Annotated in this window: 45 protein-coding genes and 3 pseudogenes; 21 read left to right on the top strand and 27 right to left on the bottom strand. The window is 63.6% G+C overall.

Features of this window, described 5'->3' with window-relative positions; genetic code table 11:
• Positions 1-252: 252 nt before the first annotated feature.
• Positions 253-1,575, top strand: coding sequence for a ParB/RepB/Spo0J family partition protein (locus ACX80P_RS15440; RefSeq protein ID WP_459279000.1), 1,323 nt, complete (start codon positions 253-255; stop codon positions 1,573-1,575).
• Between the two features lie 1,013 nt (positions 1,576-2,588).
• Here ACX80P_RS15440 and ACX80P_RS15445 read toward each other — a convergent pair.
• From ACX80P_RS15445 to ACX80P_RS15465, 5 genes and pseudogenes are all read right to left on the bottom strand, one after another.
• The gene (locus tag ACX80P_RS15445; protein WP_459279001.1) at positions 2,589-3,338 is read right to left on the bottom strand and encodes a FadR/GntR family transcriptional regulator; all 750 of its coding nucleotides are present in this window, start codon (positions 3,336-3,338) and stop codon (positions 2,589-2,591) included.
• Positions 3,331-4,515 (bottom strand): MFS transporter, encoded by a 1,185-nt coding sequence (locus ACX80P_RS15450; protein ID WP_459279002.1) that lies wholly within the window; start codon positions 4,513-4,515, stop codon positions 3,331-3,333. Before ACX80P_RS15450 ends, ACX80P_RS15445 begins: the two co-directional genes overlap by 8 nt.
• A gap of 732 nt (positions 4,516-5,247) precedes the next feature.
• Complete coding sequence (gene phtC, locus ACX80P_RS15455) at positions 5,248-5,979, bottom strand: 3,4-dihydroxyphthalate decarboxylase (protein ID WP_459279003.1); 732 nt, start codon at positions 5,977-5,979, stop codon at positions 5,248-5,250.
• The gene (locus tag ACX80P_RS15460) at positions 5,976-6,428 is read right to left on the bottom strand and encodes an NAD-binding protein (protein ID WP_459279041.1); all 453 of its coding nucleotides are present in this window, start codon (positions 6,426-6,428) and stop codon (positions 5,976-5,978) included. Before ACX80P_RS15460 ends, phtC begins: the two co-directional genes overlap by 4 nt.
• Positions 6,402-6,887, bottom strand: a pseudogene (locus ACX80P_RS15465) (NAD(P)-dependent oxidoreductase); the annotation flags it as partial. The pseudogene ACX80P_RS15465 and the gene ACX80P_RS15460, both read right to left, overlap by 27 nt.
• Positions 6,888-7,117: 230 nt before the next feature.
• Between ACX80P_RS15465 and ACX80P_RS15470 the strand changes: the two are divergent.
• The 8 genes from ACX80P_RS15470 to ACX80P_RS15505 all read left to right on the top strand — a co-directional run bounded on the left by ACX80P_RS15470 (position 7,118) and on the right by ACX80P_RS15505 (position 14,828).
• A complete protein-coding gene (locus ACX80P_RS15470) occupies positions 7,118-8,629 on the top strand; it encodes a tripartite tricarboxylate transporter permease (protein ID WP_459279004.1) in 1,512 nt (503 codons plus the stop codon).
• On the top strand, positions 8,626-9,174 hold the full coding sequence (locus ACX80P_RS15475) for a tripartite tricarboxylate transporter TctB family protein (RefSeq protein ID WP_459279005.1): 549 nt from the start codon (positions 8,626-8,628) through the stop codon (positions 9,172-9,174). The genes ACX80P_RS15470 and ACX80P_RS15475 overlap by 4 nt, the downstream gene beginning before the upstream one ends.
• A 63-nt stretch (positions 9,175-9,237) precedes the next feature.
• Positions 9,238-10,254, top strand: coding sequence for a Bug family tripartite tricarboxylate transporter substrate binding protein (locus ACX80P_RS15480; RefSeq protein WP_459279006.1), 1,017 nt, complete (start codon positions 9,238-9,240; stop codon positions 10,252-10,254).
• 180 nt (positions 10,255-10,434) lie between these two features.
• Positions 10,435-10,638, top strand: a complete 204-nt coding sequence (locus ACX80P_RS15485; RefSeq protein WP_459279007.1) for a ferredoxin — start codon at positions 10,435-10,437, stop codon at positions 10,636-10,638.
• Positions 10,631-11,893, top strand: coding sequence for an NAD(P)/FAD-dependent oxidoreductase (locus tag ACX80P_RS15490; protein WP_459279008.1), 1,263 nt, complete (start codon positions 10,631-10,633; stop codon positions 11,891-11,893). Before ACX80P_RS15485 ends, ACX80P_RS15490 begins: the two co-directional genes overlap by 8 nt.
• 35 nt (positions 11,894-11,928) lie before the next feature.
• Complete coding sequence (locus tag ACX80P_RS15495; protein WP_459279009.1) at positions 11,929-13,419, top strand: aromatic ring-hydroxylating oxygenase subunit alpha; 1,491 nt, start codon at positions 11,929-11,931, stop codon at positions 13,417-13,419.
• A complete protein-coding gene (locus tag ACX80P_RS15500) occupies positions 13,419-13,961 on the top strand; it encodes a 3-phenylpropionate/cinnamic acid dioxygenase subunit beta (RefSeq protein WP_459279010.1) in 543 nt (180 codons plus the stop codon). The genes ACX80P_RS15495 and ACX80P_RS15500 overlap by 1 nt, the downstream gene beginning before the upstream one ends.
• Positions 13,962-14,045: 84 nt before the next feature.
• Positions 14,046-14,828, top strand: a complete 783-nt coding sequence (locus ACX80P_RS15505; RefSeq protein WP_459279011.1) for an IclR family transcriptional regulator — start codon at positions 14,046-14,048, stop codon at positions 14,826-14,828.
• Between the two features lie 263 nt (positions 14,829-15,091).
• On the opposite strand, the gene ACX80P_RS15510 is transcribed toward ACX80P_RS15505, so the two are convergent.
• Genes ACX80P_RS15510 through pcaH form a run of 9 tightly spaced genes read right to left on the bottom strand, consistent with a single transcriptional unit; the run spans position 15,092 to position 22,835 of the window.
• Entirely contained in the window at positions 15,092-15,895 is an 804-nt protein-coding gene (locus ACX80P_RS15510; protein ID WP_459279012.1) for an IclR family transcriptional regulator domain-containing protein, read from the bottom strand.
• An 11-nt stretch (positions 15,896-15,906) separates the two neighbouring features.
• Positions 15,907-16,587, bottom strand: a complete 681-nt coding sequence (locus ACX80P_RS15515) for a 3-oxoacid CoA-transferase subunit B (protein ID WP_459279042.1) — start codon at positions 16,585-16,587, stop codon at positions 15,907-15,909.
• A gap of 43 nt (positions 16,588-16,630) precedes the next feature.
• On the bottom strand, positions 16,631-17,341 hold the full coding sequence (locus ACX80P_RS15520; protein WP_459279013.1) for a 3-oxoacid CoA-transferase subunit A: 711 nt from the start codon (positions 17,339-17,341) through the stop codon (positions 16,631-16,633).
• Positions 17,342-17,344: 3 nt separating this feature from the next.
• Positions 17,345-18,574 (bottom strand): thiolase family protein, encoded by a 1,230-nt coding sequence (locus ACX80P_RS15525; protein WP_459279014.1) that lies wholly within the window; start codon positions 18,572-18,574, stop codon positions 17,345-17,347.
• Complete coding sequence (gene pcaC / locus ACX80P_RS15530) at positions 18,571-19,038, bottom strand: 4-carboxymuconolactone decarboxylase (RefSeq protein ID WP_459279015.1); 468 nt, start codon at positions 19,036-19,038, stop codon at positions 18,571-18,573. The genes ACX80P_RS15525 and pcaC overlap by 4 nt, the downstream gene beginning before the upstream one ends.
• Positions 19,035-19,901 (bottom strand): alpha/beta fold hydrolase, encoded by an 867-nt coding sequence (locus ACX80P_RS15535; protein ID WP_459279016.1) that lies wholly within the window; start codon positions 19,899-19,901, stop codon positions 19,035-19,037. Before ACX80P_RS15535 ends, pcaC begins: the two co-directional genes overlap by 4 nt.
• Entirely contained in the window at positions 19,894-21,381 is a 1,488-nt protein-coding gene (locus ACX80P_RS15540; RefSeq protein ID WP_459279017.1) for a lyase family protein, read from the bottom strand. Before ACX80P_RS15540 ends, ACX80P_RS15535 begins: the two co-directional genes overlap by 8 nt.
• A gap of 11 nt (positions 21,382-21,392) precedes the next feature.
• A complete protein-coding gene (gene pcaG, locus ACX80P_RS15545; RefSeq protein WP_459279018.1) occupies positions 21,393-21,959 on the bottom strand; it encodes a protocatechuate 3,4-dioxygenase subunit alpha in 567 nt (188 codons plus the stop codon).
• Positions 21,960-21,965: 6 nt separating this feature from the next.
• On the bottom strand, positions 21,966-22,835 hold the full coding sequence (gene pcaH / locus ACX80P_RS15550; RefSeq protein ID WP_459279019.1) for a protocatechuate 3,4-dioxygenase subunit beta: 870 nt from the start codon (positions 22,833-22,835) through the stop codon (positions 21,966-21,968).
• 301 nt (positions 22,836-23,136) lie between these two features.
• On the opposite strand from pcaH, the gene ACX80P_RS15555 reads away from it, so the two are divergent.
• Genes ACX80P_RS15555 through ACX80P_RS15565 form a run of 3 tightly spaced genes read left to right on the top strand, consistent with a single transcriptional unit; the run spans position 23,137 to position 23,897 of the window.
• Positions 23,137-23,385: an aldehyde dehydrogenase family protein gene (locus ACX80P_RS15555; RefSeq protein WP_459279020.1), complete on the top strand. Its 249-nt coding sequence runs from the start codon at positions 23,137-23,139 to the stop codon at positions 23,383-23,385.
• The gene (locus tag ACX80P_RS15560) at positions 23,336-23,590 is read left to right on the top strand and encodes an aldehyde dehydrogenase family protein (protein WP_459279021.1); all 255 of its coding nucleotides are present in this window, start codon (positions 23,336-23,338) and stop codon (positions 23,588-23,590) included. Before ACX80P_RS15555 ends, ACX80P_RS15560 begins: the two co-directional genes overlap by 50 nt.
• Before the next feature lie 52 nt (positions 23,591-23,642).
• Entirely contained in the window at positions 23,643-23,897 is a 255-nt protein-coding gene (locus tag ACX80P_RS15565; protein WP_459279022.1) for an aldehyde dehydrogenase family protein, read from the top strand.
• A 108-nt stretch (positions 23,898-24,005) separates the two neighbouring features.
• Here the strand turns inward: ACX80P_RS15565 and ACX80P_RS15570 are convergent, their stop codons facing one another.
• From ACX80P_RS15570 to ACX80P_RS15585, 4 genes and pseudogenes are all read right to left on the bottom strand, one after another.
• On the bottom strand, positions 24,006-24,479 hold the full coding sequence (locus ACX80P_RS15570) for a universal stress protein (RefSeq protein ID WP_459279023.1): 474 nt from the start codon (positions 24,477-24,479) through the stop codon (positions 24,006-24,008).
• 31 nt (positions 24,480-24,510) lie between these two features.
• Entirely contained in the window at positions 24,511-24,795 is a 285-nt protein-coding gene (locus tag ACX80P_RS15575; RefSeq protein WP_459279024.1) for a hypothetical protein, read from the bottom strand.
• A gap of 360 nt (positions 24,796-25,155) precedes the next feature.
• Positions 25,156-25,521 (bottom strand): acyl-CoA synthetase family protein, encoded by a 366-nt coding sequence (locus ACX80P_RS15580; RefSeq protein WP_459279044.1) that lies wholly within the window; start codon positions 25,519-25,521, stop codon positions 25,156-25,158.
• Positions 25,522-25,532: 11 nt separating this feature from the next.
• Positions 25,533-25,733 (bottom strand): annotated as a pseudogene (locus ACX80P_RS15585) (recombinase family protein); the annotation flags it as partial.
• Between the two features lie 688 nt (positions 25,734-26,421).
• Between ACX80P_RS15585 and ACX80P_RS15590 the strand changes: the two are divergent.
• From ACX80P_RS15590 to ACX80P_RS15605, 4 genes and pseudogenes are all read left to right on the top strand, one after another.
• Positions 26,422-26,844, top strand: a complete 423-nt coding sequence (locus ACX80P_RS15590; RefSeq protein WP_459279025.1) for a hypothetical protein — start codon at positions 26,422-26,424, stop codon at positions 26,842-26,844.
• Positions 26,765-27,700 (top strand): annotated as a pseudogene (locus tag ACX80P_RS15595) (IS30 family transposase); the annotation flags it as partial. The gene ACX80P_RS15590 and the pseudogene ACX80P_RS15595, both read left to right, overlap by 80 nt.
• 410 nt (positions 27,701-28,110) lie before the next feature.
• Positions 28,111-28,323, top strand: a complete 213-nt coding sequence (locus ACX80P_RS15600) for a hypothetical protein (RefSeq protein ID WP_459279026.1) — start codon at positions 28,111-28,113, stop codon at positions 28,321-28,323.
• A gap of 584 nt (positions 28,324-28,907) precedes the next feature.
• Positions 28,908-29,159: an oxygenase MpaB family protein gene (locus ACX80P_RS15605; RefSeq protein WP_459279027.1), complete on the top strand. Its 252-nt coding sequence runs from the start codon at positions 28,908-28,910 to the stop codon at positions 29,157-29,159.
• 140 nt (positions 29,160-29,299) lie between these two features.
• On the opposite strand, the gene ACX80P_RS15610 is transcribed toward ACX80P_RS15605, so the two are convergent.
• Positions 29,300-29,869, bottom strand: coding sequence for a TetR/AcrR family transcriptional regulator (locus ACX80P_RS15610; protein WP_459279043.1), 570 nt, complete (start codon positions 29,867-29,869; stop codon positions 29,300-29,302).
• 293 nt (positions 29,870-30,162) lie between these two features.
• On the opposite strand from ACX80P_RS15610, the gene ACX80P_RS15615 reads away from it, so the two are divergent.
• On the top strand, positions 30,163-30,588 hold the full coding sequence (locus ACX80P_RS15615) for a DUF7793 family protein (protein ID WP_459279028.1): 426 nt from the start codon (positions 30,163-30,165) through the stop codon (positions 30,586-30,588).
• An 866-nt stretch (positions 30,589-31,454) separates the two neighbouring features.
• Complete coding sequence (locus ACX80P_RS15620) at positions 31,455-31,823, top strand: DUF7793 family protein (protein WP_459279029.1); 369 nt, start codon at positions 31,455-31,457, stop codon at positions 31,821-31,823.
• On the opposite strand, the gene ACX80P_RS15625 is transcribed toward ACX80P_RS15620, so the two are convergent.
• The 6 genes from ACX80P_RS15625 to ACX80P_RS15650 form a co-directional block, all read right to left on the bottom strand.
• Complete coding sequence (locus tag ACX80P_RS15625; protein ID WP_459279030.1) at positions 31,824-32,180, bottom strand: hypothetical protein; 357 nt, start codon at positions 32,178-32,180, stop codon at positions 31,824-31,826.
• Positions 32,181-32,208: 28 nt separating this feature from the next.
• Complete coding sequence (locus tag ACX80P_RS15630; protein WP_459279031.1) at positions 32,209-32,433, bottom strand: HIT family protein; 225 nt, start codon at positions 32,431-32,433, stop codon at positions 32,209-32,211.
• 918 nt (positions 32,434-33,351) lie between these two features.
• Positions 33,352-34,419 (bottom strand): polyprenyl synthetase family protein, encoded by a 1,068-nt coding sequence (locus ACX80P_RS15635; RefSeq protein WP_459279032.1) that lies wholly within the window; start codon positions 34,417-34,419, stop codon positions 33,352-33,354.
• Between the two features lie 339 nt (positions 34,420-34,758).
• Positions 34,759-35,493, bottom strand: coding sequence for a DUF305 domain-containing protein (locus tag ACX80P_RS15640; protein ID WP_459279033.1), 735 nt, complete (start codon positions 35,491-35,493; stop codon positions 34,759-34,761).
• Positions 35,494-35,669: 176 nt separating this feature from the next.
• Positions 35,670-36,278 (bottom strand): hypothetical protein, encoded by a 609-nt coding sequence (locus ACX80P_RS15645; protein ID WP_459279034.1) that lies wholly within the window; start codon positions 36,276-36,278, stop codon positions 35,670-35,672.
• 1,358 nt (positions 36,279-37,636) lie between these two features.
• Positions 37,637-40,753, bottom strand: a complete 3,117-nt coding sequence (locus ACX80P_RS15650; RefSeq protein WP_459279035.1) for an efflux RND transporter permease subunit — start codon at positions 40,751-40,753, stop codon at positions 37,637-37,639.
• A 92-nt stretch (positions 40,754-40,845) separates the two neighbouring features.
• Between ACX80P_RS15650 and ACX80P_RS15655 the strand changes: the two genes are divergently transcribed.
• Positions 40,846-41,316 carry a MarR family transcriptional regulator gene (locus ACX80P_RS15655; RefSeq protein WP_459279036.1) on the top strand — a complete coding sequence of 157 codons (471 nt, stop codon included), beginning with the start codon at positions 40,846-40,848 and terminating at the stop codon, positions 41,314-41,316.
• A 359-nt stretch (positions 41,317-41,675) separates the two neighbouring features.
• Positions 41,676-42,581 carry an oxidoreductase gene (locus ACX80P_RS15660; protein WP_459279037.1) on the top strand — a complete coding sequence of 302 codons (906 nt, stop codon included), beginning with the start codon at positions 41,676-41,678 and terminating at the stop codon, positions 42,579-42,581.
• Here ACX80P_RS15660 and ACX80P_RS15665 read toward each other — a convergent pair.
• The gene (locus tag ACX80P_RS15665; RefSeq protein ID WP_459279038.1) at positions 42,563-43,096 is read right to left on the bottom strand and encodes an NAD(P)H-binding protein; all 534 of its coding nucleotides are present in this window, start codon (positions 43,094-43,096) and stop codon (positions 42,563-42,565) included. The genes ACX80P_RS15660 and ACX80P_RS15665 overlap by 19 nt on opposite strands.
• Positions 43,093-43,590, bottom strand: a complete 498-nt coding sequence (locus tag ACX80P_RS15670) for a pyridoxamine 5'-phosphate oxidase family protein (RefSeq protein WP_459279039.1) — start codon at positions 43,588-43,590, stop codon at positions 43,093-43,095. The genes ACX80P_RS15665 and ACX80P_RS15670 overlap by 4 nt, the downstream gene beginning before the upstream one ends.
• Before the next feature lie 98 nt (positions 43,591-43,688).
• Between ACX80P_RS15670 and ACX80P_RS15675 the strand changes: the two genes are divergently transcribed.
• Positions 43,689-44,162, top strand: coding sequence for a MarR family winged helix-turn-helix transcriptional regulator (locus tag ACX80P_RS15675; RefSeq protein ID WP_459279040.1), 474 nt, complete (start codon positions 43,689-43,691; stop codon positions 44,160-44,162).
• Positions 44,163-44,488 lie beyond the last annotated feature (326 nt).

Genomic DNA, 44,488 nt, shown 5'->3' on the forward strand with positions numbered 1-44,488 from the left:
AGCCACAGCCTTCACTCCACCGGTCGCAAACCTCGCCGCTTGACTTCATAAACACGTGAGATGTCTGCGTCGCTTATCTCCTTCGAGGTTTCCTAGCAGGCCCCGCCCTACGGGTTGAACGCTGCTCCGTCGGGGACGAGCGAGCGAGCTCGCCAGCAGGCAAAAAACAACTGTGAGTCGGGGGAAGTGCCGAGCACCACGTGCCACCACCACGGGTTCCCACCCCACCTCGTGACCGAAGGAGCACCACCCATGACCACCACCCAGAGCACCCCGACCAGCACCCAAACGAGAACCACGGCTGTCCTCGAGCACCTGAGCCCGACCGAGCTGACCATCGACGCCAACGTCCGCGCCGATGTCCGGCTCGATCCTGAGTTCCTGGTCTCCATCAGGCAGCACGGCGTCCTGCAGCCCGTGGTCGCGCACCGTACCGAGGCCGGTGTGCATGTCCTGTACGGGCAGCGGCGCACCCTGGCGGCCGTGGAGACCGCACAGCCGACCATGCCCGTGTACGTCGTCGCCTCGCTCAGTGAGGCTGACCGGTTGGTGCAGCAGATGGTCGAGAACGACCAGCGCCTGGCCTTGAACGACCGGGACCGCACCGAAGCGTTCCACCAGCTGTCCCTCATGGGCATCACAGCCGGGCAGATCGCCAAGAAGACCGGCACGAAGAAGACCACCATGGAGACAGCGCTGAAGGTCCGCGCCAACACCACCGCCACCGAAGCCCTCACAGCGGGTTGGACGTTGGAGCAGTCAGCGGCGCTCGAGGAGTTCAGCGAGGAGGAGCTGACCGTGGCCCGCCTGCAGAAGATCCTCGAGGTGCAGCCCGAGCAGTTTGACCATCAGGTCGCCTACCTCCGAGCCGAGCGCGCCACCGCCCGCCTCATCGCGGCCGCGAAGGTCGAGCAGGAAGCCCTCGGCAACACCGTCGTCGACGGGTACGGGTACGGGACGCCCGAGCACCAGCACCCGAACATGCTCCTGCGGGCAGACGGTGAGAAAGCGACGAAGGACGACGCGAACGCGGTGGTGATCAGCTCGACCTACCGGGGCGAGGTTCAGGTGACGCCGGTGATCGCGAACTTCCGGGACCACGGGTTCACGATCCGCGAAGGCCTCGGCATGAGCCCCACGGCCGGCCAGTCAGGGCCGATGACCGACGCGCAGAAGGAAGAACGCCGGACGGTGATCCAGAACAATAAGAAGTGGGACGCTGCGACCGAGGTGAGGCAGGGATGGCTGACGACCCTGCTAGGGCGGAAGACCCCGCCAAAGGGGTGGGCGCAGTTCACGGCCACGACCCTGGCGAACTACGGCAATTCGGTGGCCCGTGCGACGGCGCAGAAGCACGAACTCGCCGCCAGCCTCGCAGGCGTCACCGACCCCGACTACCGGGCGTACCGGGCACTGGTCGAGAAGCCGACCACGAACCCCGACAAGGCAGTCCTGGCGATGATGCTCGCCGCGCACGAGGTGGACCTCAGCCGCGAATCATGGCGGCGCCCCGGCCCCCAGGCCGCCTATTACCTGTTCCAGCTCGAGGAATGGGGGTATGTTGACCGGACTTAGGCTCAGTGCCTCGGATGATCACCGGCCACGCGATGAAGGACAGCAAGGGCGCGGAGCGGACCGAGTAGGGGAGTGAGGGGCGGCAGGTAGAACCTGCCGCCCCTCACCGCCGGCGTGTAATCATGTGGGCATGGTCGATCTTCAATTGCAGAAACTGGAGGCCGAAGCTGAGCGTGTGTGCGACCCAGGCGGGCCCCTGAGCAACTACTCCGATGCGCTGTATGCTTGGGCTGCCACCCATCCAGAGGTCCCGCTTCGCAGGGTGCAACCCATCATCGACCGCTTGGCGCGGGAGTACCGCTAGATCGCGCAGGCGTCGAAGACGCCGTTAGTTTGAGAGAAGGCCCAGCCCTTTTGGGGCATCAACAGATTTCCTTGTCACGAGGGAAAACCGGAGACGGAACCGTGTGGTGCGGTTCCGTCTCCACCCGCTTAAGGCGTGTAACGACGTCGATCAGCAGTGCAGCGGGTGGTGGCTGGAATGCTGGGTACCTCAACATGGGAGTGAGCGAAGCACCTTGACTTGACCAGAAAGAGGGGTGTTGCGTGTTCAGCTGACCCCGTTAGTCACGCGCAAGAGACCGCCACATTCACGGGAGTTCGCCGGCTTCGGTTTCGTCGAGTGTCAGGATTGGCGTCACGTCGGCCCGGGTGATTCCAGGCATGACAGTGACCGGGCGCGGCATTGATTTAAGCGCCCAGCCCTGAGTGGGGGAAGGGGAAGGGGACAGGCGCCGGACAGCCAGCTCTGTAAGCGTCAGGGCGTAAATCAGCTGTAAAGGAGATTGGGGGGTGCAGGATCAATGCTTGTTGGTGCCACAGCTCGAACGATGCCCATCCTTCCGGCATGCCATGGAGGTGATGCCTATGTGACCTGTCGAAGGGAAGGCGCTAATAAATCGGGCTGCGCGGGCTGACTTGCCCTGCGGATCGATCGAGCGGAGGAGGAGGACCGCCATGACAGCAAGGGCGGGGACCGCCGACCGGCGGAAGGTGTCAAGGGCCACGGGGCCTTAGTCCTGATCGGGCTCGCCGCCGGAGCCGGGGAAGCACTCGGCTGTGCGGCGCAGGTGTTCCCGCATGATTTTCTGCGCGGCGGCCACGTCCTGCGCTTCAAGGGCGTCCACGAAGCGCTGGTGCTCCCAGACTCCGGAGGTGTCCCGGTGCGCGGCGGAGTCCAGGGATTCCAAGATGGGCTGTTCAATCGAACTCAGCAGGAGGGTAATGGCCGGGTTTCGGGCAATGGCTGCCACTCGCAGGTGAAAGTCCAGCGAGGCGCGGGGGTCATAGCGGCCGCGCTGGCGGTCCTGAAGTCCAGCATCACATATGCGTCGCAGCTCAGCAACGTCGTCGCCCGTGATGCGCTCACAGACCAAGGGGACAATCCCCACCTCAATGATGGCGCGGGCCTCCGTGATGGCGGAACCGGTCAGCTCGGAGAGCGCGACCAGGTCGCTCAGGCTCTTGCGTACGACGTCGACCGAGGGCACCGTGACGAACGCACCTCCGCTGATGCCCACCTTGACAGTGATCAGGCCGGAGGCCTCGAGGATGCGCAGGGCCTCCCGTAGCGTGACGCGGCTTACGCCGAGGTGCTCGCAGAGCTCGCGCTCCGGCGGGAGCCGGTCGCCGATCTCCAGCGCGCCGCTTTGAATGAGGTGGTGAATGCGGTCCGCCACGGCCTGCGAGGAGCGCCGTGAGTCGATGGGGGAGAAGAGATCGGCGCCTGTCTGCTGACGCTTGCGGGTGACTATGCTACTCATTTGAATCTTTCTCTGACAGGGGGTCCTGGGTCGGCCCGCCGCGGAGGCCGGCAAGCGCGGGGATGGCTATGATGATACCGGCCACGCCTGCCGCCATAGCGGTTCCGGGGAGGATGAGTACCAGCCCGGCGGCCGCCAGCGGTGAGGCGAGCAGGGAGACTGAGCGGAAGATCCCGATGGTGGCGATGGCGCGTCCCTGATCGTGCTCGCTGACGGAATCCGCGGCCAGGGCCGGGCCCACCGTCTGCAGGACGCCGGCACCCAGGCCGGACACCGCGAGGGCCAGCACGGCGATCGCGAGCGGGGTGGGTAGGAACGCCACGAGCGCCAGTCCCAACCCGGTGCTGGCGATGCCGCCCACGGTGGCGAACCTGATACTGCGCGCCTGAACCCTGCTCGCGATCGCGCTACCGGCAAGGGAGGTCAGGTTGGTGACGGTTATGAGCAGGCCCGCCGCCGGAACGGAGTACCCGGCCCCGGTGAGAATGACGGGAAGATAGGAATTGAGGATGCCGCGCCAGGCGCCCGCGACAGCTGTCATGCTGGCCGCCGTCCGGATCCCCGGCTGGCTCAGCATGCCCTGTCCGCCGTCTTGCTTTCGCTTGCGGGCGAAGGGCGGGAACCGGGTGAGGAAGAGGACGGGGAACACTGTGAGCGCAGAGACCGCGCCGGCGACGAGCAGCGCGCCTTGGAGTGACCAAGCGCCGAGCAAGCCGGCGATCGCCGGCCCGCCCAGCTGGCCGATGCCCTGGACCACGTTTAGTCGGGCGAGCGCGTCCACCGCGGAGTTGGAGCCGCGCACCACATGCGTTTGCGAGCCCGTCCAGAAGTAGGCGCGCGCGGCGCCCTGGAGTAACTGGGAGAGCACGAAGGCCCAGAGATCCGTTGTGCTCGCCAGCACCAGGCAGGAAGCCGCGAGGAGCATGACCGCCGTGATGATGAAGAACTTAGTTGTGAAGCGGCTCATCATGGCGCCCATGGCTAGTCGGGCCAGAGTCTGGGACACCGCCGCCACGGAGACGATCAGGCCCACGCTGGCCACGGGGTGGCCCACGTCAACCGCCAGTAGCGGGACGATCACGGCGGCCATCGCCTGCGCCACGCCGAAGCCTAGGTTGCCGATGTCGCTCAGAAGCGAATCCGGGGAGCGTGGGGCGCGCGCTGGTCGCTCTGCCATGGCCCTCCGTTCTGTTACGGCGAGTGTATAAAGGTCAGTCCATTTGTGCAATCGGACGGGTGAACAAGTACCAAACGAGTGCTCTCCCGGTGCCCCGCCCGTCCAGGTGGCAGATTTTGGTGCTAAATCTCGGACGGATACGTACCTTCATTAGATCGCTCTGTCGAACGGATGCGTGATGGGTTGCGAAGCGAGCTTCATTTAGGGTGAACCGCTCTGGGTTTGGTTCCAACCTGCTATTGGGAGGATTGCTTGACACGCCCTTAAGTGCCCATAGTCCTTCCGGGACCGTGCCGTGCGCATGGTGACGGAGCGTTTGGAAGCCCGAGGACGCTCCCGCGCGGTTTACGGTGATCAGAGAGACTGCGACGAAGCTCGGCGTCTCGATCGAGGTGCTGCGCAGGTGGTGCGGGACCGTTGACAAGGACGCCGACCGCCGCGGGGGAGATCCGCCGGCTCCAGCGTGAGAGTGCCGAGCTGAAGCGGGCGAACGAGACCCTGGAAACCGCGTCGGCTTAATCCAGGCGCGGAGTGCGAGCGTTCCACGACGAGGTGATCCGGTACATCGACTTCTACCGGATCAGTTCGCCGGTCGAGGCGGTCTACGACAGTACTGAACCGAGCGGAGCGTGCGTTCATCACCATCCGCGGCTACCGGGCGCGAAGGCCCGCCCGAAGGCGCAGCGGCGGCAGTAAATGCGCGGGAGCGGGCGGGAATGATGACGCGGCCGGCTATGCCACCGACAGTCCCGCGTACGCCAACTTGGCGATCTGGTGCTGCCACACGTAGACGTCGTTGAACTCGGAGCCGAGATCTGGCATCAACGCCATATCCTCTTCGCACACCACATAGTCCACGGGGCCGCGGGCGCTGGCGCTCAGGAGCGTCTTGGCAAGGATTTCCACGTTGAGCGCGCGCACTACGGCCTCTTCCAGGGTGGCGCCCACCGTGACGATTCCGTGTCCCTTGAGGACCAGGGCCGGTGCGTCACCCAGGGTTGCTGCCACCTCACGTCCGAGATCGTCCGTGTTGATGAGCAGGCTCCGCTCGTAAACCGGAATCCGGTTCGCGGCCATGCGCATGGCCGGAATGTTGTAGGCGCCGATCGAGGGCGCCAGGTCAATCCCCGCCAGGTTGGCGGCCACCACGGAAGGCGCATGTGCGTGCACAACCGACTGGACGTCGCTACGCTCCGCCAGAATCTCCGCGTGGATGGGCAACTCATTGGGGGTCCGGTAGCCGGAGCGGATCTCCTGGCCAGCTACCACCTCGCAGATATCCTCCGGGAGGGTGAAGAGCAGACCCTTCTCCTTGGGGCCACGGCAGCGCACCGCGATGCCGCTTCCGGTGCGCAAGCTGACGTGGCCGAGGATGTCCTCCGCCAGGCCCTCATGGGCGATGATGCGGCATGCTTCTGCTAGGCGCACCTGCACCGACTGGCTGCAGGTCTCCTCGCTGCTCATGCCTTGATGTCGCGTTCGCCAGTGCGGAGTTGAACCAAGAGTGCCGTGCTCTCCGGGTACGGCTGGGTAGCGTTCTCGCCGTCGGCAGCGGCAGCGAAGAATTCGTGTGCTGCGGCCAAGGTGGTGCTCGTGACGTTGAGGCTCTCGGCCAGAGCGGCAGCCTGGCGCATGTCCTTGGCAATGGTCTTGTTCGGGGCGTGCGAACGCATGGCCCGCTTATTGCCCGTAAAGTATTCCACCGCGCTCTTCTGGCCGCCAGCAACACCGGTGGATGACTCGAGCGCGTCGATGGTGGTGGCGGCGTCCAGGCCTGCCTTCTCCGCGATGATCAGGGCCTCAGCCACGGCGAGGTGGGTGGCGTACTTGACGTGCTGGTGGATCAGCTTGGTGGCGAAACCGTTGCCGAGCGCGCCTGTGTAGATGATCTTGCCGGCGATGTCCGCCACCATAGCCTGATCCGCGCCGAGGACACCCGCGGGGCCGCCTACCATCACGGTGAGCTTTGGGGCCTTGCCCGAGACGGGCGCGTCCACGTAGACGGAACCGTTCCCGATCGCCTTCACGCGCTCGGAAGCTTCCTCTGCCAGCGCACGGTCGCCCGTGGTCATGTCGAGGATCAGGGTGTTGTCGCCCAGGCGGGAGAGGAGTCCATCGGTTTCGCCGTAGAGGACCTCGCGCACGGCTTCTGCGTGGGGGAGCGCGAGGAAGATGACATTGGCCTGCTCCGCCAGATCACTTGGCCTGGAGGTGGGGGCGGCGCCGATCATGGCGGTGGCGGCGACGCGATCCGTGTGGCGATCCCACACGGCCAGGGGGTGGTCCGCGTTCAGCAGGCTCTCGGCGAGGGCCTTGCCCATGGCACCCAATCCGACGACTCCAGCGCTCCTAATGCTCATAGCTTCCTCTCTTTCATGATGCCTCGATGAGAAGTCTCAATGACTCAATCACTCGGTACGATACCATCGATGTTTTCACTGTACAGATATATTCTCTGCAGTGAGAAAGAGTTAACGGTGTATCGCCCTGTTGGCAGCAACTGTGACCTGTGTTACTTTCATATGAAAGAAAATTTTTCCGCAGGTCAAAACCCGAGGAGCGCATGTGCGGACTGAGCAACTGAGCCGAGGGAGTGAGGGCCGTGGGTGAAGCACTGCTGAGTGGGTGGCAACAGGCCACCACTCTGGAGTCCCTGTTCATGCTGATCATTGGCGTGATGATCGGTTTCGTGGTCGGCGTCCTGCCTGGCCTAGGCGGGGCGGTGACCATCGCGTTGTTGATCCCGGTGACGTTCGGTATGGACCCGGTGCCCGCCTTCTCCCTGCTACTAGGCATGTACGTGGTGTCATCGATCGCCGGTGACTTCACGTCGATCCTGTTTGGAATCCCGGGCGAGCCTACGGCGGCGGCCATGGTTCTGGACGGCTATCCGATGAACAAAAAGGGGCAGGCCGGCCGGGCACTGGGGGCTTCGCTCTCCAGTTCGGCCATTGGCGCCATCTTCGGTGCGTTGGTTCTGATGGCGCTCATCCCGGTCATAAGGCCGCTCATGTTGGGCATTAGTGCACCCGAACTCTTTGCGGCGGGCCTACTTGGTCTGACCTTCATCGCCACGCTGTCCTCCGGCAGCATCCACAAGGGCCTGATCATGGTGATCCTGGGCGTGATGATCGCGCTGGTGGGCATTGATCCCAATCTGGGCGTCCCGCGCTACACCTTTGGCAGCCTCTACTTGTGGGAGGGGGTCGGCATCGTCCCGGTGGTGGTGGGCCTGCTCGGTGGTGCCGAGGTGTTCCAAACCATGTTGGAAAAGAAGGATCCCCTCAAGGACCAGGTTCCACCGCACGTGGGTGGACTCTTTGCCGGCATCAGCGATGGATTCCGTCACTGGTGGCTGACCCTGCGTGCCAGCGCCATCGGCGCCGCCTTCGGCGTTCTGCCGGGTCTGGGCGGTGCCGTGGCGCAGTTCGTGGCCTACGGTCACGCCAAGCAGACGTCCAAGCATCCTGAGGAATTCGGCAAGGGCTCGATCGAGGGCGTTATCGCCGCCGGCGCCACCACGGCCGCCAAGGATGGTGGCGCTCTGGTGCCGACCGTCGCGTTCGGTGTTCCCGGCGGCGCGGGCATGGCCGTGCTCCTGGGCGCCTTCCTTATTCAGGGCCTGAATCCTGGCCCTGAGATGCTGACGGAAAACCTGGACATCACGTTGTCCCTGGTCTGGATCATCGTGCTCAGCACGCTGGTCGCGGTGCTCCTGGGCTACGCGCTGGTGCGTCCGTTGGCCAAACTGACCACGGTGAGTGGCCGCGTGCTGGTGCCCTTCCTAGTGGTCATGTTGACCATCGGCGCGTATACCAACACCAACTCGCTGGCCGATGTGTGGGTCATGGTGGCCTTTCTGGTGATCGGCATCGTTGCGGCGAAGTACAAATGGCCCCGCATCCCCTTGTTGCTGGGCGTGGTCCTGGGAGGCATCTTGGAGCGCTACTTCACACTGAGCTACTCACTGTTTGAATGGGGCTGGCTGAGCCGCCCCGGCGTGATCGCCGTCGAAGCAGTGATCGCGGCAATGATCGTGCTGACGGTGGTTCGCCTGGTGCTCAAGCGCCACGCCACTAAGCGTGAGCGTGTCCTGACGGGAGACATAGCATGAGCAGCAGAGCGCTAGACATCATTGGGCCCGAGCCGCCATCCCTGTGGACGCGGATCAGCAAGTCGGATCTGGTCATCACGCTGGTTTTTCTGGTGATCTTTGGGGGGGCCTTCTTGTTGGCCACCGAGTGGAAGATCCTGGCCTCGGCTTTCCCCCTAGGCGTCAGTGCTACGGGGGCTGTGGCCGCCCTGACCTTCCTGGTCCGCGTGGTGTTCTTCCCGAATCGTCCCGACGCGCCGAGACTTAACGTCCCCAAGGAAGCCCCGGGTTCCACGTCGGACCAGGAGCACGCCTTCTTCGATTCCCTGACGGCCCGCGACTGGAAGACGGCCATCTTCTGGCTGGCTGGCTTCTACGTGGCACTGGCGCTTTTGGGGATTTACGTGGCGGTTGCGGCGTTCACGGTGGGCTACCTCCGGTACGGGGCCGCCAAGTCGTGGAAGTTCGCCGTCATCTACGCGATGGCACTTGCGGCTCTCATCTACGTCACGTTCTCCATCATCCTGCACCTGCCCCTCCCGGGCGGGCTGTTCAACCTCGCGTAATCCCTCATCACCCACCTCATAAGCCGGTCGAAGGCGACTGGCTGCGCTGAAAGGAAAAAAAGCATGCGAAAGATCACTGCTGGTGTCATCGCTCTCGGGCTGGCCGCCGTCCTAACTGGTTGTTCGCAGGGAGCCGCACCCGGAAACCCGGAGGATGCTAAGGCCGCCTTCGAGGGCAAGACCGTGAAGCTGGTGGTTCCCTTCGAGCCGGGCGGCGGTTACGACGCCTACGCACGTCTGCTGGCGCCGGAACTCGGCAATGAACTGGGTGCCACTGTAGTGGTGGAGAACAAGCCGGGTGCTGGTGGCATCCTCGCCACGAACGAGCTGGTGACGGCCAAACCGGATGGTCTGACCATCGCCCTCTTCAATGGACCGGGACACCTCGGCTCGGCGCTGGCCAAGACGGACGGTGTCAACTATGACGCCGAGGCGATCAGCTACATCGGTCAGATCAGCATGGAGCCAGACGTGGTGGTGGGTAGCGGTGACACCTCCATCAAGAGCGTTGAAGATATGAATGGCGTCCGCTTCGCGGCCACCGGCCCGGGCTCCAACGAATACATCGACCCGGTGATTTTCAACGAGTTGATGGGTTACAAGAACGAGATCGTCACCGGCTTCGCCTCCAGCAATGAGGCTAATCTCAGCGTCGTCCAGGGCAATGCGGACCTGCACTCCCGCTCGCTGGGCAGCCAGCTGCCCGGCATCAAGGCCGGCGATCTGACGCCGCTGCTGGTGATTGGTGAGAGCACCGGCGAGGAAGAGATCGCTGAGGTTCCGTCCTTGGTGGACGCGGTTCCGGAGGGCAAGCGTGAGCTGGCGGAGCTGCACTCCTCGTTGGTTTCCAGTGGCCGCATCGTCGGCGCCCCGCCGGAGGTTCCCGAGGCCACGCTCGAGGTGCTGCGGGATGCCTTCGAGGCCGTGGTAGCGGACGAAGAGTTTCAGGCCAGCGCAGAAGAGGCAGGCCGCCCTGTGCACTTCATGAGCGGTGCCGACGTGCAGGACCTGGTCACCGAGATCATGAACTCCCCACAGGAGTACGTGGACCTGGTGACCACCGCCTACGAAGGCGCTTAAGCGCGTAGGTTCCGCGCTCAGTGGGCGGGGCGAGTTTCGCCCCGCCCACTGATTCCCGGACCCGTCCCGACGTCTTGACAGGGTGAGTTACCCCTGTCACAGTTAATCAGAATATAAAGGTCTTACCAATACGCAACGCGCCCGGGCGCTAGGGACACCGATGGGCGAGGAGAGGCAGCCATGCGACTTGAAGCAATTCCGCACCTTTGTCAGAGCTACGGCAACTGCGTCGCTATCGACCCGGAGCACGTGGACCTGGACGATGATGGCATCGTGTACGTCACCAACGAGACGGTGACGGAGGGCGAGCTCAAGACGGTCCAGGCTAGCGTCCGCAGCTGCCCGGTGAACGCCCTGAAGCTGGTTGGTGCGGACGATGACTAACTCCGCCGCCCTGGGGCGCATCATCGTCGTCGGCGGTTCCGTGGCCGGCGCCCGCGTGGCGCAGGCTCTCCGGGCCGAGGGTTTCCAGGGCGAGCTGATAGTGGTGGAGCGGGAAGCCGGTGAAGCCTACGACCGGCCTCCGCTATCCAAGCAGTACCTTGAAGGCGCGTGGACCCGCGAACAGATCGCGCTGATCCCGGGCGGCTGGGCCTCCGTTAACGCCACGGCAATTCATGCAAGCGCGGTTTCCCTGGACACGGATGCGCGGGAGTTGACGCTCTCCACGGGGCAGAAGCTCTCCTATGACGCGCTAGTCATTGCCACCGGTTTGAGCCCCCGCCGCCTCACCGCGGACGACGGCGAGCCGATCGGTCACGTGATCGCCACCGCCGATGACGCTGACGCGGTCCGCGCCCGGCTGGCACCCCAGGCCCACGTGGTGGCGGTCGGCGGCGGATACATCTCCGTCGAGGCCGCTTCCGTTGCGAGGGAGCTGGACCTTAAGGCGACCATCATTGACCGCCGCCCCAACCTACTCGAATCCCACCTTGGCACCACGGTGGCCGAATTCATCACCGAGTCGCACCGCGAGCACGGTGTCAATGTCCTCTCCAATACGGTCGTCACGTCCATCGAGCGCACGAGCGGCGGCGCCCGGCTCATGGTCCAGAACACCAACACCGGCGAGGTCCAGGCCGTGGAGGCGGACGTTCTCATCGCGGGCATCGGATCCACCCCCAACACGCAGTGGCTAGAGGGCTCCAAGATCAAGTGCAGCGACGGCGTGGTCACAGACGCGCGGTGCCGCGCTTTCGGTGCGAAGGGCGTCTACGCCCTGGGCGATGTGGCCCGCTTCTACGACGTCCATTCCGCGGCCCCGCGCCGCGTGGGCCACTGGACCAACGCAGCCGATCAGGCGACGGTTGTGGCGCACAATATCCTGCACCCCGACGCCCCGAACGGATACCGCGAATACCCCTACTTCTGGTCCGATCAGTTCGGGCAGAAAATTCAGGTCACCGGCCACCCGGATGCCGACGCGCACGTGGATCTGCTGACCCTGGAGGGCCCGGTTCCGCGGACCGTCGCCATCTATTCGCACGGCGACGAGAACGAATGCGGCGCCGTCGTGACCTTCGGATGGCCACGCGGCATGGTCGCGGCCCGCCGCCTCATGCCACTGGACCCCACCACCGCAGAGATGCTCGAAGAGCTGGAAAAACTTACCGGCGTGGCGCGTGTCGCGGCGCGCTAAAACCCATCACACACTGACGAAAGGACAGGACGATCATGACCGCATCTAACGAAGTTACGTCCGAATCGGCGCTGCCTGGCGAGGATGACAGCCGCCGTGCCCGCGACCTGATCAATCGCTCCGAGGGCGAGATCAGCCGCGAAGTCTTCATGAGCAAGGAAATCTTTGACCTTGAGATGAAGAACCTCTTCCCCCGCGCGTGGCTGTTCGTCGGCCACGCCAGTCAAGTCCCCGAGCCGGGTGACTACTTCTCTTCCTGGATGGGTAGCGATCCGGTGCTGATGACGCGGGACACGGATGGCGAGGTCTACGTCCTGCTGAACTCCTGCCGCCACCGCGGCATGAAGGTGTGCCGTTACGACGAGGGCAACACTATGCAGTTCACCTGCCCCTACCACGCCTGGTCCTACTCCATGGACGGCAGCCTGGTGGACGTCCCCGGTGATCTCTTCGGGGTCCCGCACATGAAGGCCGCCTACGACGGAAAGCTGGACAAGGCCAAGTGGGGTCTGGTGCGCGCGCCGAAGGTCTACAACTACAAGGGTCTGGTATTCGCCAACTGGGACGAGAACGCCGAGGACTTCCTGGATTACGCGGGGGATTTCCACTACTGGCTGGACAACCTAGCTGATGCGTTCGACGGCACCGAGGGGGACACTGAGGTGTTCCACGGAGTGCTGAAGTGGCGCATCAAGTCCAACTGGAAGTTCGTCTCGGAGAACTTCCTGGGCGACACTTACCACGGTGCCTCCACTCACGCCTCCGTCGAGTCCGTGGGTATTGGTCCGGGCGGCCGCGGGAAGCGTCGTCACGGCGAGCGTCAGAACGAGGGCGGCCATTCCAAGGGCCGTATGAAGACCTCCTTCCGCCACGGCCACGGCGCCAGCGACAACCTGGGCTACGAGATCTCCTACCCGGAGTTCGCGGAGCCGGAGATGAACGAGTACTTCGATAACGCCTGGGCGGTCCGCAAGGAAAAGCTCGAGGCGGAGGGGCGCCTACTGGGCGGTCGAGGCCCCGCCACGCTGTTCCCGAACATGTCCTTCGCCGCCGGCTTCCCGCGCAGTGTTCTGGTGGCCCACCCGATCGCCCCGGATGAGACCGAGGTGTGGCGTTGGTTCTTGATCGACAAGAAGGCCCCGGAGCACGTGCGTGAGTGGCTGCGCCAGTACTACATGCGCTATGGCGGCCCCGGGGGCATGACCGAGCAGGACGACATGGAGAACTGGGACTACGCAACCCAGGCATCCAAGGGCGTGGTGGCCCAACGCTACCCGTACAACTACCAGCAAGGCCTGGGCACGGAGGGGTTGTCCGAGCTGAAGAAGGCCATCCACTCCAATCACGCGATCTCCGGCGAAGTCAACGCACGCGCTTTTTACCGCCGGTGGTCTGAGTTCGTGGACGGCCTCAGCTGGGAGGAACTGGTCGATGTCGCCAAGGTCGACGATCGCATCGAGGCCATTAAGAAGGGCTGGGTCGAGGAAGCTCAAGCTGAGCAGGCTGCGGAGAAGGAGACCTACTGATGAGCGCTCTGCCTGATTACTCGCAAGGTCCCGACCGCTGGAACCTGCTGCAGGAAGTCTCCGAGTTCCTGTTCTACGAAGCGGACTTGCTGGACGAACGCCGCTATGACGAGTGGTTGGACCTTCTGGCGGAGGACTACAACTACAGCGTCCCGCTGCGCATGAACGTGGAGTACGCGGATGCCAACACCCGCGGCGAGACTAAGGTGGGCTCCGAGGTCTGTTGGTTCGACGAGCCGAAGTCCACCGTGGAGCTCCGCGTGGCACAGTTGGCCACCGGCCTGCACTGGGCCGAAGAACCGGTCTCACGCGTCTCCCACTTAGTTACCAACATCCGGATCGAGGAGGTGGAGGGCAATGAAGTCAAGCTCTCCAGCCGCTTCCTGGTCTACCGCAACCGCGTGGCGGATGAGACGGACTTCTTCGTGGGCCGCCGTAAGGATACGCTGCGCAAGACCGAGGACGGCTGGAAAGTGGTCCGCCGTCACCTGCTACTGGACCAGACGGTTCTGCTGGCCAAGAACCTCTCCGTCTTCCTGTAGGAAAACACATTGGGACTCCCGTCTTGCAGATAAAATCTTATGTGTTTTTCCGCAGGACGGGAGTCTCTGGTTATGATGGGACGCATGGCCCCACTAGAAGACAAGCGCGCTCGGGATGAGAAGAAGCCGAATTATCCCATCTCTTCCGTCGGGAACGCCCTGCGTTTGTTGATCGCGCTCAAGGAAGGTCGGGCGATCCGCTTGTCTGACGCCGCCACGCACCTGGAGGTCTCCACTTCCACCGCGCACCGGCTTCTCGCCATGCTCCAGTCCTATGGCTTCGTGAAGCAGGACACCGCCACCCGCATGTACTCGCTCGGGCCGGTGTTCTTTGACCTGAGTCTCTCCGCGCCCAGCAAGATGGGCCTGCGGGAAATCACGCGCCCCATCCTCGCCGATCTGGCCGAGAAGCTGGACGAAACCGTGCACCTGGCTGTCCTGGACCAGGTTTGGGTGCGTTACGTTTACAGCATCGAGGGCACCCACCAGCTCCGGGTCGCAGATCGTACGGGGCAGTCCTTCCTGGCGCATCAGAGCGCCATGGGCCGCGCCTTCCTGGCGGACATGAGAAAGGACGAGCTGAAGAACATGATCGCGGCTCTCAGGGAACATGACCCCGAGCTCAACGAGTCCGTCCTCGACGAGCAGCTGGCGCAGATTCGCGAGGTCGGCTACGGGCTGAACTTCAGGGTTGACGACGTCGCTTCCCTGGCCATGACGGTGCAGGGCGCGAACGGGGAGACAGTGGCGGCCATCAACGCCGCAGGCCCCGCCACTCGGATGTCCAAGCAGGGGCAGAACAAGATCGCCCGGCACATGCACGTCGCAGCAGCCCAAATCGAGGAAGCGCTGCGGCAGGTGGACTGACGGTTGCTAGGGTGTGTTGCTAAAGCATTATGCTGGTTCCGTCAGGTTAGCGCCAGCCTCTTGGCTATTTCTGTCTTCTTTTCAATGGTTTTCGTACTCGGCGTAGCCCCAAGTGTCGTGGCCATACCGCGCTCCACCCCGCCAGGCTACCGCCAGGAGTGTCGAGCCGGGTACGCCCTTAGTTCCACAGTCCCAATCGACGCTGGTTAGGCCCCCTTGTCCACCGGACCCGATCGTGCATCCGGCGAAGCTCACCAGGTTCCTTATTCCCCTGAGGTGAGGTCGGCCGATACAAGCTTGGCTGTGGCGACTACCTCGTTCACCACGGAGGCGAGGTAGCTGTCGGGGTCCGTCTTTGCAGCCACGGACTGTACTTGTAGGGAAACGTTCACGGCTGCTACCACTTTTGGTCCGTCATAAACAGGTGCGGCCACCGACATCAAGCCCAACTCCAGTTCCTGGTCGAGCAAGCACCACCCTTGGGTTTTAACGGTCTGAAGTGCGGTCAGCAGTTCTGGAACGGCTCCTATTGCCTTGGGAGTGAGTGGTTTGATCTCGGCTGTCGCGAGGTACACCTCCAAGTCCGAGGGCGAAAGGTGTGCAAGAAGGACCCTGCCCATGGATGTGGCATGGGCCGGAAAGCGGGTACCTACTGTGATATCGATGGTCATTATTCGCCGGGCAGTTACCCGAGCGATATACGAGATATCGGTTCCGTCCAGTACCGCCGCGGACGTGGATTCTCCCAGCTTCAGGGACAGATTTTCCAGGTGTGGTTGAGCTAACTGGGGAAGTGAAAGCCCAGATAGATAGGCGTAGCCCAGCTGGAGTACTTTTGCCGTGAGCGCGAACACCTTGCCGTCGGTTCGCGCGTAGCCCAACTGAACAAGGGTGTGCAAGAACCGTCGGGCCGTGGCGCGGGTCAGATCGGTACGAGCGGCGACCTCGGCCAAAGTCATAAGCGGATGTTCGGTATCAAATGACCGGATGACGGCCAGTCCTCGTGCCAGCGACTGCACGTACTGGTCGCCGGCCTGCAGGGAACCGGCTGATGCTGCTTCGGTCATGGTTCCCAATCCTAGGGGCGCCCTTCCAGGAGTGCGGCCGCGAGGGGGACGGGCACGAGGGCCTGGAGTTCTTCGAGGGTGCAGCCGAAGGTCTCGCGGACCGTGACGCCCTGGGGTCCGGTGAGGAACACGGCCTTGTCGGTGTAGACCCGGGTCACGCAGCCCACCCCGGTGAGCGGGTAGGTGCAGGACTCGACGATCTTCGAGGCGCCTTCGCGGGTCAGCAGGGTCATCATGACGAACACGTCCTTGGCGCCGGTGGCCAGGTCCATGGCGCCGCCGACGGCGGGGATGGCTCCGGGTGCTCCGGTGTGCCAGTTCGCGAGGTCCCCGGTGGCGGAGACCTGGAAGGCGCCGAGCACGCAAATGTCCAGGTGTCCTCCGCGCATCATGGCGAAGGAGTCGGCGTGATGGAAGTAGGACGCTCCCGGGAGTTCGGTGACGGGGATCTTCCCGGCGTTGATGAGGTCGCCGTCGATCTCTTCTCCGTGGGCCTCGGGCCCCATGCCGAGCATCCCGTTCTCGGTGTGGAGGGTGATGTCCTGTTCCTCGGTGAGGTAGTTGGAGACCAGGGTGGGCTGGCCGATGCCGAGGTTCACGAAGGAGCCGGGGGTGATGTCCGCGGCGACGAGGCGTGCCAGGTCGTTCCGGCCCAGCGGGGCATCGGAACTCTTGATGTCGGAGGTCGTCATGTCGGAGGTGCGGAGGTACTTCTCGTTGGACTGGACGCTCATGTCAGGCCACCTTTTCTGCTGTGCCCGCGGTGGTGCCGGCACTGTCGGTCCTGCCGGTGACGCGGACGATGCTGTTGACGTAGATTCCGGGTGTCACGATGGTCTCCGGGTCCAGTGCGCCCGTCGGCACGATGTCGGATACTTGGACGATGGTGTGCCGTGCGGCGGCGGCCATGATGGGGCCGAAGTTGCGGGCGGTCTTGCGGTAGACGAGGTTGCCCTTCCGGTCGGCGGTGAGGGCCTTGATCAGGGCGACGTCGGCGGCCAGGGGTGTCTCGAACACGTGTCCCCGGCCGTCGATGATGCGGGTCTCCTTGCCGTCGGCCAGCATGGTGCCGTACCCGGTGGGTGTGAAGAACCCGCCGATGCCGGCCCCGGCGGCACGGATGCGTTCGGCGAGGTTGCCCTGCGGCACCAGCTCGAGTTCGATCTCGCCCGCCGTGTACTTCGCGTCGAAATGCCAGGAGTCGGACTGCCGTGGGAAGGAGCAGATCATCTTCCTCACCCGGCCTTCCCGAATGAGCAGGGCCAGTCCCTGGTCGCCCTGGCCTGCGTTGTTGTTCACCACGGTCAGGTCCCGGGCACCGCAGTCCAGCAGCGCGTCGATCAGCTCGAAGGGCTGCCCGGCGTTGCCGAACCCGCCGATCATCACGGTGGAGCCGTCCTTGATATCGGCCACGGCCGCTTCGACGGTGTCGACGAAGTCCAGCATCGCCTAGGCCTTCCCGGTGGTGGTGCTGGTGGACGTGACGTTCTCGAGGACGACGGCCAGGCCCTGGCCCACACCGATGCAGATCGCCGCGACCCCCCAGCGTTCCCCGGAGGCCTGCAGGCTGCGGGCGAGGGTGCCTAGGATCCGGGTGCCGGAGGCGCCGAGCGGATGGCCCATGGCGATTGCGCCGCCGTGGCGGTTCACGATGCCCGGGTCGATGCCCCACGCGTCGATGCAGGCCAGGGCTTGCGCGGCGAACGCCTCGTTGAGTTCGACGGCGCCGACCTGGTCCCAGCCGATACCCGCCTTGGCGAGGGCCTTGTTCGCCGCTTCCACGGGTGCGTAGCCGAAGTACTGCGGGTCGTTCGCGTGCGCTCCGCGCCCGGCGATGCGCGCCAGCGGTTCCAGCCCGAGCAGCCCGGCAGCGTTCTCGCTGCCGATCCAGGCGGCGGAGGCGCCGTCGGACAGGGGGGATGCGTTGCCGGCGGTGACCGTGCCGCCCGCCTCGGCTCCCTCGGGGTCGTTGCGGAACACGGTCTTCAGGGCGGCCAGTTTCTCGGCGGTGGACCCGGGGCGGATCCCCTCGTCCCGGATCAGGTCCGTGCCGGGCACCGCTGCCACGAGGTCGTCGTAGAAGCCCTCGTCCCAGGCCGCGGCGGAGAGGTTGTGGGAGTTCGCGGCGAAGTCGTCCTGCGCATGACGGCTCACGCGGTACTTCTCCCGGAGCCGTTCTGTGGCCTCGCCCAGGGAGATGGTCCACTCCCTGGGCATCGCCTCGTTGACCAGGCGCCAGCCCAGCGTGGTGGACGCGAGTGTCATGTCGCCGGCGGGGTAGGGCTTGGTGGTCTTGGGCAGCACCCAGGGGGCCCGGCTCATGGACTCGGCACCGCCGACGAGCATCAGGTCGGCGTCGCCGGCGTTGATCTGCCGGGAGGCGATGATCGCGGCGTCGAGCGAGGACCCGCACAGGCGGTTCACGGTGGTGCCTGGGATGGACACCGGCAGGCCGGCCAGCAGGGTGCCCATCCGGGCGAGGTTGCGGTTCTCCTCGCCGGCGCCGTTGGCGTTGCCGAACACCACCTCGTCGATCCGTTCGACGTCGAGCCCGGGGGCGCGCTTCACCGATTCCCGGATCACGTGCGCCGCGAGGTCGTCCGGGCGGACCTCCGCGAGACCACCACCGTACTTGCCGAACGGAGTGCGCACCGCGTCGTACACGAAAGCCTGGTTCATTGTTTGCTGTCCGTCTCTTCGATATCCATGTCTTGGCTATCCATGTTCCCGAAGACCTGCTGCGCGGTCCTGAAGGCCGTGTTCGCGGAGGGGACCCCGCAGTAGATCGCGGTCTGCAGCAGGATCTCCTTGATCTCGTCCCGGCTCAGGCCGTTGGTGGCGGCGGCCCGGATGTGCATGGCGAGTTCGTCCCAGTGACCGTGCGCGACCATGGCGGTGATGGTCACCGCGGAGCGCATCTGCCGGGAGAGTCCGGGCCGGGTCCAGATCCCGCCCCATGCGATCCGCGTGATCATTTCCTGGAAGTCCTCGGTGAAGGCGTCCTTCGCGGCGTTGGCCCGGTCCACGTGCGCATCGCCCAGGACCTCCCGTCGGACCGCCATGCCGCCGTCGTAGATGTCCTGGCTGGTGGCGTCGGGCTGGACCACTCCTCTGCCGGAAGCGTCTCCGGTCGTGCTGCTCATGCGCTTGCTTCCTTCGATCCCTGCTGTGGTTCCTGCGGTGGCTCCTGGCGTGATTCCTGCTGTGATTCCGCCCAGGAGATGAGGCTCCGCATCAGTTCTGCGACGTGCGCAGGCGCCTCGGCGGGAGCGAGATGCGCCACTCCCTCCAGCGTCACGGCAGTGGCGGTGCCCCCGCCCGCGGTGATCCCTGCGGCGGCCTCTCCGGCCAGCGACGGCGGCGCCACACCATCCAGGGCACCGGCGATCACCTGGGTGGGGACGCGGATGCCACCCAGATCGCCGCGGACGTCGAAGGCGGCCAGCGCCTCGCAGCAGAAGGCGTAGCTGAAGCGGTCGGCATCCCGCAGGACGTGCAGGAGGCGGCTGCCCAGCTCCGGTTCGCGGTCCAGGAAACCCGGGGCGAACCAGCGCTGCGCCGAGCCCTGGATCAGCACCGGAGTGCCCTGGGCGCGCACGGTTCCGGCACGCTCCAGCCAGCCCTCGGCGGTTCCGATCCGAGCCCCGCTGCACTGGACCGACAGGCTCCTGAGCCTGTCGCCATGCTCGATCCCGAGGTGCAGTCCGGTGGCCCCCCCGAGGGAGACCCCGGCGTAGTGGAAGGAGCGACCGGGGGCGATGGAGTCCACGAGGTGCACCACGGCGTCGGCCAGGGCGGCGACGTCGAACGCCTCCGCCGCGGCCGGTGAAACCCCGTGGCCGGGCAAGTCCCACGCCACGACGTCGTACTCGGCGCCCAGCAGGGACGCCGCCCGCTCCCACAGGAGCGAGGAGGTGCCGAGGGACGGTCCCACCACCAGCAGGGGACGGTCGCCCAGGGGTCGCTGGGGCGACAGCAGGACGGCTTTCAGGGCAGGTTCAGCCACGGCAGGCTCCCTTCACATGGGTAGCTGGGACCGGACCGCGGTCCGGGGACGCGAAGTCGGGGAAAGCAGCGAGGAGACGCCGGGAGATCTCTGCAGCCTGGCCGAGGTAGCCGGCGGGGTCGAGGAGTTCCTCCAGCCGGCCATCGGAGAGCCTGTCAGCGGGTACGGCAGCCCGGAGGAGCGTGCGGTAGGCGGCGCCCTGCTCCGTTGGCGGCGCCTGCAGCGTCCGCTCCACCACGGCCTGGAGCTGCTGCCGGCCGGTGCGGCCGTCCTTGTCCTCGAGCAGGGGTGCCACCGCGGCGTGGATGCCTTCGGCCAGCAGCAGCGGACCGGCGAGCTCCAGGGTGCGGCGCATGGCGTCGGGGAAGACCTGCAGGCCTTCCGTGAGCTCCCGGATCTGGCGGCCGGCACCGAGGGCCAGCGCCAGGAGTTGCCGGAGTGCGGGCCACTCGGTGTGCCACGCGCCATCGGGCCGTTCATCGTTGAAGGTGGCGGCTGCGAGGTGCAGCTGGGCGGCCAGGTTCGGTGCCTGCAGGGCGGCGCTGCGGACCAGCACCGACAGGACGGGGTTCTGCTTCTGCGGCATCGCGGAGGAGACGCCCCGGCCGGCGGCGCGCGGTTCGGCCAGCTCTGCGACCTCGGGCCTGCTGAGGAACAGGATGTCCGCCGCGATCTTGCCGAGGGCATCCAGCACTGCCGCCAGGGCGTCCCCGAGCGACGTGACCGCCAGCCGGTTGGTGTGCCACGGCGCGGCGGCGGTGGCGAGACCGAGCTGTCGGGCCAGGGCGTCGGCCAGGCTGAACGGAGTGGCGGAGGAACCGGCGGTGAGGGCGGTTCCGGCGGCCAGCGTTCCGGCGGCACCGCCGAACTGGACCGGGAGCTCCAGGCTCTCCAACTGGCGTCCCGCGGCGGCGACGCCGTGGAACCACTGCGCGGCGCGGAGCCCGAAGGTGTAGGGCAGGGAATGCTGGGTCAGGCTCCTGGCCACGCACAGCGTTTCCCCGTGCTGTTCGGCGAGGACAGCCAGCGCCGCCGTCGTGCCCTTCAGGTCTCCAAGGAGCGCGTCCACGGTGGTGCGGGCCAGCAGCATCAGCGCCGTGTCCAGCACGTCCTGGCTGGTCAGCGAGGCGTGCACCGCCTGTCCGGCGCCGAGATCCGGGGTGCCCAGCGCTGCGACCTGTGCCCGGAGGTCCGCCACGAGGGGGATCACCGGGTTGCCGCCGTCGGAGGCGCGGATCGCGATGCCGGAGGCGTCGTACCGATCCGGGTCGGCTGCAGCAGCCACGACGGCGGCGGACCCGGCGGGCGCGAGGCCGGCTTCCTCCAGCACCGCGGCCCAACCCGACTCGACGGCGAGGAGAGCCGCGAGGACGGCGGTGTCCCCCGTCAGCGCCGCCACTTCAGGTGACGCGGAGACCGGGCCGAGCAGGCCGACGTCGGCTCCCCAGCCGGAAGGCGTCGGCAGGGCTGCGGTGCGCAAGGGAGGATCTGTCACTGGAAGTCCAGGAACACTGTTTCGCCCTCGCCCTGGAGGTGGACGTCCCAGGTGAGGCCGCCGTCGGGGTCCCGTCGGGCGAGAAGGGTCCCGCGGCGTTCGGGCTCGAGCGAGGCCAGCAGCGGGTCCCGGGCCAGTGCCTCCTCGTCCTCGGGGAGGTAGATGCGGGTGAAGAGCCGGTTGGTCAGGCCGCGGGCGAAGATGGCCACCGAGATGAACGGTGCGGCGCCGGGGGAGGTGGGGCCCGGATCGACGGTGGTGAAGGTGAACACGCCGCTGTAGCCCACGGCGCTGCGGCCCCAGCCCGTGAAGGTGTAGCCGTCGCGGCGCAGCGAACCTGTCTTCTGGACGATCCTGCCGTCGGCATCCGGCTGCCAGATCTCCAGGATGGCGTCCGGCACGGTCTCCCCTGCGCCGTCGTACACGGTGCCGGAGAGGCGGATGGAGCCGGCCGAGCCGGGGGTGAGGAGTTCGTTGTCCTTCTCGAACGGCAGGGCGTACCCGTAGAACGGGCCGATGGTCTGGCCGGGGGTGGGGACGAGGTGGGTGATGGGGGTGCTCATGTCTGCCTATTCGCTGTCGTCGCCTGCGGTACCGAGTGCTTCGTTCTCGGTCCAGGTCCGTTTCGGTCCGGTCAGGACGATGTCCCAGTTGTAGCCCAAGGCCCACTCGGGCTGGGTGAGGCCGTGGTCGTAGTCCGCCACGAGCCGGTCGCGGGCGTCCTGGTCGACGATGGTCTGGTAGATGGGGTCGAGCGGGAAGAGCTGGTCACCGGGGAAGTACATCTGGGTGATGATGCGTTGGGTGAACTCGGTGCCGAACAGGGAGAAGTGGATGTGGGCTGGCCGCCACGCGTTCAGGTGGTTCTTCCAGGGGTAGGCACCGGGCTTGATGGTGGTGAACCGGTAGGAGCCGTCGGGGCCGGTGATGCAGCGGCCGATGCCGGTGAAGTTGGGATCCAGCGGTGCCGGGTGCTGGTCGCGCTTGTGCATGTACCGGCCGGAGGCGTTGGCCTGCCAGATCTCCACCAGCTGGCCGGCGACGGGCCGGCCGTCGCCGTCGAGGACCTTGCCGGCCACGATGATCCGCTCACCCTGGGGTTCCCCGTTGTGCTGGATCGTCAGGTCGGCTTCCAGCGCGTGTACGTCCTGGTGGCCGAAGGCGGGTGAGTGCAGCTCGATGGTCTCCGGGTCCGCGTGGTGGAGGCTCTTGGTGGGGTGGCGCAGGATGCTGCTGCGGTACGGCGGATAGTCCAGCCGCGGCTGGATCTCGGCCGGAGCGCCGTCCTTGAGGGCACGCGCGTATGCGTCGGCCAGTCCGTCGATCTCCGCGCTGAGGTCCTGCTGGGTTTCCACGGCTGCGTCCAGGGGAGCGCGTGCTGCCTGGACCTCGGCAGCGGGTACGAGCTCGTCCGTCGGGGCCTCGGTCTCGTGCGGCACGGCCGGCTCCTTTCTATTCATTCCTTGGTCACGGTGGGCGTAGAGCTATGCCGGTTCCAAAACCGGCGAGACGTCACTCGTTTCTCTGCTGACCACGCGGCCAAAAGAAGCGTCGCTCAGTTCATTCCCTCCACTGCTTAAGACCAGTAGCGCCAAGGATACCGAAAAGTTCCACGAACGTACAAACGTTCGTATACCGAACGGGCACTGGGGTCGAAGCTGGAGCACCGCTTGTCTCGGATCCGCGTGTGAAGCGGCTGACTTCTATCGGCTCCGTGCCGACAGGTCGTGGGATCAAAAAATGGCCGCGTTGGCTGCGGTCAAAAACGTAAGCCTTGAACTCGGCGGGAAGAATCCCCTCATTGCCTTCGACGATGCCGAGCCAGAAGCTGTAGCAAACGCAGCTGTCAACGCGATGAACTTTGGCCACCAGGGTCAGTCCTGCGGATCGACGAGTTGGCTGCTCCTGCATGAGGCGCTCTACGACGATGTGATCGAACGTGCGACGGCGAAAATTGCGGCACTGCGGGTTGGCGATCCTCAAAAATGATCAGACGGACATAGGCCCGTTGAATTCTGCGGGCCATCTCGATCGGGTACGCGGTCATATCGAGGTTGCAAGAGAGGACGGCGCCCGTCTACTCACCGGAGGTGGACGGCCCGCGGGGGGGGGGGGGGCAGTTCAATCGAGGATACTGGCTTGGGCTCACACTATTCGGCGACGTAACCCCCGACATGCGACTATTCAAGACTGAGGTCTTTGGGCAGGTGCTCGCAGACAGCAGGTAGCGAGAGAACGACGAACTCTTGATGATGGCCAACGGGGTTGAGTACGGCCTTGCTGCTTCAATTTGGGTGAATGATATCCGTCGCGCGTTGCTCGCCGCGCAGAACGCTCAGGCGGGTTACGTTTGGATCAACGGTACCTCTAGCCACTTCCTCGGTACTAGCTTCGGTGGTGTCAAGCAGAGCGGGCTTGGGTCGGAGGAGGGACTTGATGAGTTACTAAGCTTCACAGAACAGAAGACGATCAATATCGTCCTTCCAAACCAGTTAACCTAACGGTACTGAGCACGCCCACCGGGGGGTCAAGGGGACTCTGCCCCTTAGATACAGCGTGAATTTTGGGCACCGGGAACGACAGGCCGTGCGCCTACGGAAATGAGAGAATCACCGTTGGTGCGTGTGAACAATGTAAAGATCACAATTCGCTTCGCTGGCAACGGTTTGGGCGATACTTCCCAGTACTCTGCCGCGACCTTGAACTCTCTTGTTGCCCACCACGATAATATCCGCATTGAGTTCGTCGGCTTCGTTAAGGAGCGCGCGTCCGGGCGGTCCCGGAGCAGCTTTCGCACGTATCTTCAATTCCGGAAATTTCTTACGGAGGGCCTCCACTACTGTTAGAGCCGTGCGCTCAGCGTCTTTGGCATGCTCGTCGACAAGCTTGCTGTAAGCGTTGACCTTAGCCGTAGGCCGAGCATCACCTCTAACTGACTGGATCGTTTCCGCCATATGCACGCTAAATGTTGACAGTACGTTCAGCTCGGCTCCAAAAACGGCGGCCAAGGCAGCAGCTTTTTCCGCAGCCTTGAAGGCAGTCTCACTGTCGTCTACACCTGTCAGGATAACGTCAACCATCATTGCCTTTCGTGTTAGTCAAAGGTGGACATGTTCACAAGAAGGTTATCTGTCCAACGTACCTTAAGCTCGATTTTTCATGGGGTGGTTCCGGTGGTGATCGGGGCTTACTGGCTGCCTGATTGTGCCGATCATGGCATGTGGGCCGGACGATTTTGCCGCTGGCCGTGGTGGTGGTCGGTGATAGTTCCATGTCCATCACGGTGCTCACGGTGCTCAGGGTGGCCAGCAACACCGCCACTCCGACAAGGACCGCGTGCTCAATACCCAGTTCCAGCATGTCGTCGGCATGGTTGACCAGGAACTCGAAGAAGTTCATACGTCCCCTCTCCACAGGCCGCGTCAGCACTTGTTTCACCAGTGCGCCGCCGTTGCTGTTCCTCGCGACTTCTACCGGGAACCCCGGGGCTTACTGTCACTATAGGCGAGGCTCCGGCATAGGAATCGTGCCGGACAACCATACCCTCCCCGAAACCTGCGTCAGCCCGCTCAGGACGAGTGGCAGGGGCCTTCGGCGCGGCCAGGTCACGGACGGCCGGGTAGTCGATCTTGTCCGTGGCGAGGCGGGGCAGGCCGTCCACCGGGTGCAGTTCCACCGATGCCCGGGGGGGGGGGAGCCCGAGATCGGCGGCGAGGACCTTGGCCAGCAGGCCCGTGTCGTGATCGCCCTCGACGGCGATCACGAGACCGTCGTCGGAACCGGTCGCGGCGGCAGTGGTACCATGCCGGCCAGGATCCGTTCGACCTGCCCGAGGTCCACCCGCAGCCCGGCGATCTTCACGAAACGGCTCCGCCTGCCCATCACCTCGTACAGGCCGTCGGCGTGCCGGCGGGCGAGGTCCCTCGTCCGTAGCTCGTGCACCTCACGGCCCAGCGCGAGGTCCTCAGGGCCCTCCGCATAGCCCAGCATCACGTTCGGCCCGGAGTAGACCAGCTCGCCGTACTCCAGTCCCTCGACCGGCTCGAGCCGGAAGGAGCCACCCGGCACCGGGATGCCGATGGTTGCAGGATGCTGCGCTGCCAGGTCCGGCGGGAGGTAGGCCATGCGGGCGGTGGCCGGTCGAGCCTCCAGACCACGAGCGTGTCCCCTGGACGCAGCTGATCCAACAGCTTGGTGAGCTCCGGCCGTTGATCGAGGGATCCCGAGATGGTATCGACGAACACCCGATAGCAGCCAGCAGCATTGAGCGCGTCGACCTGCAACGCAGCGTCCTGATCGATGGTCGACACTCGCGCGTACCCGAGAAGGTGTCCCATGCCCCCAATGTAGAGGAACTCGTTAATTCAGGGCAGAAGTGGAGCATAGATTGTGGCACTGAGTATCGCTACACAAAATCAGTCTTTGGAAGGCTTTCTGTGTGAATCGCAGCGGTAAGTGGCGCGGTTCTCACAGCGCTTAATGGCCGCTTGCTCGGTTCCTTATGCCCATCCCGCTGCGGGACCCCCTACCGACTTCCGGCCCGAAGTGCCCTAAATCCCGTTTTCCACCTGTGATGGGGTCTCTAGCCCGGTGACGTTCACAGCACTTCAGCAGGCATGGAAGGCCCCGTACGGAAGCATCCTCATCGTTCCAACCACTAACGGGCATCTTCAGATCGCACTGCTCATGGTTCTACAGGACCAATCAGCAGGAAGGCTTTCAGGCATCGTCAGCCGATAAGAGTAGGCTGATGAGCAAGGTGGAAGGGTCATAAACTTGTCAGATCAGGCATACATTCTTCAGATTTTAGGGCGAGCACTAGAATCGACTGAACGGCCGGAGGCGTCGGTTAGTACGTTGGTTCGACAAGCAACCCGTATAGCTTCATTACGTCATGATTATGCTGCCGTGTTCTCGTTTCAACTCGAAACTGCAGACCCCTCAACCGGCTTGGAGACTAGCAGGGATACAAGTGTTGCTGACAGGCTTCGAACTCTCCTAGGGCGTGACGAAGGTAATCGAGTTATGGGTGAGCGCCTCAAGCGCTACATGCATCATCGTAAAATTAACGCTGGCGAAGATGGATCGTTTGCTGGATCCATCGATGCGGCTGAGCAACACCTGCAAAAGCTCAAAAGTGTTGCGGGCGATCCTTCGGACGCTCAGCATATGTCTAAAATTGATGCTTACTATCACATCGAAAAAATTGATAAGACAAACGTTCAGCTAATGCCGCAAATTACCGCCTTTGAGAATATTTTGAATCGCGTTAGACAAAGTGTTCATGATTACCTAGTTGAGGCAGAATCTGAACTCTTAACAGGACAAACTGAGTCCACTCTCTTCACTCGCGGCGAGGCTTATGTTGTTAACCGCCTCCACGAGGAGCATCTCGCGGGAGCTCGCGCGCAACGGCGGACGGGCCGACTATCGGGCGACGGCTGCTGAGGACGCAGCTCACCTTCGTATGAAGCGACCTAAACCGTCCCGGCTGAAGCAAAGACCGGTGCTACTACAGGTCGTGAAAGCGAAACTCATCCTGGGGTGGTCACCGGAGCAGATTGCCGCGTGGTTGAAGATGGCTTATCCCGAGGACTCGGCCATGCGTTTGTCCCACGAGGGGATTTACCGGTCGATCCACTACGTCTATCGCCGTGAGCTCGACCGGGGCATGTCCCAGCATCTGCGCTCCGGGAGCACCATCCGCCGGCCACGGAAGGCCAAACAATCACTGGGTCGCGGCCGGTTGAGGAACATGGTGCCGATCACCGCTCGACCCGCAGCGATCGAGGACCGCGTCGAGATCGGCCACTGGGAAGGTGACCTCGTGATGGGAAAGAGGCCCTCCGCGGTAGCAACACTGGTCGAGCGCACGACCCGGGCCGTCAAAATCGTCCATCTCCCCGACGGATACAAAGCAGAAGCCGTACGGGTCGCGTTGACTCAAGCGTTCAAAGCAATCCCAGAGCCGTTGCGACTGTCGCTGACTTGGGATCGCGGTCGGGAAATGGCAGAACACCAGCAGCTCTCGGCGGACTTGAGCATGAACGCCTACTTCTGCGCCCCGGGAAGCCCCTGGCAGCGCGGGACGAACGAGAACACGAATAGATTGCTTCGCCAATACCTCACGAAAGGCTCTGACCTTCGACGGTTCACAGCCAAAGACCTGGATGACATCGCGAACCTCATCAACGACCGTCCCCGGCAGGTTCTGAAATGGGCCAACTCCAACGACCTCTACCAAGCCCACATCAACACCTCGAATCAGCCCGCGATATTCTCAGAATCACAGGTGGTGCGTTGACCGGTTGAGGTCGCCATCCTTTGACCGGACGAACGGCAGAGCTCGCCTCCGGGTTGGTGAACTCCAGGATCGGCGGGGAGTCGGTGATGGCGTCGCGTCCCAACAATGTGTCTCACTCAAAGTATTCTCAGGAATGGGAAGATTTGCCTTTGATGATTATGTGAGGAGTCGGGTTGGGAAGCTGTGTGCCGAGCTCGCTGAACGGTAGCGCCCCGCCTGCACACAACGATCACGTTCACACAGTCATAGGCAGACATCACGGCTTCACGAGTCAGGCGAAGCTTCGCCTCTTGTCGCGACGGTAGGCGTTGGCTGCCGAGGTGAGAGCCGGTGGAAAGTGCCAGCTATCGGAATTCGGCGATTGAAAAAGGGGGGGGGCGAAAGCGCGCCGAAACCGGTAACGTAACGCTATGACACACGTTCCAGCGAACTTTCCGCGCGCGTACGTCGAGTACCTTGACAGCATCGACGAGCAGTTCCGTGAAACTGTTCTCATGGCCATGAAAGAGTCAGTCGCCGAAGGACTTCATGGCGTCCTGGTGAACAGCCGGTCGCACCATCATCGCCAGGCCGAAGTGTCGGAGAAAGTGCCGTACGGGCAGGTCGTCGACGCTGTTCACTAGGGACAAGGAGAGTCCCGGAGGCACGCCGGGCGCCCTTTCCCGCCCGCGACGGGTCTCGCATGCGTGCGGGGCCGGCGGGGCGCCCTTCTTCGTGTCCCTGTCAGTCCACGCTGTCTCCGGCGGTTCCCTCCCCACCGCGGTGCTCCTTCTCGGGCTCGCTGCCCTCACCGTGCTCGCGTCGACGCTCGTCTCTTCCCTGAAACCTCCGTTCTGGGCCGTGCTGGCCTTGCTGGTGGTGTCCGGCATACCGAGGTGCTGTTGAGCATGCCCGGCTTTGGGCCTGTCCTTGCCTTCGAATTCCTGGGTGCAACCGGCGGGGATACGACGGGTTTTCAGTCTGCGGACTCGCATGTGAGCCTGATACCGCACCCCGCCGAGCTGGCCCACCGCGTCCGCCGTGCCTTCCGCGCCCGGGTTTCGGGTGACCCGACCGGGGTGCCGGAGTGGATGCGCGAGATCGCCCTGGTGGGGGAGGGACCGGGCTGGTTCGAGCCCGACGGCGTCGTTTGGCGGGTCCACGGTGATCTTTCTACCCTCGTCGGCGGGGTTGCGGCTCTCCTCGGCAGGGCGCGCACCCGCTGGCGATGGCCGGGGTGGCACGGCACTCCTCCTACCGCAGCGACCCCTGGGCACGCCTGGCCGGGACCGCGCGGTGGCTCACCGTGAGCACCTTCGGCTCCGCGGAGCTCGCCGGGCGGGAGGCGGCGCGGGTCCGGGGCATGCACGGGCGGGTCCGCGGCACCACCGACGACGGCCGCGCCTACTCCTTTTCGTCGCTTTCGTCGCGGGGCCCCCAGACGTGGACGAGAGGTTTGACGGTGTCCCAGTGGGCGTAGCGGCGGACGGAGAGGGTTTTGCCGACGCCAGCAGGCCCGAAACAGATCCCAATGGAGGCCGGATCAGGCACGTCGAAAAAGCCAACTCCCTTCTCCTGCCAAGGAGTGGTGCATTGACCGGTTGAGACCGCCTTAGGTTCCTAAGACATGGGGATGGTGGATCCTGTTGGTGCTGAGGGTGTGTCCGGGGTGGGGGTATCGGCGGGGGTGTGGAGGGTGATGAGGGTTTCGCCCAGTTTCCTGATCCGTGATCCGTTGCTCGTGTCGCCGGCTACGGCTGACACGACGGCGCCCTGCATGAGGGTCAGCCAGCAGTAGGCGAAGTCTTCGGGGTGCGTAAGGCCCATCTGTGCGGCTGAGGCTTCCACGCTCGAGTGGATGTCCTTGATATAGGTCAGGCTCGCGGCGCTGGCCCGATCTGATGGGCTTGCTTCAAGCAGTGCCCGCATGTACGGGCAACCGGTGAAGTCCGGGGCCTGGAACCATTCATCGAAGATGTCGAAGATCGCCAGGAGCTGCTCTCTCGGCGTCGTGCCGCGGCGGAGGGACTCCGCAGCGAGATAACCGATGGTGAAAAGGTCCTGTCGGCGCTTAAAGAATGCTTCGATCAGATTGTCCTTGGACGGGAAGTGTCGATAGAACGTTGCTTTGGCCACGGCGGAGGCGGCGATGATTTCATTCGCTCCCACCGCGCGGACACCGCGCGCCAGAAAAAATCAGAGGAGGCCGCGAGGATGCGCTCCTGTGCGCCTGCGGGTGTTTCCAGTGGTGCAGTAGCCATAGTTCCTCTTGGTCGTCCTGTCCGTCCAAACTACTCACCCGGCTTCGTTGCAGCACAGACTGGTCTGTCTTGTTCTATGCTGTACCGTCCGGGTTGTCCCCACAACACCCCGGGCGGGGGAGAGGCGAAACCCACTCCCAGGACCGGCACCGGGGACGCCTCTTCCTCCGGTGCCGGTCACCCAACAGGACAAGCGTCGATAAGGTGCGCGAAGGAGGGCCCATGCGCGACCAGATGTCCGCTGGACCGGTCCTGCCCATGGGACCTGATTTTCCCGCACCAACCTATGTCGTCCGGATAGAAGCAGACACACTTCGAGTTGCCTGGGCGCCGGGTGTGACGGTGTCCGACCACGATGCAGTATCACTGGTCGCTCGGGTGGAGGATCTGAGCGGCGGGGCCGGTGTGCCAATGCTGGTCGAACTCAACGCAATGGTGTCCCTGTCACGGAATGCTCTGCAGATCCTCGCCGCTGATCTACCTGTCACAGCTATGGCCCTGGTCGGGGCCTCCATTGTGGATTACACACTCGCCGATTTTTTTATCCGGGTGCACGAACCTGCCTACCCGGTGCGTTACTTCACCACTGTCGTACAAGCCCGGGAGTGGCTGAGGGAGGAACTTGCCCCTGTCTTCGTAGAACAGTGACCAGCCCGCGCGCTAGATTTTAGACCAAAGAGAACAGCAGCAACGGGCTGCTAACGGGACCCTCTTACCCGCGCAGAGCGAACCGCCGAAGATACTGAACGCATCCCAGGGGGAGGACGCTGACAAATTCGTGATCCAGTATCTGGTCAGCATCAGAGGCACTCGCCGAGCCCCGGGGCTTGACCTTTACAGGGGGCCAGCAGGGCGGGAGGTTGACTGCCTTTTCGTACTCTATGCAACTCATGAGTGGGGTCGACGACGGCTGGGGACGAAACCCTGGTCTCAGAAGGGTTCCTACACGTCGCCGACCCCGATCAAGGGGCTCTCGTACTACACGAAAGAAGGCAGCAACGAATCGGTCACGCAGTCTCCGCTGACCGTCGGTGCCACCCTTGTCAGGAATCCGATTCCTAGGCCGACACGTTCGAGTTGGTCCCGGCCGGGATCCCTCACCAGAGACTATGGGCGTACCGACAACAACAGCACCAGTAGCATCTACCTGACTTCCCGGTTGCGGTACTCAATCCACCACTTGATGGACGTACTCGAATACCTACGGAGCCCAGCCAAGGGGAGTTCCTCGGCCGCCAGCGTGCCGGTGTCACCAGGCCGGTCTGGATCTACTGCAGATCCCTGTGCAGATGCCTATCAGTGCAGTTATTTGGCAGCTACCCGTTAAGGAATGGACCTTGCCAAGGCTCAATCAGGGGACAATCAATGGGGCATACGTCGGTTCCGTCATCGCACCGGTTAATGGGAGTCGTACCAGGCGGCGACTATTCTTGGTCGTCACTAATTGGGCGAGGAATGTCAAGGATCCTCCATGTGGCTCCATGGTCGGTGTCACGATTGCAGGAAGGGAAGAAGTGGATCAGTTCGAGGTGAACAGAACTGAGGACGTGTTGTATTTGAGGTGGCGTGCGGGCGTGCAGATCACGCATCCCGTCGCTGTCGACGCAGCCCACGCCCTGGCGGAGATCAGCGGCCCGGAACTGCTGCCCCTGATCGTGGTCATGGGAGGCATCGACGGGCTGACGTTCAGGACGCGTGTGGGGATGAACTCCTACCGCGGTTTCTCCCGAGTCGCATTGATTGGCGACGGACCGGTCGATGAAGTCATGGCTGGTTTTGCTGTTAACTCGCTAACCCCTACCCGCTATTTCACTTCAGAAACCGAGGCCTTGAGCTGGATCAAGGAGCGCCAGTCCACCGCTGAGGACGGCCCTGCCGCCTGATCACCACAAAGAATTCAGGAGATCACAGCAAGAAAGCATCAAGCCGGCAGCGATGATCACGGATAACAGCGACATAAGGTCGCCAGTCATCACCGGCTCATCTGCGACGGAATCCGTGCTGTAGGGAGCTTTGTCGGTACTGACTCCGAAATCCTCGATGGTCTCGTTGAGGGCCTGAGCGACGAGGTCTCTGTCGCGAATCGGCAGTTCGAGGAGCCCGTGAAGATACCCGTCGAGATCAAACTGGTCGCAGAGTCCTCCCATACTCATATAGGTGAGCCATATCCGGTCGGGCCTAAGTTCCGCACTCTGCAGAGCCCGGACCGCTGACCACTGCTGATGATGTTCACCAACCACGCGCACGATCCTCTCAGCTAAACACGCACTATCCGGTGCGGCGGCTTGCTCGCGTGTGGACTTCGATTCGCACCAGGCGTTCGGCTTCTTGCCCCAAATCGAGGTTGAGGATGGCTTTGAGGGCGCGCGCCATTTTCGGGGCGGCTGCCACGAACTCGGCCACTTCAGTGTCTGTAAGGTCCAGCTCGTTCAACTCCGAGGGCGTCCAGTGGTAGGTGGCGTTGGTGTTGGTGAGGATAGCGGGTGCGGTCACGACAACTCCTAGGTAGGGGGCCCTGTCGTGATCCATGATCGGACGACCAAACCACGTGGCGGATCCGCCCTGCGCTGACTTCACGGGCTATTCATTCAAAGTTCGACCGTACAACCGGGCGATTGCACGGCCCGCCACCGCGCGCCTTCGAGCAGAAGCAGCGGTGGTTAGGCCCCGGCAGCAGTCCAGTAGTTATGCGATAGCTGATCGGTTGTCTGCGGTCCAGCTCGCAGTGGACGTCGGAATCGTGAACCCCGCAAGCGGGCCCGATTGCTGGAGCAGGAAAACGACGTCCTGCAGTGGGGGGGCGTATGTACCGGCAGGCAAACCTGCCGGTCAAGGCATTCCCATACCGTCATCCTGACTCACAAAGTCCCATTGACCACGCTTCTGAGAGAAGACTTGGCGAGACAAGTTTCCGAGATAAGAGCACCCCCGCTATCCCGGGACGCAAGCCCTCTCTTTAGGGGGCCGTCTCGGTGTGTAGTAAGCCTTTAGATTTTTGAGACACACTGGAAGCACTGGTCATCATGAGTGGAATGACAGCGTGCCGTGAACGGCGGTCATGATATGTAGCTAGCGAACACGGGCCATGAGACACGACGCACCGTCTCGAGCGCGGGAGCTCGCAGGCGTGTTACGAATGGTCGTGTAGGACACAGAGCAGTCCGCCCGATCCCGAAGCCAGTCCTAGCAAATTCAGCTCAGCAGCGGCGAATGACACTGGGTGACGCGTGAGTTCCAGAGATAGCCGTTTTTGTGGGCCTACCTTTTTGTGCGTGATGAGCAGTAGCTAGTTGCTGCCCTCGCGAGCTGTGCGATGAGGTTGACGGCACCTCCTGGGTTCGAATCGTCGGGTTTGGATTCTTGAAGTTCAGCGTAAGTCGGACATCGTTTTTGAGAGTTCTTGCTGCCCGCTCAGCGGGCCCTGTCGACGATGGTCGACAGGACCGGTTCAAGGGCGGTGCGAAGAGCCTTGGGCATGGTGTCGGACTCGAGGTGGGTGCGGGCGCGCGCGGCGTACTCCTTGGCGAGGTCGGCGGAGTAGTCCTTGGCTCCGCTGTCGAGGAGGATGCGCCGGACGTAGTCGGCCTCGGCCGCGGACATGCCGGGACTGCCGACAAGCGATGAGATGCTTTCCCACTCCGGACGTGAGGAGACGTAGGACAGCAGGGTCGTGCGTTTGCCCTCCCGCAGGTCGCCCCAGTTTGTCTTGCCCGTGCGTGTCTCGTTGCCGAAGACACCCAGGAGGTCGTCGGTGATCTGGTAGGCAATCCCGGCATACCGTCCGAACTCACCCAGCAGCATGACCACTTCCTCCTCGGCACCCGCGAGCACGGCGCCGGCCTGGAGCGGCCCCTCGAAGGAGTACACGGAGGTCTTGAGTCGGGCCATCTGCACGATGTCCTCGAGCGGCGGCATCGATGCATTAAGGGAGGTTTCGATATCGAGGAACTCTCCTGCCGTCGAGGCGAAAACCGCCTCGTCCAGGATCTCGCCGAGCCTCCTCCGCACAGCAGTCGGAGCCTCGACGCGTTCGAGCAGTCGGTAGGCATTGGACAGGGCGAGGTCGCCGGCGATGACACCGGCGGAGAAGCCTATGTGCCTGGCTTGGTCCGGGGACATGCCCGCGGATTCGGCGATGCTGCGGTAGCGCCCGGAGACGTTGGGTATGCCCCGGCGGACGAAATCCCGATCGATGACATCGTCGTGCACGATCAGCGCGGTGTGCAGCAGTTCGAACGCGGCGCCGACCCCCGCCGCATTGCCGAGGTCGCGGCCACCGAGCATCCGGTAGGCGGACATGACGAGACGGGGCCTGAAGCGCTTTCCTCCGGCGGTGCAGCGCTCGAGGGTCTCCCAGAGGCCGTAATAGCCGGGGCCGATCCTGGCGGCGCGGATCTTCGACTCCTCGAAGAACCGCCCGAGTGCGCCCTCGACCTGCTCGAGCCCTACGGGCTCGACCTGCAAAGTGTCCAGGTCCATGTCCATGTCCATATCTTCGCGCCTACCTTCCCCGGGGGGTGAGGTCAAAAAGCCTTCCGGCTCTCGATCACACTAGTTCCCGGGAAGCATTACAAGTGAGGCCCCGTGTTCTCGCACTTTTTGATCGCAGCGGGGAGTGTCTCGCGAACGATCGTTTTCGGATTCGGCAGGTCTTTAGGAGTAGGCGGGGATCACTTCCAAGGGATGCGGAATGTGTGCAAGGTGATTGCGTGGCGAGGATGCCTGGTGGAAGGGATCGGCACCGGCGGGCCGGGTGTGACCGGCCCACCGGTAGTCCTGACAGCGGCGCCCTGGTGAGGGTGTAGTTGCCCCTGCGGGTTACAGTGTGGCGAGCAGTTGCTGCATCTGATCGATCTCAGCCTGCTGGGTCTCGACGATCGTTTCAGCGAGTTCGACCGCGTCCGGGTTCTGCCCGTTGTCGATCTCGTCCTGCGCCATATCGATGGCGCCCTCGTGGTGGGCGGTCATGGACTCCAAGAACATGCGCGATGCTTCCACGCCTTCGGCGTTCTCGAGTGCGGCCATCTGGTCCTCGCTCATCATCCCGTCCATCCCGTCCATGCCTTCCATGTCGCCCGAGCCGCCCATGTCTCCCATGTCGTTGCCTTCCATGCCGCCTTCGGGTTCCATGGGCTCACCCCACACCTCGAGCCAACCGGTCATGGTCCCGATCTCGGGGCCCTGGGCGTCCTTGATCGTGGTCGCGAGGTCGGTGACCTGCTGGTCGACGCCGTCCTTCGCGAGGATCATCTCGCTCATTTCCACGGCCTGCTGGTGGTGCGGGATCATCATCCGCGCGAACATGACATCCGTGTCATTGTGGCCGGCCATCGCCTCATCAGAGGCACCCGGCGACACACCAGCACTGACCTCAGTGCTGGCCTCGGTGCTGGCCTCGGTGCTGGGTTCGGTTGTTGCTGTGGGGGTGGCCGCGGCGGAGCTTTCTTGGCCCATGTCCATGCCCTCCATCTCTCCGCCGGAGGACGAACCGCAGGCGGACAGGGTGATCAGGGCGGCAACGGACAGGGATGCTACGGAAAGGGAACGCTTCATAGTGGTCAAAATCCTTCAATACTCAGAGGGGACAAACGATCAACCCCAGGTGCCATCGACCAGAACGGTGACGGCGTCGACGTAGGGGATGTGGCCGAGCCCATGTGAGGGCGCGGCATGGCTAGGAGCCAGGCCCCGTCACCCGTTACAGCAAGGGTGGGTGTGGGCCGCGGATCCTATGTCCGGCTGATGCAGAGGTGAGTCAGTGAAGGAGCAGGTGCGGGTCGGGACACTCGGGCCAGGGCCGGGGGGCCGCGACGGACGACGGTCGAGAGGAGGGCTCGGCCGGCTGAAATGAGCAGCCCTGTGATGCCGGCGACGATCATCGCCAGCACACATATCCCGAGCATCACTTCGTCGGCGCAGTCACCACCGCACCCGGTGAGCATCCCGCCGTCCGCGGACGCAGCCGCGGTCGCACTCGGCACAGCGGCCAGGGACACGTCCACTACGGCAGCATGGACAGCGGCGACCAAGGTCACCGTCCCTACCGCCATCCGGTCAAGACGACCATGATGGGTATGCGCGGGGCTATCCGCTGCATGTGCGGCAGCGCTATCCGCTGCTGTGGTGGCTGCTGTGACCGCACTGGCGGTGGTGGCGGTGGTGGCGGTGGTGGGTGTGGCGACGTGGTGGGACGTCGAACCGTGTCCCCCCATCCACACATGCATCGCGAGGATCCCGACGATGATGGCCGTCAGCCCGGTGAACATCAGAAGGAACGGCACGAAGGAGGGGTGCGCTGAGCGGAGCGAGAAAGTGCGTGCGAAGGGGTTCTTGGTCACTGTCTCAGCTCCTTCGCCTGGTTTTCCTGATCCAACGTTTCCGTTCCAGGGTAGCTAGAGGCCGGTACCTGCAGGGAACCTCGCGATCCTGTCCTTCGATGTTCGTGTCACAGGGACAACGAATCCGTGCCGTTCGGCGTTCACTAAAGAGCCTGACTTTATCTTGTGGTTGAGACTGCTATTTATCGGGGGCAGATTGCACCCGCCTGGCAGGGTGGGTTGCCGCAGATGCTTTCTCCCACTGATAACGAGCATCAGGTGCAGATGTACTGCCCGGGGTGGGTCATCTACTTGTGGGCGGGCGGAGCCTGAAGGGTGAGGCTCCAAGTTGTCCATCTGTGGTTGAGCCATGGTGGTTGTGTTCTGCTGTTGGAGGACTGCTTGTTCCTGATGCGGAACGCCCGGTATAACTGGCGTTGCAACGGGCAGTAGCCCCGCGAAGTTAGCCTGGCAGTTTTCCGGATGGTATGACGAGCCAGGCTTGCGCATTTAAAGCCTGCGCACCTGACCGATGAGCGGTTCTGCCTCGGTTCTCCATGACCCTCCTTTCTGGAAGCACCACGCGACGGCGTCTGCGACCCAGAGCAGGGGTTCTTCGGTGCGGCGCATGTGTCTGTATTCCAGTGTGGTGTTGCCGCGGGTTTTCAGCTCAGCGTGGATGATCCGCCGGTCGGCTGCTGCGAGGGAGTCGTCCTGCTCGAGTACGAGGCGTTCTGCCTCGGCGTCACAGGTCCTGGATTAGGGTTTCCAGGCAGGCCGGCCGGGCGACCTTGTCGGGTTGACCATCAACGATATAGACGACGGTCTTTACGCCTATCCGGGCCGCGCCTCTGAGAAACGCACGCCTGGTTGAGTCCCTCTCGCTGTTGAAGTGCACGGAGGAGCTGCCCTTGTGCCGCAGGCCCCTGGTAGCTGAGCGTGTGGCGGTGACGTCCGCCGGCGAGATGACCGCGGCCGCGATGTAGTAGCTCTGCCTGCCTTGGACTCATCCACGAAGACGTGGGAGCGGCGAGGCAGGTCCAAAGCCATGGATCGACCCTACCCGGCGCCCGAACTCACTTCGGCGACGTACACCATGCCGACACAGGGATGGGTTGGAGGGCGGCGAAGCGAGGGGAGGGGTGAGATGTGGGTGCGGGTTGGGCCTGTCCTTCTGATTGTCGCGGAGGATCATCAAGCGGCTTGTTGTGCAACCACCAGCTTTAACTGCATCTGACAGCTGTAGAGCCGGTGGAGAGTGTCACGGATCCACTGTGCGCGGTGACCGTTTCGGCAGCGTTGCTACACCGTTCCGGGACAACGATCTTCAGTGGCGGTGGCTGACATCAGGATGGCCGATATTAGGGAATCGCCCGGTCTCAGGATGTGGCCGGTGTGACCGATGGCGTATGCGGGTACCGGTCCTCGGTGTGCGCTCCTTTACGCTTCGGGGGGCGTCCTTCGATCAGGAGATACAGCGAGGGTACGAGGATCAGCGTCAGCAGCGTTGAGGAGAACAGGCCACCAATGACGACGATCGCGAGGTCCTGGGAGATAAAGCCGCTTGAACCGGTCACACCGAGTGCCATTGGAGTGAGCGCGAAGATGGTTGCTAGCGCGGTCATGACGATGGGCCTCAGGCGTTGTCGGGCTCCGTCGGACACGGCGGACTGTACGTCCATGCCCTGCTTGCGGTACTGGTTGATGAGGTCGATCAGCACGATTGCGTTGGTGACGACGATGCCGATGAGCATCAACATGCCGATCAGTGCAGAGATACCCAGTGGGCGTCCTGTTACGAGGAGCAGAACGATCGCCCCGGTTGCCGCGAAGGGAATGGAGACCAACAGGATCAGTGGCTGCCGCAGGGATCGGAGGGTGCCGACCAGCAGCAGGAAGATGATTGCCACGGCCACTAGCATCGCGATGCCGAGTTGCTGGAACGACTCGGTCTGGGTTTCAGCGAGTCCACCTATTTCGGCGCGCGCACCTTCTGGAAGCTGCAGTTGAGCCAGTGAGTCCTCCACAGCGGTGGAGACGGCGCCGAGCTCACCTTCTGCAGGGGCGATGGAGATGGTTGTTACCTGCTCGCCGCTGTCCCGGATGATTTGGGCGGGAACAATCACCTCCTCGACGGTGGCGATGTCGGTCAGGGGGGTGGGGCCTTCTGCTGTGGGCAAGGGCAGCTGGCGCAGCTCGTCCAGGTCAGCTGGCGGGGTCGCTGAATCGATGTAGATGCTGATGTCCTTCTCATCGAGAGTGACCGACCCGACGGCTTGCGGTGACAGGGCGTTACCGACGATCCCAAGGACCTGCACTTCAGTCAGACCCCGGGTCAGCGCAGCTACCCGGTCGACGGTCACTTGCAGGATCGGCTGCGCGGGAGTGGCGTTCGTGGCTACGTCGGTGGCTTCCGGTGTGTTCTGCAGGGCCGAATAGACCGCATCGGCGGCTTCTGCCAGCGTTGCCTCATCCTGGGCGGTGACCTGAACATCGACGGTGCCGCCCAGGCCGCCGGGGGCGGATGCGGTGGTGAGAGCGATCTCGCCGGCATCCTCAATGCCGGCGACGGCGGCGCGCACATCTTCTTGCACGACGGCCTGATCAGTATCGGGAGAAGTGTTGACGATGAAGCTCGCCGTGACCCCACCGGCGCCGGTGAGTGCCAGTAGGCCTCCGGAGTTTCCGGCGGTGACCAGGACGTCCTGCACCCCGTCGATGTCAGCCAGAACGTCTTCGACCTTTTCCGCGCCTACCACAACGGATTCGAGGTCGGTGCCGTCAGGGAAGGTTTGTGCGAGGGACAGGCTGTTCTGCCCGGTGCTTCCGAGGAAGTCGACCTTCAGCAGTGGCACCAGTCCGACGGTGAGTACGAGCAGCAATACCGAGGCTGTCAGCGTGATGACGGGATGGCGCTGCGTGGAACCCAGTACCGGAACATAGACGCGCTGAAGCCAGCCGCGGCGTTCCTTGTCCTCGGCGGCCTCGCGGGTGGCATCCGTGCTCCCCAGAACCTGTGGCTGCTTGAGGAACCAGTACGACAGGACCGGCACGATGGTCAGGGCGACGAGCAGAGACGACAACATGGCGATGGTGACTGTCAGCGCGAAGGGAGCGAACAACTCACCCACGAGCCCACCGACCAAGGCGATCGGCAGGAACACGGCGACGGTGGTAAGTGTCGATGACGTGATGGCTCCTGCGACCTCGCGGACACCAACGAGGATCGCTTTTTGCTTCTCCTCACCGTAGGACAGGTGACGTTTGATGTTCTCGATCACCACGATGGAGTCGTCGACCACCCGGCCGATTGCGATGGTCAAAGCACCCAGGGTCAGCATATTCAGCGAGTACCCGCCGAGATTCAGACCAATGAACGTCACCAGCACCGACAGTGGAATCGAGATCGCGGTCACAAGAGTGGAACGTACCGAGAGCAGGAAGACCAGGATGACGATGATCGCGAACACCAACCCGAGGAGTCCCTCCACGGCGAGGTGCTCGATGGACTCCTCAATAAAGGGTGCCTGATCAAAAATGACGGTGAGGTCGATGTTACCGAGTTCTCCACGAAGCCCATCCAGGGCTTCAGTGATGGCGTGGGACACACCGACGATGTCAGCGTCCTGGCTCCCCGTGATCAGAATCGACAGTGCTTCGGCGCCGTTTGCGCGGGTGATGGACGTTTGCTCCTCAGCGACCAACGACACCTCGGCGATGTCGGATAGTGACACGACGGTCCCCGGCCGGGTTGTCGACGCAAGCGGAATCTGTCCGAGCGTCTCCAGCGCCATGATGTTCTCGCCACCCTGAACCGGGCGCAGGGTGCCGTCATCACTGATGCTGCCAAGGGGCAGCGTGACCCCGTTTGCCTCGAGAGCGTCCGTGATTGCGGTCGGCGTAATGCCGTCGGTAGCAAGGTCGGCAGCATCAGGAGTGATTACGACCCGCTGTGTTTCAGCTCCGGAGACCGTCGCCGAGCCGACGCCCTCGATTCTTTCGATCTCGGGCACGACCGCCTCTTCGATGGTCGTCGTCAGTTCTGGCAGACCGACCCCGTCACTACCGGCAGTGATGAACATGATCGGCAACGACGCAGTCGACAGACTCACCACCTGGGGATCCGCCCCCTCCGGAAGTGTGCCGTCGAGGGTAGCGATCGCGTCCTCGACCAACCGCTTGGAGTCAGCTGCCGCCGTGCCGAAGGTGAAGGACACCGAGATGCTCGACAGCCCGCTGGAACTCGTCGAGATCACCGAATCAACGCCCTCGACACCGGAAAGGGCGGTGGACAGGGGAACCCCTACGCGCTGATCGATGACTTCCGGGCTTGCTCCCGGCACCGGAGTGATGATTTGCGACTGCGGGACCTCGATGGAGGGAATCAGTTCCTGCTTCAACTGAGTCATCGAGAACACCCCGAAGGCGGCTATCACAATCGTGATCAGAGCAACGAGTGCACGGTTGGCAAGGCTGATGTCGGCCAGACGGAACATGGTGTCCCTTTCACAAATAATTGTTAGCGCGACACGAAGCTTAGCATGTAGCTAACCATCAATTTGGGTGGATGAGGCCGTAGCGTGGAGTGATGATGACTGATCAGGCAGGGGAGCGCGAACGTCTTCTTCAGGAAATCGTCGAGGTACGAACCACCTTTGAGACGTCCTCTCTGCGTGCTTTCCTCGAGCCCCTGCTCACGCTCGACCTGACGATCCAGCAGCTGCGCGTGTTGGCGATTCTTGTGGCCGAGGTGGGAGCGACAACCGGGCAGAGTCTGTCGAAAATGCTCGGCGTTTCGTTGGCGACGGTGTCCGGGATCGTTGATCGTCTCGAAGCCCATGGGATGCTCGAGCGGGTCCTTGACCACGAAGATCAGCGTGTCCGGCGATTGCTTGCCACCACGCTCGGCAGAAAAACCGTTCAGCACCTCCTGATGGCGCAGTCACAGTTAAATGTTGCTCCGCTGGAACTCCTCGAAATTGAGGACCTTCGCGCCCTTGCCCAAGGACTGAAAGCCGTTGTGCGGGTCACCGCAGACCTTGCCGACCCGACCGTGTAGCAGCCGGGCTTTCCTCCTCGACGCTTCTACTCTCACTCGACCGGTGTTTAGAACCCGGCCGGTGACCGGAGAAGCGCAAAGACAGGAACGCTGCGGAACATGACAGATACTCGGTAGAATCACGGGGGCCAGTATCAATGGGATCGGCGGCTTGCTGGGCTGATTGAGTTCGTGGCCGAGCACGGAGTGTAATATCCCCTTCTACGTGTCCGGCCCACGGGCGCGAAGGTTTTCCGCAGACGCACGTCGGCGGTGACGACAGGAGTCCGGATGCGCTTGGCCGAGGAACACGTCGAATTGCGCAAGGGTGCGCACCGGGTCACAGCAGGCGCCATGGCTCCTGAGGGCGAGGTTGCCCCATGACGTCCTGGACCCTGGCCGATGCTCCCGATCAGACCGGTCGCACGGCGCTCGTGACCGGGGCGAACTCCGGCCTCGGGTTGCAGACGACCCTGGCCCTGGCCCGCAAGGGTGCCCGAGTCCTTATGGCGTGTCGCGACGCCGCCCGTGGTCAGGCTGCGCTGCAGCGAGTCAAGACCGAGGTTCCGGGCGCCACCGTGGAGCTCGTCGCCCTGGACCTGGCCGCGCTGAGTTCAGTGGAGGCGGCCGCCGGGCAGGTGCAGGAACGCGCCGCGGTCCTGGACCTATTGGTCGATAATGCTGGCGTCATGGCGACACCGCGGCGTGTCACGGCGGACGGCTTCGAGATGCAATTGGGCACCAATCATCTCGGGCACTTCGCCCTGACCGGCCATCTGTTGCCGCTGCTGCTCGCGGCACCCGATCCTCGGGTCGTGGTCGTCTCCAGCGGAGCGCACCGGATCGGTGCGATGCGCTTTGAGGACCTGCAGTCCGAGCGCTCGTACTCGCGGTGGGGCGCATACGGCCAGAGCAAACTGGCGAACCTGCTGTTCGCCCGCGAGCTGGGGCGCCGCTACCCGGCGCTGCGTGTCGCCGCAGCGCATCCTGGTTACGCCGCCACCCACTTGCAGAACGGACATGGCTCATCACTGCTGGCCGGTGTGATGAAGATCGGCAACGCCGTTCTGGCGCAGAGCGACGAGGCCGGCGCCCTTCCCTCGATTTACGCGGCCACAATGCCGGACGTGCGCACCGGTGACTACTGGGGACCGGGCCTGTTCGAGCTGCGCGGCGCCCCGAAAAGGGTCGAGCGTTCTGCGGCGGCATCCGATGACGCGGCGGCGCGGCGGCTGTGGGAGGAGTCCGAGCGGCTCACCGGGGTGGTCTACCCCGCCGCTGGCTGAATTTGCTGAACCTCTCCCCCGACCCTGCCGGCCGAGGAAACGTCGAACCGGCCCGGCGCACAATCGGTTGTTCGCGGGCCGTTATTGATCCGCAGGTGGACGCCACCGCTTGCCGCACGCCGGTGGTTTTCTCTGGCAGGCCGAAGGTGGCGTTGAACGCTCACTGATCCGTCCTCGTCGTCGGGGCTGTCGGGAGGCCGGCGTTGATGCGTTCTCCATAAGGTCGTTTTGAATTCGGCAGGAGCACTGATTATGGAGATCACTTGGTCGCACCGGGCACTTGCGTCGTCCAGGACAGCAGGGACGCTGGCATTTCCTCCGATCATGACCAGGTGTTTGTGCCGGAATGGGTGCATATCCGGGTTCCGCGTCAGGGCGACGACTCGATGGCCGCGTTCCAGTGCTTGCTGAACTATTTTCCGACCCGAGGGCCCGTTGGCTGCGAGGACCAGCACCCGTGACAACAGCGACCTGCTGGTGCTCTCGTCGGCCGCGGGTACCGGTCCTGCTGTCATAGCTGCACGGTTTTGTTGGTGATTGGATCGTTGTCGGGATTCTTCGTCACCGCGGCACGCAGAGTCCCGAGGGCAAAACCAACGGTGCTGCTGGGTCCTTCCCAGTACTCCGCGGAGTCGGCGTGGATCTTGATCAAGGTGATGCCCTCGGTGTCCACTCCGTCCGGGAACCACGCCTTCAGGGTCGGGGTGTAGAGCTCTTCGGCTTTGTGCCGGTCATGAACAATCTCTGCGCGGCCCGTGATCGAGGTCCATGAACTGTTCTTGTCGTTGGAGAACGACACGTTGACCGCCGGATTCACCTTGATCTGCGCGACCTTCGCGGATTGTTCGTAGGCGAAGAACCACAGGTCTCCGTCGAACTCTGCTTCCTGCAGGCCCATCGGCCGGCTGACGTGCTGCCCTTCGGCTGTCATCGTGGTCAGCATCGCCACTTTCGCGTCGCTCACCAGTTCGGCGATGTGCTTGCTGTCCTTGGTAGTCGTATCAGTCATGAGAACCTTCCCGAGTAGGAGAACAGAATCCACCACGAAAGAAACAGGATTCTGTAAGGGAGGCTAGCATCGGGGACGCGGTAAGAGGAGTGGGTGTTGTGGACGATGATCGAGGGTTGACAGCCCAGGAGCTGGATCAGATTCTGACGTGGAGCATCGTGCGTGTGGCGCGCTTTATGGGACAGCGCCTGTCCGAACGGCTCGCAGCCCAGGGGCTCAACCCCATTCACTTTGGTGTCCTTGCGTACCTGGCGATTGCCCCGGAAATGACCCAGGCTGATCTGGCACGGTCCGTGCTGGTCCGTCCGCAGAGCATTGCTCCGCTGCTCGACGGACTCGAAGAGCGCGGGCTGATCCGCCGCACAGGTGACCGGACCCGCGGACGCCGGAACCCGGTAAAGATTACCGACAGTGGCAGGGGAGCACTCACCACCGTGTGGGACATTGCTCTGACCACCAACGACCTCAGCGACGCAGGACTCACAGGTATGGAAAGCACCGAACTCAATCGGCTTCTCCTGAAAATCATCCACAACACCAGCAGCACCAAGCTCGACGGCTTCTATGGATAGACCCACCCCACCCAGCGCTCCCACGACCTCCCGACACTGCACGGTTCCACGCGGAATATCGATATGGCGGTGCTCCTCAGAATGAAAGGGACTGTGCGGTAGCGCACCGCTCCGCCGAAGGACAGCATGCTGACGGATATCTAGGGTGGAGACGTGGCCGCGGAGTCGCTTCGCTACTTCATTGGATTCAGGTTCGTCGTACATCGGTTCTGGATCAACACCAGAAGGACAGATGCGATGACGGAGATCGGGTCAAGCCCCTGGGAGTGGTGTAGCGCTGCGTGATCCCTCGCGGGGTTAAGCGGTCAGTGCGGGGCGGGCCTCCT

The organism is Arthrobacter arabinosi (genome assembly GCF_054511115.1).

Excerpts from the sequence above, each read along its gene's own strand:
- ACX80P_RS15600 (WP_459279026.1), top strand. The coding sequence starts at position 28,111 with ATGACACACGTTCCAGCGAACTTTCCGCGCGCGTACGTCGAGTACCTT.
- ACX80P_RS15615 (WP_459279028.1), top strand. The coding sequence starts at position 30,163 with ATGCGCGACCAGATGTCCGCTGGACCGGTCCTGCCCATGGGACCTGAT.
- ACX80P_RS15515 (WP_459279042.1), bottom strand. The coding sequence starts at position 16,587 with ATGACGACCTCCGACATCAAGAGTTCCGATGCCCCGCTGGGCCGGAAC.
- ACX80P_RS15460 (WP_459279041.1), bottom strand. The coding sequence starts at position 6,428 with ATGGTGGCGGACATCGCCGGCAAGATCATCTACACAGGCGCGCTCGGC.
- ACX80P_RS15605 (WP_459279027.1), top strand. The coding sequence starts at position 28,908 with ATGGCCGGGGTGGCACGGCACTCCTCCTACCGCAGCGACCCCTGGGCA.
- ACX80P_RS15525 (WP_459279014.1), bottom strand. The coding sequence starts at position 18,574 with ATGAACCAGGCTTTCGTGTACGACGCGGTGCGCACTCCGTTCGGCAAG.
- ACX80P_RS15495 (WP_459279009.1), top strand. The coding sequence starts at position 11,929 with ATGACCGCATCTAACGAAGTTACGTCCGAATCGGCGCTGCCTGGCGAG.
- ACX80P_RS15500 (WP_459279010.1), top strand. The coding sequence starts at position 13,419 with ATGAGCGCTCTGCCTGATTACTCGCAAGGTCCCGACCGCTGGAACCTG.
- ACX80P_RS15505 (WP_459279011.1), top strand. The coding sequence starts at position 14,046 with ATGGCCCCACTAGAAGACAAGCGCGCTCGGGATGAGAAGAAGCCGAAT.
- ACX80P_RS15570 (WP_459279023.1), bottom strand. The coding sequence starts at position 24,479 with ATGATGGTTGACGTTATCCTGACAGGTGTAGACGACAGTGAGACTGCC.
- ACX80P_RS15665 (WP_459279038.1), bottom strand. The coding sequence starts at position 43,096 with ATGACAGCAGGACCGGTACCCGCGGCCGACGAGAGCACCAGCAGGTCG.
- ACX80P_RS15670 (WP_459279039.1), bottom strand. The coding sequence starts at position 43,590 with ATGACTGATACGACTACCAAGGACAGCAAGCACATCGCCGAACTGGTG.
- pcaG (WP_459279018.1), bottom strand. The coding sequence starts at position 21,959 with ATGAGCACCCCCATCACCCACCTCGTCCCCACCCCCGGCCAGACCATC.
- phtC (WP_459279003.1), bottom strand. The coding sequence starts at position 5,979 with ATGAGCAGCGAGGAGACCTGCAGCCAGTCGGTGCAGGTGCGCCTAGCA.
- ACX80P_RS15660 (WP_459279037.1), top strand. The coding sequence starts at position 41,676 with ATGACGTCCTGGACCCTGGCCGATGCTCCCGATCAGACCGGTCGCACG.
- ACX80P_RS15480 (WP_459279006.1), top strand. The coding sequence starts at position 9,238 with ATGCGAAAGATCACTGCTGGTGTCATCGCTCTCGGGCTGGCCGCCGTC.
- ACX80P_RS15655 (WP_459279036.1), top strand. The coding sequence starts at position 40,846 with ATGATGACTGATCAGGCAGGGGAGCGCGAACGTCTTCTTCAGGAAATC.
- ACX80P_RS15475 (WP_459279005.1), top strand. The coding sequence starts at position 8,626 with ATGAGCAGCAGAGCGCTAGACATCATTGGGCCCGAGCCGCCATCCCTG.
- ACX80P_RS15575 (WP_459279024.1), bottom strand. The coding sequence starts at position 24,795 with ATGAACTTCTTCGAGTTCCTGGTCAACCATGCCGACGACATGCTGGAA.
- ACX80P_RS15520 (WP_459279013.1), bottom strand. The coding sequence starts at position 17,341 with ATGCTGGACTTCGTCGACACCGTCGAAGCGGCCGTGGCCGATATCAAG.
- ACX80P_RS15450 (WP_459279002.1), bottom strand. The coding sequence starts at position 4,515 with ATGGCAGAGCGACCAGCGCGCGCCCCACGCTCCCCGGATTCGCTTCTG.
- ACX80P_RS15510 (WP_459279012.1), bottom strand. The coding sequence starts at position 15,895 with ATGACCGAAGCAGCATCAGCCGGTTCCCTGCAGGCCGGCGACCAGTAC.
- ACX80P_RS15580 (WP_459279044.1), bottom strand. The coding sequence starts at position 25,521 with ATGGCCTACCTCCCGCCGGACCTGGCAGCGCAGCATCCTGCAACCATC.
- ACX80P_RS15485 (WP_459279007.1), top strand. The coding sequence starts at position 10,435 with ATGCGACTTGAAGCAATTCCGCACCTTTGTCAGAGCTACGGCAACTGC.
- ACX80P_RS15445 (WP_459279001.1), bottom strand. The coding sequence starts at position 3,338 with ATGAGTAGCATAGTCACCCGCAAGCGTCAGCAGACAGGCGCCGATCTC.
- ACX80P_RS15640 (WP_459279033.1), bottom strand. The coding sequence starts at position 35,493 with ATGAAGCGTTCCCTTTCCGTAGCATCCCTGTCCGTTGCCGCCCTGATC.
- ACX80P_RS15650 (WP_459279035.1), bottom strand. The coding sequence starts at position 40,753 with ATGTTCCGTCTGGCCGACATCAGCCTTGCCAACCGTGCACTCGTTGCT.
- ACX80P_RS15590 (WP_459279025.1), top strand. The coding sequence starts at position 26,422 with ATGGGTGAGCGCCTCAAGCGCTACATGCATCATCGTAAAATTAACGCT.
- ACX80P_RS15490 (WP_459279008.1), top strand. The coding sequence starts at position 10,631 with ATGACTAACTCCGCCGCCCTGGGGCGCATCATCGTCGTCGGCGGTTCC.
- ACX80P_RS15440 (WP_459279000.1), top strand. The coding sequence starts at position 253 with ATGACCACCACCCAGAGCACCCCGACCAGCACCCAAACGAGAACCACG.
- ACX80P_RS15555 (WP_459279020.1), top strand. The coding sequence starts at position 23,137 with ATGGCCGCGTTGGCTGCGGTCAAAAACGTAAGCCTTGAACTCGGCGGG.
- pcaC (WP_459279015.1), bottom strand. The coding sequence starts at position 19,038 with ATGAGCAGCACGACCGGAGACGCTTCCGGCAGAGGAGTGGTCCAGCCC.
- ACX80P_RS15635 (WP_459279032.1), bottom strand. The coding sequence starts at position 34,419 with ATGGACCTGGACACTTTGCAGGTCGAGCCCGTAGGGCTCGAGCAGGTC.